This window comes from Finegoldia magna, assembly GCF_002243175.1.
Lineage (GTDB): Bacteria > Bacillota > Clostridia > Tissierellales > Peptoniphilaceae > Finegoldia > Finegoldia magna_J.
In genome coordinates this window covers 1-57671 of sequence record NZ_NDYF01000004.1, presented here as the reverse complement: position 1 = coordinate 57671, position 57671 = coordinate 1, and the positions used below count along the sequence as shown (strand labels likewise).

The following is a 57671-nucleotide window of genomic DNA, read 5'->3' as shown; positions in this document are numbered from 1 at the left end:
AAAGCACCTCTAACAATGTGGTATCTTACCCCTGGTAAGTCCTTTACTCTACCACCTCTGATTAATACAACACTGTGTTCTTGTAGGTTGTGTCCGATACCTGGAATGTAAGATAAAACTTCCATACCATTAGTTAAACGAACTCTGGCAACCTTACGAAGTGCTGAGTTAGGCTTTTTAGGAGTCATAGTTCTTACTGAAGTACATACGCCTCTTTTTTGAGGTGAGTTAGCTTCTGTATAGCTTTTTTTGATGCTGTTGAAGTTACGACTCAAAGCTGGTGAATCAGATTTGTAAGTTTTAGATTTTCTTCCTTGTCTTACTAATTGATTAATTGTTGGCAAATTTTCCACCTCCTAAAATTATTTTATGCATAAAAAAAGAATATACAAGATATTCTTATTTATCCTTGTATATTCTATCATTAACATTATGATATGTCAAACAAATTCTTGATTTTTTGCATATTTTTATTTTAAATTCCGAAAATTTCTTTGTATCTTTCTTGAGAAGTTTTGGAACGTCTTTTGATATCCAAAATCTCAATATTATTTTCTATTATAATAGACAAAATATCATTAATACTATTGCTGTTTAAACTTATCATATTTTTGTCCATATATAAACCTTTTGATTGCAAAACAGATGATAATTTTTCGTTATCGCTTGAAATAATCTCTATGAATTTTTCATTTTCCAAAACTTCTTCCAAAATTTTCCCGTCTTTTAAGAACAAAATATTATTGGTTATTTCGTCGATATCATTTAAAGAGTGACTGGATATTAAAATTCCTTGTCCATCATTCGCTTTTTGTTTAATAAGAGCCATCATTTTGATAACGCTAGTTGGGTCAAGACCAGAAAGTGGTTCGTCAAGCAAAATAATATCTCTTTGTGGCAAGAAATCCATCGCGAGCATCAACTTCTTTTTCATTCCCAGCGAATACGACCCAGTTTTACTCTTCACGAAACTTTCGATTCCTATTTCTTTGATTACCTTATCCACATCATCCTTGGTTCTTTTATACACATTTTTGATGTAGTTTAGATAATCCATGCCGTACAAGTTTTCGTCTAGGATTTTCTCATCTTTGAAAAAAGAAATATGATTGAAAATCTTCTCATCCTTAAACTCCTTGCCGTCTACCAGTACTTGTCCGCCATCTCTTTTAAGAAGATTAGTCATAGTATTCATCAAAGTAGTCTTACCAGAGCCATTTGGTCCTACCAACGCTTTGATTTGTCCCTTTTCAATACTAAAAGATATACCTTGAAGTATTTTTTTATTACCGTAACTTTTTTCAATATTTACAACTTCTAACATTATTTCCTCCTGCCAAATGAAACTCTACCCAATACATAAAACAATATCGAACTAATCACAAGAACTACAACTGCCATAACCAGTGTATAAGAATTCTGTCTTATCAACGCCGACAAAAATTCCGTAGCTACAAATCCCGAATCCACATAGTTAAATGGAATAAAAGATCCGATTGCTCCCATGTATTTAATTGCCGTGAATGAAATTATCAATGCAATTATGGATATTAATATCGTAAATAGTTTGTTAGTAGCAGTGTACATAGCATTTACAAACATACTGATAAATATCGTAAACAACACAGTTATTGCAAAAGATTCTAGTGCATACACCAGAAATGGGCCGACATTTGAATAAATAATTCCACCATCCACAATATAGTTAATAATTGGAAAATCACCATCTCCAAATCCACCTATAATACCACCAGCTAAGAATAATATTACAGTTGCAATAATGTTGATACCAATCGCGTATATTACACTTTCTATAATCTTGGACTTGTAAGATTTTGTTCTACTTACAGGAAGTACCGATTTTAGTTCAAGTTGCTTGTTCGATTTTATAACTGTAGATGTGAACAACAATAGCGCAAATACAATCATCACCACATTTAACTTGAGATAGAAGTAATCGTGCAACATCCCAAAAGCATTTGTTCTCTCTGATATTCCATGTGTAATATAGTAGTTGATTTTAGGCAAAGTTCCCTTGAAGCTATCCACATCAAAAGGATTATAATCAATTCCTAATTCCGGAATATAATATTTGTCAGTTGGCATAATGTTATTGGTTATCATGTATTTTTGTTTGAAGAATGCTCCTTCAAGTGCAAAATCGTTGAATAAATCCACCATTCCAGTTGTTTCACTAGCTGTTCCTTCATAAAATACACGATTAAATTCAGTAACCCTTACCTTATTTAAATTGATGAACTTTTGGGGAGATTTGTATCTATTTTCGTAAGCATCGAAGTATTTGTTCTCATTTTTGCAAAATTCCAAAGTATCTGAATGAGAATCTATCATTTCTTTTGCTCTTTTGCTATTGCCGTATTGTGCCTTAATCTCATCAATATCCCTATAAACCGAGTTTTCCCTAGTAGAATTAAGATGGTTATAGTTTTTAATTTGAGTTGAATTAAAATTATGCCAATTGTTTTGTAAGCAGATATTTCCGACCAAAATAGCACACACGACAAATAATATCAAAAAACCATTAAATGATAGAACACGGTTTTTAATGGAACCTTTTAGGTTGAATACATTTCGCTCTTTGTATGTGTCAAGTGATGTGAATTCTTTTCTCCTGTTCAGTAAAACCGTACCTATAGCTGATATCAAAAGCATAACCACTGTAGCAATCACAGGTTTTAACGAAAACGACTTAAACAAGCTTAGAGGATTGTATGCATGATTGAAAAAGTTAAAATCAACCAATAGCAAACTCATTATCAAAATCAAAGTAAAATACTTTACTTTAGTGTTTTGTATAAGTTTATCAACAAAAGAAAACGCAAATCCAAACGCCATAGTGATTAACACAAAAGGAAATACACTCTTAAAAAATGTGGACAAAGGCGTTCTCATAACGTATGAGTATTCGCGTATCGAACCACCCCTGTCCTGAACAGTCCTAATAACAAATGTAGAATCGTAGTGATATGATAAATCGCCCACGCCATTTCCAGTTATTAAAGATGCTACGAACACTGTAAATAATGAAATGAAAATGTACATCACAATCATACACATAATAATACCAAAATCGTTCGCTACATCCTTTATTTTAGAATTCGAAGTGACGGAAGTTATATCATCTTCTCTCATTGTGAAAATCATCACAAATCCTAGCAAAATTATTGGCACAACTCCAAAAATCACACCAGCTTCATCAAATACAACTTTACTAAAACTGTGATTGTCATTCTCGTCAATCAATCTATCTTCTACGGAGTTTCTATCTTTCAAGAAATTTATGTAGCCTTCTCCGCTCAGTACAGATGTCCTAAGTTCCTTAGGATTATCCATGTTCTCATCTGTATTGTATTTATTATTCAGAGCATCCAATTCATTAGTGTACTTTATGATATCCTTTTCATTATAGTTAGATTTGTTATACTTGTAGTTTTCATCAAGACCATGAGCTTTCATCAAGTTTTGTAACACTTTTTTCCCTTGATTTAGGTACGCTTTGTGTTCTTCGTAGCTTTTTTTGTCTGGTTCTTCCGGTGTTATTTTCTTCCAATCAGTTTTTTTGATGACGACTTCATCCCAACTAATATCATTAGAAATCGACATATGACTTGAAATGAGAAAATCAAAAGCATGGTTGGTTGTATTAAAATGTAGGAAAAAAGCAACAATACCCATAGTAATAGAAAACAGAATCAAAAATGGAATCATCTTGTATCTGTATAATTTTTTTAGTTTGTAAGTAAGCATTTTTGTCTCCTTATTGTTTCTTTAAATTTCCAGAGTATCTGTAATACAACGTACCCTCTTCTTCATAGTCTGGACGGATTGATTTTTTCAGTACTCCATTGTAGCCCGATTTTTCATATTCCATTTCTCCTCCAACATTTTCATGCGATAGTGAAACGTACTTATTATCGTCCTCGACTTCTATCCCTGAACTTGAAATCGTTTCTGATTTGTTTACAAGACTAGCATTTAGTCCAGCTATTACAACAAATACTACTGCCATTGTTGCAATTAGCTTTTTCATTGAGTATTTCATATTGTCTCCTTTCGTTGTCTAGTAATAATTTATTTACCTTTAATTATATTTTAGTACAATAAAATAAAAAAACAATAGTTTTCCAAGCATTGTATACTTTTCTTAACTATTGTTGATATTCGTTAATTTTATTAAATTGATTTCTGGTCGATTAAATATCCTTGGAACGACGGTCTTTTCCTTGGCAAGTCCACGTGACACAATAAGTGTATAATCGTCGTTGTATATTCCTCCTGCATATTTCGGAAATAAACCTTGTCCCGGAGATATAATTCCATTGAATATAAAAGGAAGTCTCCATTGTCCACCGTGAGTGTGCCCCGATATCATCAAATCGAATTTTTTCAGATTTTTCTTGAAATAATAATCAGGTTTGTGAATCAAACATATATTAAAATTTTCTGAATTCAAATTGTCATCTAATATGTCTAATTCATTCTCATAATCGTCCAAGATTTCTCCAGATGAATCATCCACTCCGATAAGTTTAATGTTGTTCGATAAGAACTCTTCTTCATTATCTAGAATTTGTACACCATAATTTTTGATTGCCTTATCTATTTCGTCCAGATTTTCTATTCTTTTTTCGTGATTTCCATGAACGTAGTAAACTTTCTTGCCCAGTTGTTGCAGTTGTTCTAGTAATTCAAATGCTTTTTTTGGTTTCAACTTATCATCTACAATGTCTCCACCTAATAAAATCACATCACAATCAACAGATTTTATTTTGTCCATTAATTTCTTTTGATTGATACCATAATCGCACGAATGAAGATCTGACAAGAATAATATATTCATCTCGCGGTCAATCTTTTCAGATTTTATTTCGTATTGTACTATGTTGATTTTGTACGAAATTGATATTAATAAAAATAATAATATCAATGTGGATACAATTAAATACATTTTTCACCTCAAATTAAAAAAACCGAGCTACAAAAGCTCGGCTATTGGTGGCTCATCCGGGACTCGAACCCGGGACACCCTGATTAAAAGTCAGGTGCTCTACCATCTGAGCTAATGAACCACGATTACCTTTCTATGATAGCACAATTAGATTGGTTTGTAAAGTGTTTTTTACAAATTTTTAAAAAAGAGCAGAATTATTTCAAACTCTGCTCTTGATTTTACAAATTCACAATGTCTTCTTTGTCGAATGCAAAGTATTGTGCTATTCCATTTTTGTATTCTACGTCTATTTCTCCTTCGATTAAAGGAAGAATGTAGTCCATAAATTCGTCGTCGATTTGGAAATGGCTGTCTGTGTATTTTGGAATTATCATCTTCGTTTTATTGGCAACTTTTTCTATATCCACAAGTTCGAATTCTGTCTTGTAAGGTTTGTTGGAAATTCTTTTGATTCCAACCATTTTGCCCGAATGATTTTCCACACATTCAACAGAAAATTCTCCAACTTCGAATGATTCCTCGATGTCTGTCTTAGATGCAAATGACATGTCACATCTTTGAAGTATGTTAAGTTCGATACTTCTAATCGGCATATCGTAAATTTCTTTTAATTTGTCTCTGATTATGTGAGACGGTCCTTGCAATTGTGCATGGCCGAACTTGTCTTTCTTGCCAGATGTTTTGGATATGAAGTTATTGGAAGAATCTTTGATTCCTTCACTTACTAAAATCAAAATGTTGTCCGTTCTTTTGAAGTTTTCATTGATTTCTTTTACTAAATTATCAAACTCAAATGTATCTTCACTTATATACACAAGATCTGCTCCAAGGTTACAAAGTTTCTTGGAGATTGCACCTGCTGCTGTCAACCATCCAGCGTATCGTCCCATTATTTCTACAATAGTTATGGTTCTGTAGTCGTAGATTTCGACATCCTTTGCTATTTCATAGACAGAATTCGCTACAAACTTAGCTGCAGATCCAAACCCTGGCGTATGGTCAGTTCCGAATAAATCATTGTCGATTGTTTTTGGAGAACCCATTACATGAATATCTTCTCCAATTTTTTCGATGTATTTGGATAATTGATACACTGTGTCCATCGAATCATTGCCACCAATGTAGATAAAATAATTGATATTAAATGATTTCAAAATTTCCACGATTTTCGCAAGTTTTTCTTCGCTATCCACTTTGTATCTGCAAGAGCCCAATGCACTTGCTGGAGTGATTTTCAATCTGTTCAAATCTTCATCTGTTTTTATTTGTGATTTCAAATCTATGATTTTGGAATCCAACAATCCTTGCACACCGTATAATGCACCGTAAACATTGTCAAATCCTAGCTCAATTGCCTTTTTGTAACAACCAGCCAATGTTGCGTTGATGGCACAAGTCGGTCCACCTGATTGTGCTATTAATAAATTTTTGATAATACCACTCCTTAATATTCTTCTTTTTCGAATCCTTTACCCAACACTTCATATGCGTCATTTACTGTAATAAATGCACGTGGGTCAATCTTCTTCAATTTCTTCTTCAAATAAGCAACCTGCGCTCTCTTCAACACGCAGAAGATTATATCTTGGTCGTTATTAAAATAAGCACCTTCTCCGTGTAAGAGAGTAACACCACGGTTCATATCTTGCATAATAATATTTGCAACTTCTTCGTTTTTTGAAGTAATAACGAAAACTTGTTTTGTTTCGCCAATACCCAATTCGATTTTATCCAAAACTCTGTAAGCTACAAACATAGAAATAATAGTGTAAAATCCCTTGTCAATACCGTACAAAGCACTACCTATAGCGATGATTACTGCGTTACAAGCCATAAGTACATTTCCTATCGAAATATCTTTTTCGTTTTTCATAATCGCAGCTATGATATCCAATCCACCACTGCATGTACCAAACCTAAAAAGCGTACCCATCGAAGTACCATTTATCGCTCCGCCAACTACAGCTACAAGCATATCATCCTTTAAAATAAATGGATTTGGAAGATAGTGGAACAATGTCAAATACACAGACAACACAATCGTAGAAATCGCTGCGTAGTTTACAAATTGTCTAGTTAAATATTTGTATCCAATAATCATAATTGGAATATTAAGCAAGAACACTGTAACTCCAGTAGGAATTCCCGTCATATATTGAACCAACAATCCAATACCAGTAGAACCACCACTCAAGAAGTTCTTTTGACTGAAGAAAAAGTCAATCGCAACAGCAGCCAATAAGTTAGCCAACAAAATTGAAATGATTTTCTTCTTGGCATCATTTCTGCTGCCAAAATTTTTTACAAAAAAATCCGTTTTACTCATTATTTTATAAATCCTAATCTTTCTTTAATATATACATCCCATATAAACAAAGCCACAGCAATGACAACAAATGTATAGTTTTCATCCTTTACATCCAATGTAAACTTTTCGTAAATGCTGAAACCTTTCTTATTTAATTCTATCGTACCAAAATACAGTACATTGATATGTTTGAAATCTGAAATATCAATTACTTTGTCGTTGTCGTATTTAATAGTGTTAGACATGTCAGATTCTAATGTAAAATTGACATTCTTGGAATTTATTACGTATTTTTTGTTCTTATCATAAAAAATACGCTCAACTTTCATCACGACATCTTCGTTTTCATCGTAAAACACAAAATTCGATCCCTTGTCAAAGCTTGAACCGATAAATGCATCGAAAAACGAAGTGCTATTTCCTTCCTTGTATCCAGAATAAATAAGCTTATCATCAGATAAAATTCTAAATCTATCCTTTATGTCTTTGTTAATATAAAAATCGTAAATCATAATCAATCTTTCTTTGATAATTAAAAATTTAATAATTAAAAAATCAGGCCATAGGCCTGATTTATAAACTATTTACTCTTTTTCTTGTTAACTGCTTCTTTTAAAGATTTACCAGCTTTAAATACAGGCGCATTTGATGCAGGAATTTGAATTTTTTCTTCAGGATTTCTTGGGTTTCTTCCTTCACGAGCTTTTCTTTCTCTTGATTCAAATGTACCAAATCCTACTAATTGTACTTTTTCACCTTTTGCTAATGTTTCCTCAACAGTTTTAATGAATGCGTTTAAAGCTCTTTCGCTTTCTACTTTTGATAGCTCACTTTTTTTAGCTATGCTTGATAATAATTCAGATTTATTCATCTTTTCCTCCTTAAATTTTACAAAATAGTTAAAACCTATTTTAAATACAGTATACCGTAATATTTTTTTTATTTCAAGTGTTTTGACTGAAAAAACAGCGTTTTTTTATTAAAAATTAGTAAATTTTTACTCCCATATCCTTTTTTTGTTTTTCAAATTCTTTTTGAACTTTTTCTTGGATAATTTTGTTGGAAATTGCTGTCTTTACGTTTTGTTTATTTGCATCAGTCATCTTGTCTAATTCAGTAACTTTGCTGTTAAGTTTGATGATGTGATATCCAAATTCTGTCTTAACTGGTTTGGAAACTTCGCCTGGTTTCATTTTCTTCAATGCATCAGAAAATTCTTTTACCATTGTAGATGATAAGAAATCACCTAATTTACCAGAATTTTGCTTAGCAGATGGATCTTCTGATTTTGCTTTGGCAACTTCATTGAAGTTCTTGCCGTCTTTTACTTCTTCGTAAGTTTTGTTTGCTAATTCTGATTTTGCTTTAAGCTTAGCGTCGTCCAAGTTTTTGCCCTTGTCATCTTTACCAGAAAAAAGAATGTGATCTGCGTTATATTGAGTATATGTGTCTAAGTTTTTGTCAAATTCGTCTTTGATTTCTTTGTCAGATGGTTTGAAGTCTTTTTCAAATTGTTGAGAAAGTTTTTTGTTCTTCAATTGTTTTTCGATTTGTTCTTTCAAAGCTTGTTCTGTCATATTTTCTTTTTTAAGTTGTTCTTTGAATTTGTCTGCTCCACCCAATTGTTTTTGAAGCTTGTCAACTTCTGCTTGAACTTCCTTATCGGACACTTTGATTTTTTTATCTTTCATTAATTTGTTTGCGATTTTTTCGTTAATTAGCATATCAATGATTTTAGGTTGGATTTGCTTCAAAGCTTCCTTGCCTTGTTCTGTGTTAGGGTTGAAAATATCTTGTCCATAATATTGTTTGTAATCTTCCATTACTTTGTCCACATCTTTTTGGTAGATGTATTCTTTGCCAATCTTTGCCACTGCTCCGTCCGGTTTTTTAGAACATGCCGTTACCATTACCATCATCATAGCTAATACAATTGCTAAAAATTTCTTCATTTTTCCTCCAATTATTTCTCATTATCCTTCAAAAGTATAGATAATACTTCGATAGGATCTCTCAAATTTTTGTCTTCAAATCCCAAAATAATTTTAGGTTTTTCTGACAAATCAAATCTCATTTCTTTTTTGTAATTTTCTGTCAAGTATTTTAATTTTTCTAATGAAATTTTGTCAGGAGAAGAAAATTGCAAGAAAAGTTCTCCCTTTATTTCTTTTATACTTTCAATGGACAATCTCGCACAGAACGCTTTGATTATAGATACATCCATTATATTAACGATAGGCTTAGGAACATCTCCAAACCTGTCGATTAATTCATCAATTATTTCAGAATAATCATCTTCATCTTGAATAGATGCGATTTTTTTATAGATATCAATCTTTGTTTCATTCTCAGAAATGTAATCTTCCGGAATATATCCGTTGACTTTGATTTCGATTGCGACTGTATTCTTGTTTTCAGAAATAGTCTCACCCTTGGCTTCTCTGACTGCTTGTTCCAAAAGCTTCACATACAAATCATAACCGATTTTTGCGATGTGACCGTGTTGGCTTTCTCCCAAAAGATTTCCAGCTCCTCTGAGTTCCAAATCCCTCATTGCGATTTTGAAACCAGAACCAAATTCCGTAAAATCTTTTATCGCCATAAGTCTTTTTTCGGAAATTTCAGTTAATGATTTTTGTCCTTCGTATGTGAAATAAGCAAACGAAGTTCTATCAGATCGACCAATACGTCCCTTTAATTGATACAATTGCGACAAGCCCATCTTATCTGCATTATAAATTATCATTGTGTTGACATTTTGTATATCAAGACCCGTTTCTATAATAGTTGTGCACAATAGTAAATCATAAATCCCATCTTGGAAGTCGAGCATTACATTTTCTAGCTCTTTTTCATTCATTCTACCATGTGCTATCGCTATGCTTAATTCTGGAACCAATTCTTTTAATTTGAATTCCATTTGATCAATATCTTCTATTCTATTATACACAAAATAAATCTGTCCGCCGCGGTCAAGCTCTCTGATTATAGCATCTCTTATCAAACTTGGATTGTACTCTGTAACATAAGTTGATATCGGAGTTCTGTCTTCTGGTGGCTCTTCCAATAAACTCATATCCCTAATCCCAGTCAATCCCATTTGTAAAGTCCTAGGAATTGGAGTGGCTGACAGTGTAAGTACATCTACATTTTCTCTCATAGATTTTAATTTTTCTTTGTGTCTCACACCAAATCTTTGTTCTTCGTCGATTACTAATAATCCCAAATCTTTGAACTTCAAATTTTTCGACAAAATCCTATGAGTTCCCACCAATAAATCTACAAGACCTCTTTGCACATCCTTCATTATTTGTTTTTGACGTGCTGGAGATACAAACCTACTCATCATTTCAACTCTGATTGGATAATCTCTAAATCGTTCTTTAATTGTGTTGAAATGTTGTTGTGCAAGAATTGTCGTCGGAACTAAAAACGCAACTTGTTTTCCATCCATTATCGCTTTAAAACACGCTCTGATGGCAACCTCTGTTTTCCCATAACCAACATCGCCACACAATAACCTATCCATTGGCCTGTCCGATTCCATATCAGCTTTGATTTCTTCAATGGATCGTACTTGTGAATCTGTTTCTTCATAAGGGAATGAATCTTCAAACTCTCTTTGCCATTCGGTATCTTGTGAAAACTGATATCCTTTTAACTTGGCTCTTTTCGAATACAATTCAACCAAATCATCTGCCATTTCGTCGACAGATTTCTTGGCTTTTTGCTTCGCCTTCGCCCAATCATTTCCACTCAATTTATTTAATGAAGGCTTTGAAACATTGCCACCACCGATATATTTTTGGACCAAATTCATTTGATCCGTTGGAATCATCAACCTATCATTAGCTTTGTATTGAATTACAATGTAATCTTTTTGAATTCCATTTACATCGATTTTTTCAATTCCCTTGTACTGACCAATCCCGTGATTTTCATGAACCACATAATCATCAATGTTCAAATCAGAATAATTGACAATGTCTTGACCAGTGCTTTTTTTCTTTTTTCGTTTTCTGATTTGTTTTTCGCGTCCGAAAATTTCCTTATAAGTAATTACCAAATACTTAGGATCTTTTATTTCAAAACCATTCGGCAAGTTTTTTTGAGTAATCAAAACCTGTGACGATTTGAGGTTCGCATTGTAATCTTCAGCTTCAAGAGTTGGAATTCCATTGGTCAAGAACAAATCCTTGAGCATATTTTTTCGTTCAACATTTGCCGCGAACACGATTTGTTTGAATCCTCTTAAACTGTTGGATTTGATATTTTCAACCAAACTGTCGATGTTTTTATTAAAGTTTGGCGCCTCCAATGTTTTAAGCTGATACATCGCATTGGATTCGATAAGTCTAGTTCTTTTGACCAAACTTGTAATGTTGACAGAAGTTTTCGCTTTTATCAATTTCAAAATATCGGAAATTGGAATAAGAGATTGTTCGTGCTTGGATAAAACTTCTCCCTTTTCAACCAAATACACGAAATCTTCCAAAAATCTCTTTTCTTTTTCCTTGTAAATATCATAACATCTGGACAAATCTTCAATCATCATTATGCTGTCGTCAGCAAAATAATCAAACACAGTATCATAATCTTTTTTAGTAAGAAAACATGACACCAAGTCGATTTCATATTCCAAATCACTTCTGATATATTCCATCAGCTTTTCGAATTTATCCTTGACATTGTCTACATTTTCTCCAAAAATCGGATGATTAACTCTCTTGTCCAAATTTTTCTGAATAGAATTGATTATAGAATCTTTCTTTGATTCTTCAATGATAAGTTCGCTGCAACTAATGATGTCGATGAACTTGCAATCTTCAATAGACCTTTGGGTTGATACTTCGAAAAACCTCATCGAATCTATCTCATCATCGAACAATTCAATTCTTACAGGAAATCTGCTGTGTACAGGAAAAATATCTACAATTCCACCTCTTATAGCAAATTGTCCCTTGGATTCTATGGTGTCTACTCTTTCGTATTTCAATACCTTCAATTTTTCTTGAAGTTCTTCCAAATTTATCAAATCAGTGTCTTTGATTGTAAATGCGTATTTTTTTGCAACTGATTTTTTGGTGATTTTCTTAGTTAAAGCATCAAAAGTCGTAACGATAATAAATTTTTCGTCGTTTAACAATTTGAATAACACATTCACTCTTTGATCTTCTGCATTATCATCTAGTGATCTTGCATTGTACAAGTTGAGTTCTCTGCTTGGGAAAAATTCGCAAATATTATCTTCAATATCATTCAAATATTCCGTCAAATTCCTCGCTCTCATATTGTCTTCTACGACTACTACAAGAGGTTTGTCAATGTTTTTGGATGTTGCATACACAAAACTTGCGAAAGCTTCCTTAATGACACCGTGAATGTAAATCGACGAGTTATCAGATGATAATGAGTTTAAATATCCCTGGAATTCTGTGTTATCTTCGTAAATTTTAGTTAGAAAATTCATATCACGCTTTTCCCATTGAAGTTGTTCATAGCGTAATCGACATTTTCTTCAACTATTTTGATAGCAGCTTCACTTGACATGTCGATTTCTTTTTCCAAAACTTCGAATTCCTTCTTACAAAATTGTGACAACACAAAATCTTTAAGATCATATTTGTCATTTTGACCGACAGATACTTTGATTCTTGCGAAATCTTGCGATTGAATCAAATAAATTATGGACTTCAACCCATTGTGAGTTCCCGCAGAGCCTTTCTTTTTTATCCTAATAGTTCCGAAAGGAATATCAATGTCATCGCAAATAACAATAAGATTTTCTGCTGATAAATTGTAATAATTAAAACAATCCAAGATAGCTTTCCCGGAATCATTCATATAAGTTGAAGGTTTCATCAATATCACCTTTTCATTTCCGATGAATCCCTCACCAATCAAAGATTTGAATTTTAATTTGTTCACTTTAATATTCAATTTTTTTGCCAAATCATCTATAACCATAAATCCGGCATTGTGTCGTGTGTATTCGTACTTACTTCCTGGATTACCCAGTCCTGCGATTAAATACATATAATCATTCCATTTCTATCTTTTTTTCTTATAAACCCAATCTTTTTTGTTTTCTTGGCGACTTCTTCCAATTGAAAGTGCGCCTTCTTCAACATCCTCAGTAATTGTAGTTCCACAAGCTATGAAGCTGTCTTTTTTCAAAGTCACTGGAGCAATCACATTTGAATTAGAACCGACAAACACATTGTCTTCAACTACGGATCTGTGCTTGTTCTTGCCATCGTAATTTACGAAAATCACTCCACAACCGATGTTTATATTTTCCTTCAAATCACTGTCTCCAACATAAGCCAAGTGACCTGCTTTTGTTTTGTTTCCTACAGTTGAGTTTTTGATTTCAACAAAGTTTCCGATATGAACATTTTCTTTCAAAACGCTGTTAGGTCTCAAATGTGCAAAAGGTCCGATATCTGTATTCTTTCCAACAACAGAATTTTCGATGTATGATGATTTAATAACCACGTTGTCATCGATTTTAGAATCCACGATTTCAGAGTCGCCCTTAATCAAACAATCAGATCCTATTTCTGTGTTTCCATAAATTCTGCAAGGTCCAATAATCACAGTGTCCCTTCCAATTTTTACAGACGGTTCAATAATTACAGAATCTGCGTTTGAAATTACAACGCCTTCTTCCATGTATTTTTGGTTGACTCTTTGTTTCAAAATTTCTTCGCAGAAATACAATTGGGCTTTTGTATTGATTCCATAAGTTTCGTTGACATCAGAGTGTTTGAAAGTCTTGATGATTTTGCCGTCTTTTCTGATGATTTCGAAAATATCTGTCAAATACATTTCACCTTTTGAATTATCTGTACCGATTTTTTCAATCGACATCTTCAACACATCGCCGTTCACAATCATCATGCCGCTGTTGAATTCTTTTATTAAAAGTTGTTCTTCATTGCAATCTTTTTGTTCAACAATTTTAAGCAAATTGCCGTCGTTATCTTTTACAATTCTACCATATCCAAATGGATCGTCGATTTCACTTGTAAGAACTGTTGCAACTGAATTTTGTTGTTCATGGAAATCAAAAAACTTCTTCAACGTTTCTTGCTTTATCAACGGAGTATCTCCCGTTAAAATAATAACTTTATCGTCGTCATTTATTTCATCCAAACATAATTTAACGGCATATCCTGTTCCATAAGGATACTTTTCTCCTATATTTTGTTTTACTAAATGAATACTTTCATCTAAGTTTTCTCTTAAAATATCGTAATTATTTCCGCCGACTACTATTTTTTGATCCACAAAATCACAAGCATCCATGACGTAATCAATCATAGTCTTGTTCAAAAGTTTGTGCAAAACTTTTGAGTTGTGAGATTTCATTCTAGTGCCTTCTCCGGCAGAAAGTATAATAGCTTTCTTCATTATTCATCTCCTAAAAAATTGTCATTACCATTATACTATAAAACAGGAAATTTAAAAGCATATAATGTTAAAATAAGTCAAAGATGTCAACTTTTATCTAAAATTTGATATAATGTATGTGGTGATTATATGAAAAAATTTATATTAGTATTTTTAACATTAACAATGTTAGTTGGCTGTTCTCAAAATAAAACTGAAAACAAACCAGTTCCAAAAGAACCAGCACCACAAGTAAATGAAAATGCTGAATCTTCATCTAAAGATTTTGAGAAACACGAAGCCACACTTTATGACAAATTTGACACAGTAATAAGATATAGTTTGTATACAAAATCTGAAAAAGAATTCAATGAGTATTCCAAGTTTATCAACGATGAATTTGACAGACTTCACAAACTATACAGCACTTACGAAAATTTTGATGGCGTGGATAACGCAAAGACAATCAACGATAACGCAGGAGTTAAACCTGTAAAAGTCGACAAAGATTTGTTCGATTTAATCAAATGGTCAGTAGAAGATTATTCCAAATACAATAAGAAAACAAACATTGCATTTGGTTCTGTAACTGATTTGTGGAAAGAATACAGAGACAATGCTCTGGAAAAGAAAAAAATCGAAATTCCTTCAGCAGATGTTTTGAAAGAAAAAAATCTTCACACAAGTATCGACAACATAGTTTTGGATGAACAAAACAGCACAGTTTTCTTGAAAGATAAAGATACAAGACTAGATTTGGGTGCCACTGCAAAAGGATACGCCACAGAAAAAATAGCCCAAGAAGTAGAAAAACGTGGACTAAAATCTGGAATTATCTCAGCAGGTGGAAATGTTAGAACAATTGGAAAACCAATCATAAAAGGAAAAGACAGCTGGGTAGTCGCAATCCAAAATCCTAATTTGAACGAAGAACCAGACAAACAATACGTCGCAATATTGAAAATACCAGAAACAACATCTATGGTTACAAGTGGTGATTATCAAAGATTTTACGTTTACAACAACAAAAAATACCACCACATAATTGATCCGGATACACTAAATCCAGCAGATCATTTTAAATCAGTGACAATCGTCACAAAAGATTCTGGACTTGCAGATTTCCTATCTACAACAGTATTTGTTATGAATTACGAAGAAGGAAGAAAATTAGTCGATTCATTAGATGGCGTAGAAGCATTCTGGGTATTTGAAAACAACGACATAAAATACACTGACGGCTTAAAAGATATTATAGAACTAGAAAAATAGAATCAATAAAATAGTATGATATTTTATTGAATATGTGATAGAATATTATTGTTATTAAATCAACCATAAGGAGGAATTTTTATGCACCCAATGATAAAAAGATTTGTGGATTCAGAATTTTTAGATGAACAACAAGCAGAATTCATCGAAAAAGCAATCGAAAACCACGAAAATATTATTATCTCAGGACATAGATCAACAGGAATCAGACAATTATTAGCTATTATGATGGGAATTGCTAAGAAACAATTCAAATCAGTACAAGTTAAAGGATTAGAAAGCATGGACGAAGATGCTGAATACTATTTAATTCCTGGTATCGACACAGAAGAATTCGAAGATATCGTTCAAAAAGCTTTCGATAAACCAAATTCTTCACTAATCACAATCAAAGAACCAGAACACCCATACTCAATTATGAAAATAATGAAAAAAGGTGGCAAAAATTCAGGAGATTACACAAAAGTTGTAAACTTCCTAGAAGCTCGTAAAATCGATGGCGTTCCATTCATGATTAGTACAACAAAAATGACTTACAACGAAAAACATGGAATTGACAAAGATAAAGTAGAAAGATTCAAAGCTTTCTAATAATTAAATAATTAAATTAAGAGATAACTCATTGTGAGTTATCTCTTTTTTAATAAAAAAACTGATGAAACACATATTTCACCAGTTAAAAATTTATTATCTATTTTATTGTCTATTAATCAGGAATAAATGAGCCTTCTGATTTGTCGTTTTCAAGCATATCTTTTAATGTGTACCATGAAAGAACTGCACATTTTACTCTAGCTGGTAATGTGGATATACTTTGGAAGCACACTGCATCTTTTAGAACTTTTAGTTCTTTTCTGTCAGTGATTTCTCCTTTTATCATTGAGATGAATTTGTTGCACAAGTCTATTGCTTCACTTACTGATTTGCCTTTGATTACATCACACATGATGGATGTGGACGCTTGTGATATAGCACATCCCATTCCAGTGTATGCAATGTCTTCAATTGTGTCGTCTTGAACTTTTAATTGCAATGTGATTTCATCTCCACAGCTAGGATTGTGTCCCAACTCACAATGAGTTGGATGTTCCAATTCACGTCTGTTTGATTTATCCCTGCTTTTTTCCAATATTAATTCTGTATATAAACTACCTAGTTCCAATTCTCATCAATCTCCTTACGTCTTCAAGATGTTCAATGAAAAAGTCAACTTCTTCAAATGTATTATAGAATGCAAAACTTGCTCTACATGAGAAATTCGTCTTCAAATATCTGTGAAGTGGTTGTGCACAATGGTGTCCACTTCTGATTGCAATTCCGTAACTATCCATAATACTTGCAACATCATGTGGATGGGCTTCTTTGAAGTTAAAATCTAAAACTGGAGATCTGTGAGTGTCACTTGTTGTGTATACATCGATGATGTCGGATTTTTGTTTGATTTTATCATAAGCATAATCCATCAATGCTTTTTCATAATCTCTGATGTTATCTATCCCGATTTTTTCGATGTAATCAATCGCTGTGATCAATGATTTTACTGCTCCTACATCTTGTGTTCCAGCTTCAAATCTTCCTGGCGCATCCAAGTACGATGATTTGTCTTCAAATACGTATTCAATCATATCTCCACCGTACAAGAATGGTTTTAGGTTGTTCAATAATTCTTTCTTTCCATAAAGCATTCCAACTCCCATTATGCTAAGCATTTTGTGACCTGAAAATACTAGAAAATCACAACCTAATTGTTGTACGTCAACTTTATTGTGTGGAATATATTGTGCAGAATCCACGATGCAAATACAATCTTTGTTAACTGATTTGACGTATTTTATCATTTTTTCAACTTCAGGCATAGTTCCCACTACGTTTGATGCTTGTGTTATTGAGAAAATCTTCGTTTTTTCAGTGATTATTTTCTTGAATTCTTCAAAATCCAATTGCATATTTTCTTTGTCTACATACAAGTATTTTAGTTTGGCGCCTGTTTTCTTGCACACTTCTTGCCAAGTTACTAAATTACTGTGATGTTCCATTATCGATATGACTATTTCATCGTCTTCTTTTAAATTTTCATAGCCATACGAATAAGCTAGTAAATTTAACGATTCTGTTGTGTTTCTTGTGAACACTACTTCTGAAGAATCAGTTGCGTTGATGAATTTGGCGATTTTTTCTCTTCCAGATTCGTAAACATCTGTAGATAAAACGCTTAATGTGTGTGCTCCTCTGTGAGGATTTGCATTTTCATATTTGTAAAATTCACTTACGCTATCTATAACTTGGATTGGTTTTTGGCTGGTAGCTGCATTGTCCAAATAAACTATCGGATTTTTGTATTCTTTATTCAAATACAAAAAATCCTTTCTTATATCTTCTACTTGCTTTTTATCTAACATCCAATTCCCTCTTTGCCATTTTTTCTCTGATGAAACAAAGTAGTTTGCCTTCCAAGTTTTCGTCATCTAATCTGCTTAATGATTCACTAAATTTGGACTCAACTATCATACTTTCTGCTACATCTCTGGATATAGCACGGTTCATTATATAAAATAGCATATCTGCATCTATCTTTCCTGCACTTGCTGCGTGATTTCCTATTACATCGTCTTCTCCTGCTAAAAGTATTGGAACTGACAAGCTTTTTGCATCATCTGATAACAATACTGCGTATTCTTCTTCAGTTCCTGTAGATCCCATGGATCCTTTTTTGAAATCAAGAGTTGACTTGAAGTTTTTGTAAGATGATTCTTTTAATGCACCATTTACGATACATGAAGATTTGGATTCTTTACCGAAATGATTTATTTCATAAAGCATATTCAATGAATTATCTCCATGTGTGAAGTAAATACTGTTGATATCCAAGTTAGAATGTTTGCCATTCAAATTAGCTTTTGTGTTGACATAATTGTCCTTGCTTCCTAATTCGTATTGGCTAAGGATGACGTTACTTTCTTCATCTAAGTTCAATATAACTGATTCCAATGCTGTTGTATTTTTTTCTGTTTGAATTACAAAAACTTCCACGTTACTATTTTCTTTGGCATTGATTTCTATTACTGAACTTCTGAATTTCTTATTGTCGTCATTGTCTCTGTAATCAAGTACAACTCTTAGGCTTGAGTTCTTTTCGGCAATAATTTTGTGAGTATCCAACAAAATATCATATTCTCTGTCAGTTACCAAATCGATAACTCCGAAATCTTTTACTTGATTTTCTTCTGTTCTATATTTTTTGAATAGATTTCCAGATTTTTCGTTCATATCCAAAGCTTCTTGGCACACTCCAAAATCTTTGTTGTCTAATGATTCTACTGGATCTGAGTCTATTCTGTATTCTTTTATATCTATATCTGGAATATTAATTTCTGTATCGTTGACTTTCAAATATTTGAAAGTTTTAAATCCCAGTTTATTTCCTTTAATTTGTTCCATATACAACTCCTATCCTATGCTTCCTTCTAATTCAAGATTAATTAAATTATTCATCTCAACCGCATATTCCATAGGTAATTCCTTCGCTATTGGCTCAGCAAATCCACGAACTACCATTGATTTTGCTTCTTCTTCTGGAATACCTCTTGTCATCAAATAGAAAATAACTTGATCATCTATTCTACCGATAGATGCTTCATGTCCCAAATCGACATGTTTATTCGCTATTTTAACAACTGGAATTGTATCTGATCTACTTTCGTTATCTAACATTAACGATTCACAGCTTACCGATGATTTTGAATCGTAAGCATTTTCTTTTATGTCTACTAATCCTCTGTAAACACTTATTCCGCCTGATTTAGATATGGATTTACTGTCTACATAGCTTGTAGTGTGAGGAGCTGCGTGAATCATAACAGCGCCTGTGTCTAAGTTTTGGTCGCGTCCTGCGAATGAAATACCTGTGTATTCACTACTTGCGCCTTCTCCCTTTAAGACACTTGAAGGATAAAGCATGGATACTGCTGATCCGAATGAACCAGAAACCCATTCAACCTTACCATTTTTTTCAATAATTGCCCTTTTAGAGTTCAAGTTGTACATATTACGTGACCAGTTTTCGATTGTAGAAAATCTAAGAGTAGCATTTTCTCCAACGAAGATTTCAACTGCACCAGCATGTACATTTAATGCGTTGTATTTTGGAGCTGAGCAACCTTCAATGAAGTGACAATAACTATCATCTTCTACGACAATCATTGTATGTTCGAATTGACCTGCCCCTGGAGCATTCAATCTAAAATAACTTTGAAGTGGGATTTTAACATCTACTCCTTTTGGAACGTAGACAAATGATCCACCTGACCACACTGCATAATGAAGTGCTGCGTATTTGTGTAATCTTGGTGTGATTGATTTTGCAAAATATTGTTTAACAATATCTTCATGTTCTCTAAGAGCTGTATCAAAATCTGTATATATAACTCCTTGGTCTACCAAAGATTGTTGAATGTTGTGATACACAACCTCACTATCGTATTGTGCACCAACACCGCTAAGCATCATTTCTTTTTCAGCTTCTTGGATACCTAACTTATCAAAAGTATCTCTGATTTCATCAGGAACTTCGTTCCAGTCGCTTGATCTGTCTGCATCAGGTCTGATATATGTTGTGACCTTATTCATATCAACGACACTCAAATCCGGTCCCCATTCAGGATCTTCTGAATTGTAGAATATTTCAAGAGCTTCCAATCTTTTTTCAAGCATCCATTGAGGTTCATTTTTTTCTTCTGAAATTTGTCTTACAATTTCAGGGGTCAAGCCCTCTTCGGTTTTTCTTCTAAAAGTAAATTTATTCTTGATGTCATAGATACCTCTATCCATTTCATCGACTTGTGTCTTCTTTTTAGGTGCCATTATTTCACCTCTTCTCTAATCCAATTGAATCCTTTTTCTTCAATTTGATCCAAAAGTTCGCTAGAACCTTCTTTTACGATAGTACCATCCATGATTACATGAACGAAATCTGGCTTAATCTCTTTTAAGATTTCCTTGTGGTGTGTGATTACGATTACTGAATTATTGTCATGTAAGAATTCCTTTACACCTTTTGATACAGTTCTAACAGCATCAACATCAAGTCCAGAATCAGTTTCATCAAGGATTGCTAGTTTTGGTTGTAGCATTAACATTTGTAGAATTTCGTTCTTCTTTTTTTCACCACCGGAAAAACCGACATTCAAATATCTGGAAGAATATCCATGATCAAACTCAAGTATATCCATATTATCTTCCAGTTCTTCTCTGAATTCTAAGAATCCTATATTTTCATCAGTTGTTGCTATTTTCGCAGATCTGATGAAGTTTTCTACACTAATGCCTGAAACTTCCATTGGATTTTGGAAAGACATAAAAATACCTTTTTTGGCTCTTTTATCTGTTGATAAATCCATAATACTTTCACCATCAAGTAAAATATCGCCTGAAGTAGTTTCGTATTGTGGATTATTTAAAATAACATTGGCTAAAGTTGACTTACCAGAACCATTTGGTCCCATAATAACGTGAACTTCACCATAGTTTATATTTAAATTTATATTGTGTAATATTTCTTTATCTCCTACCCTTGCGGATAAGTCTTTAATAGTTAATAAATTTTTTGACATAATAACCTCCTTACAGTTATGTAATAATTATTTATATAAGAGATTCTTATGTCCTACTATATTATACACGAAAAAAGCAAAATAGTTAAGCTTTTAAACAAAAACCTACTATTTTACTACGCGATTTCGTCTTCGTCTATAAATTCAGAATAAACTTCCTTGAAATTCATCGAACTGTCGAATTTTTCGTTGGACAAATTCCAATTCACAATCTCATGTAATTCTACGAATTCATGATCGTTCAAATCCTCTTGAATTAAATCTACATATTCCAAACATTTGTCTTTTAATTCATCAACGCTTTCCATTTCTATAAGAACAATATCTTCTTCATATATAGACACATCTGTCTTGTATTTCAAAATCATTTTTACAGAATAAATTTGCTTCAAATCTTTCTCCTCCTCAACACTCCCATATTTTATACTAATTAATTCATTGTGTAAATAGCAAAACCGAAAAATTTAGATTTTTTAGACATTTTTTAAGAATTTATTTGTTTTTTCCTAATTTAAAAGCGATAGTTCACACTACCGCTTTCAAATTTATATATTTCAAATCTCACGCAAATTAAGGAAGGAAAAAACGTGATACCTTATTTTTGTTGTAAAGTACTAAATTCAATATCCAAATCTTTAGTACTGCCATCTCTATAAACAGTTATTTTGCCCTTTTGTTGTGGCCTAACTTCAAGTAATGCTTTCTTCAAAGAACTCATTGTGTTGATTTGTTTGCCGTTAACTTTTGTAATTATATCTCCTCTAGTTACTCCGGCTTTTTGTGCAGATGATCCTTTGACAACTTCCACTACATAAATTCCCTTATCTATAGAAAGTTTTTGGCCTGTAGCTTGTTGGAAAGTTTTCACATCAACTCCACTAATTCCAAGCTTAACTCCTTCAAAGGATCCACCAGAAACTATATTGTCGACAATAGTTTTGGCTACGTTAATAGGAATAGTAAATCCGATTCCTTCTGCAGAAGCTTTGGCAGTATTTATACCGATTAGTTTGCCTTCTTGATCAAAAAGTCCACCACCACTATTTCCTGAGTTTATAGCAGCGTCTGTTTGCATCAAACCATCCATTTGTAGACCATTTTGTAAAGTGATTGTTCTATCTTTTCCTGAAATATAACCACTAGTCAATGTTGATTGCAAATCCAATCCCAATGGATTACCAATAGCAATCGCCTTGTCTCCTATTTGAACCTTGTCGCTATCACCCATTTCAACTGGTTTTAATCCAGTCATATCAGTTTTAATTACTGCAAGGTCTAGCGTTGTGTCATACCACAATAATTTTGCAGATGATTTTTTGCCATTTGTAAGCAGTACTTCTATTTTTTCTGCCTTACCATCTTGTACAACGTGTGCGTTAGTTAGAATATATCCATCTTGGCTAACAACAACACCACTTCCAACACCTTCCACAACTCTGCCTTGGAAAAACATATTTTCTTGAACACCTACAGTTGTTATACCAACTACAGAATCCAAAGATTTCTTGGCTACGGCATTTTCTGTGGAGACACTATTGTTTTTTATAGAAATAGTACTACTTTCGACTTGACCATTTTTGTTAATCGTCTCAGTAATACCAGTCATATTTTTTGCTACGAAATAGCTCATAACCAAAGAATAAATTAATAAAAATATTGTGAGTGCTTTTAACCAACCAATTTTGGGTTTATTCTTAGCTATTTCTTCTTTTATCATATTTTCGACTTTTCTTTCGCTCAAGCCGTCTCTTCTTTTTCTTATATAATCGTTGTAATCAGAGTATGGGTCCCTGTCCATATCTACACCTCCATATTTTATACTTTATCAAGCAAATGTGTTTGAACTGTGAGTAAAACGTCGCTAAAGTTTACGAAAAATCAAACTTTATATTTGACTTTTTGTAAACATTAAAAAATCCCCGTATTAATTTCTCTTGGAAATTAAATACGAGGATTCGATTTATTTGTTAGGGTTTGGCGTATTGATAGATAAGCCTTCTAATTGTTCGACAGAATCCATGAACACTTCACTAATAGTTGGGTGAGCGTAAATCATTGCTGACAAACCTTCAACTCCAACATTATTGTTCATAGCAATTGCTGCAAAGTGTATTAATGTGGATGCATCATGACCAATTATATGACAACCTAAAATCTTAGATAAATCTTTTGTAGCAACTATCTTTACAAAACCTTCTGTAGCATTCAAACTCAATGCCTTACCGTTAGCTTGATACACAAATTTGCTTGTTACATAATCTATGTTTTGTTCTTTTGCTTTTTCTTCAGTTAATCCTACAGATGCAATTTCAGGAACAGTAAACACAACTGCTGGAACTATATCCATGTTGATATTTTTTTCTTTTCCAGAAAAAACTCTTACAAGATTTTTACCTTGATTACTTGCAACGTGTGCTAGTTGAGTGTTCTTGTATACACAATCTCCGATGGAGTAAATTCCTTCGACATTAGTTTGAAGATTTTCATCCACAACAATAGCGTTCTTTTCAGTTTTAATGTCTGTGTTTTCAAGTCCAAGATTATCTATATTGCTGCTTCTTCCACTTGCTACAAGAACGTAATCCGCATAAGTTTCTTCGAATTTATCTTTGCCAACTTTTTGACTAATGATTTTAAGCCTTCCGTCTTCTTCAACAATTTTTTTAGCATATACTCCTGTTACAAACTTCAAAGTATCGCTTTTCAAGATTGATTTTAGACGTTTTTGGATTTCGCCATCTTCAGTTTTCAACAGTTTGTTACCAACTACAGTAACTTCAGTTCCAAATTGTGAATAGATTGATGCAAATTCCATTCCTATTACGCCAGTTCCGATAACAACCATTGATTTTGGAATTTCTTCTAATTCCAAAAGTCCAGTTGATGTCAAAACTTTAGGGTGGTCAATGCCTTCAATATTTGTTGGCTTATAATCTTTGGATCCAGTAGCTATGATAATTTTATCAGCTGTAAGTTCTTTAGTTTCTCCTTCTAAAGTCTTCACAATAACTGCTTTATTATCCTTAAAACTAGCTTCTCCTCTAATAAAAGTTAAATTATCGTAAGTTTTGAAAAGGTATTCAACACCACTTCTAAGTCTTTCGATAATTTCCGTTTTCCTTTGTTTAATTTTATCGGCTAATAATTTATGGTCATTAACTTCAATTCCAAAAGTTTCTGATTCTTTAATTTCTTTGTACAAATCAGCAATTTTCCATAAAGTTTTAGTAGGTATACATCCTCTATTCAAACATGTACCACCTACTTCTGCTTTTTCGATTAAAGTTACATTTAAACCGAGCTGGCATGCCCTGATGGCTGTTTCATAGCCACCAGGTCCAGCGCCGATAATAATGATATCTTTAGTCATTATTCTCCTTTTTTGTAAGTCAATATTAACTTCTTAGCAGCTTCTGTTTCATCTGGTCTTCTAACAACAGTTGTAATAGGAGCTTCTAATAATATATCTTTATTTTCTCTTGCTTCTTGTGCAATTTGTTTCATTGCAGCTACGAATTCGTCAAGAGTTTGTTTTGGTTCAGTTTCAGTAGGTTCTACCATTAATGCTTCGTGAACGATTAATGGGAAGTATACTGTTGGTGGATGGAATCCCATATCTAACAGTCTCTTAGCTACATCCAATGTCTTAACTTGTCCATCGCAATCATCCTTTAATCCACCTAATACGAATTCGTGTTTACAGATGAAGTCGTGTGGTAAGTTGTAATCGTCTTTTAATTGAGCTTGTAGATAGTTTGCATTTAATACTGCTGTAGTAGATGCACACTTCAATCCGTCACTACCCATAGTTAGGATATAAGTCAGCGCTCTCATTAAAATTCCGAAGTGACCTTGGAAGTCTTTCATTCTACCGATAGAATGTTTCATGCTGTAATCTAAGAAATATTTATCTCCGTCTTTTTCAACGATTGGTTTTGGTAAATAATCTCTTAAGAATTTCTTAACACCTACAGGACCTGCACCTGGACCTCCACCACCGTGTGGTGTAGAGAATGTTTTGTGAACATTGAAGTGGATTGCATCGAATCCCATGTCCCCTGGTCTAGCATGTCCTAAAATAGCGTTAGCATTTGCTCCATCGTAGTATAGTAATCCGCCAGCTTCGTGAACTATTTCAGCGATTTCTTTGATTTTAGTTTCAAATAAACCTAAAGTGTTAGGGTTAGTTAACATCAAACCAGCAGTTTTTTCGTTTACAACTTTTCTTAAGTCTTCAACGTCAACTACACCATTTGCGTTTGATTTAACTTCTACTACTTTGTATCCAGCCATTGCAGCTGTTGCTGGGTTAGTACCGTGGGCTGAATCTGGAACTATGATTTCATTCTTTTCAGAATTACCATTAACTTCGTGGTATTTCTTGAAGATTGTAATAGCAGTGATTTCACCATGAGCACCTGCTGCTGGTTGTAATGTCATATAATCCATTGCAGAGATTTCGCATAATGATTTTTGTAAAGTGTACATTGCTTCCAACGCACCTTGAACTTGGTAGTCATCTTGTTTTGGGTGAAGACGCGCAAGTTTTGGATTTGCTATAATTTCTTCATTTATTTTAGGGTTGTACTTCATTGTACAAGATCCTAATGGATACATACCTGTATCTACGCCGAAGTTTAGAGTTGAAAGATTAGTATAGTGACGAACTACGTCAACTTCACTAACTTCTGGTAAATCTAATTCTTCATTTGATAAAAATTCTTCTGGAATTAAGTTATCTTTTTCTTCTACGTCTAATTCAGGAAGTTTATATCCAGTTCTACCTGGTTGTGATAATTCAAATATTAACTTGTTATAAGCCATATTATAATACCTCCTTAACTGCTGCTACAAAATTGTCCATTTCTTCTTTTGTTCTCTTTTCTGTTACAGCAATAATTAAACCATTGCCACATCCATCTGTAGCTTCTTTAATGCTAATTCCAGCTAAGAATCCTTTGTCAAATAATGCTTTCTTAACTTCTTCAGTGTCTTTGTCAAAACCGATAGTGAATTCATCAAAGAATGGTTTTTCACTAAGAACTTTAACTTTGTCTATTTTCTTTAATTCTTCAAATAGATAGTGAGCTTTTTGTAATGATTGAGTTGCTACTTCTTTAATACCAGCTTTACCTAAAAGTGATAAATAAATACTTGCTGCAAGTAAGTTAACACCTTGGTTTGAACAGATATTTGAAGTTGCTCTATCACGTTTAATGTGTTGTTCTCTTGCTGAAAGTGTTAAAACAAATGATCTCTTACCGTCTTCATCAGTAGTTTGTCCTACAACACGGCCAGGGAATTTTCTAACAAATTCATCAGTAAAGCACATATATCCTAAATAAGGTCCACCATATTGTAAGTTTACTCCGAATTGTTGAGCTTCACCTACAACAACGTCAACATTATATTCAGATGGTTTCTTTAACAAACCTAAACTCATAGGATCTGCTGACATTATCAAGTAGTTTTTCTTTATAGAGTGAGTTAACTCTTCATATTTTTTTACATCTTCGATATATCCGTAATAGTTTGGAGATTGAACGATAACTGTACCAACTTCGTCAGTCATCATTTTTTCCAATTCGTCCATATCTGTTAGTAAATCTTTCATTGGGATAAATTCTACTTCAACCTTTCTATCGTGACAATAAGTCAACAAGATTTCTTTTGCTGAAGGGCTAACTGTATTAGCGCATAGAATTTTTGATTTTTTGGACTTTTGGATAGTCATCAAAGCTGCTTCTGTGATAGCTGTTCCACCATCGTATAAAGAAGCGTTTGATATTGGCATACCAGTAAGGTTTGCCATCATTGTTTGATATTCAAAAATATAGGAAAGAGTACCTTGGCTTATTTCTGGTTGGTATGGTGTATATGAAGTGTAGAATTCACTTCTGCTTGCCATTGCCGGAATTACAGAAGGAACGTATCTATCATAAGCTCCACCACCTAGGAAACAAACCTTATCATCAGTAGATGTGTTCTTAGCAAAAATTTCGTCGAAATATCTTCTAACTTCAACTTCGCTTTTTGCTTTTGGTATGTTAAGTTCTCCTTTGAATTGAACGTTTTCAGGAATATCTGAATAAAGTTCATCAGTAGAGGAAATGCCAATTGTTTTTAGCATTTCCTCAATTTCTTGATCAGTAATTGAGATGTATGGATACATTATAATTCTCCTAAGAATTTTTCGTATTCATCAGCAGTCATTAATTTAGATTCATCGAAGTCTTCAAATTTAACCTTAGCAATCCAGCTTTCGTATGGAGCTTTGTTGATGTTGCCTGGTTCGTCATCTAATTCTTCATTAGCTTCTACAACTGTACAAGCAAATGGAGTGTAAACTTCTGATGCTGCTTTTACAGATTCAACACTTGCTACAGATTCTTCTGCATCAATTTCATCATCAACATCTGGTAATTCAACGTATACGATGTCTCCTAAACTGTCTTGTGCATAATCTGCAAGACCAATTTCATAAACGTCTCCGTCTACTTTAATCCATTCATGATCTTTTGTGTACAATAAATCTTTTGCTACTTCTGCCATTTTCTTTTCCCCCTATTTTCTATCCAAAAATTTTCTTTTAACAACTGTTGCTTTAGCTGGTTTGTTTCTGATAATAACATCAACTTCATCACCTAATGCTACAGCTGATTTATCTACAAATGCATTTGCTAAACATACGCCAAATGTTGGTGAAAGGTATCCTGTAGTTACTTTACCGATAGTTTTACCGTCTTTTTGAACTTCAGCACCTTGTCTTGCAATACGTTTGCTTTGCATTTCGATACCAATAAGTTTCTTGTCAATTCCTGCATCAACTTTTTCTTGAGTTTTAGCTTTACCAACGAAGTCGTCTTTGTCCATTTTAACTGCAAATTTCAAGCCAACTTCTAATGGAGATACTTCATCTGCAAGTTCGTTTCCATATAAAGGCATTGCTGCTTCAAATCTCAATGTATCTCTACATCCAAGACCACATGGTTTAACACCTAAGTCTTTTCCTTTTTCTAATAATTCATTCCATAAGTCTACAATTGCTTCTGCAGTTGCATAAACTTCGAATCCATCTTCACCAGTATAACCAGTTCTAGAAATTAATACATCGTATTCCTTGTATTTAATGTCTTTTACAAAGTGATAGTATTCAATTTTTGAAAGATCGAATTCAACTAATCTTTGTAATAATTCTTCAGCCTTAGGACCTTGAATAGCGATTTCTGCAACAGAGTCGCTGATGTTTTTAAGTTCAACATCGAATTTATCTACATATTTAGAGATATGTTTGAAGTCCTTTTCAGTGTTGGCTGCGTTTGGAACCATTAAAAAGTCTTCATCGTTGTTTTTGTAAACTAATAAGTCATCAACCATTCCACCATCTTCATGTAATAATAAAGAATATTGGATTTGTCCATCTGCACATTTAGTGTAATCATTAGTGCAAACATAATTGATGAATTTTAAAGCGTCTTTGCCTTTTACAGTAAATTCACCCATGTGGCTTACGTCAAATAAACCAACGTTGTTTCTTACTGCTTCGTGTTCTTGTTGTAATCCTTCATAATCAACTGGCAAATAAAAACCAGCGAAGTCAACAACTTTTCCACCTAATTTTTTGTGTTCCTCATATAGAGGAGTTTTTTTTGTACTCATAAGCATCTCCTTTTACTTATAATCCTTTTCATAACTATTGTACCATAAAAGTTATTAGTATTTGTAACAAAATTTATTAATTCTCATAATAAATAAGCCTGAATTTATAGAAAATTTTTATAAATCATAATAAATTTACACAAATTCAGGCTTTAAATTTTTCTAGAATAATCCTACAACTGTACCATCATCTAAAACATCACAGTTTTCTGCTGAAGGTACTTTTGGTAAACCTGGCATTGTCATTACAGAACCTAATAGTGCAACAACAAATCCAGCGCCTCTTGAGATTTTGAAATCACTTACTGTGATTGTAAATCCAGTTGGAGCTCCGATTAATTTTTTATTATCAGAGAATGAGTATTGAGTCTTAGCCATACATACTGGATAATTGTCTAATCCTAATTCTTTGATTTGTTTTAATTTCTTCTTAGCTTTTGCACTAAATTCTACGCCGTCAGCTCTGTAGATTTCTTTTGCAATTTTTTCAATTTTTTCTTTGATTGGCAATTCAAGGTCATATAAGAATTCAAATTCGTTTTCTTCTTTTGTATTTTCAACAACGTATTCTGCTAATTCTTTTGCACCTTCGCCACCTTCTGCCCATACATCACAGAAAATAGCTCTTGTTCCGTCTGCTTCAACCAATTCAGTTAATTTCTTGATTTCAGCATCTGTATCATTTGCAAATCTGTTGATTGCTACTACTACTGGAACTTTGTATTTCTTCATGTTTTCAATGTGACGTTTAAGGTTAGCATATCCTTTTTCCAAAGCTTCTACATTTTCAACTTTGTAGTCTTCTGCTTCCCCATGATGTTTTAATGCTTTGATTGTAGCTACAATACATACCATGTTTGGATGTAAGTCGTTTCTACATTTGATATCGAAGAATTTTTCTGCTCCTAAGTCAGCACCGAAACCTGCTTCAGTTACTACGTAATCTCCAAGTTTCAATCCTAATTTTGTAGCTATTACAGAGTTACATCCGTGTGCAATGTTGGCGAATGGTCCACCATGAATAATTGCTGGAGTGTGTTCTAATGTTTGAACTAAGTTTGGTTTGATAGCTTCTTTCATGATTAACGCTACAGCACCATCAGCTTTAACGTCTTTTGCATAAACTGGTTTACCTTCTGTATCAAAAGCTATAAGAATATTTCCAACTCTTTCTTTTAAGTCTTTCAAATCTTTTGCAAGACATAAAATAGCCATGATTTCACTTGCAACAGTGATTTCGAAACCGTCTTGACGCATAACTCCGTTACCTTTTGAACCAACGCCGATAACTATATCTCTTAATTCACGTTCGTTCATGTCCATACATCTCTTAATTAAGATTTGTTTTGGATCGATGTTTAACGCATTACCTTGGTGAATGTGGTTATCCATCATTGCGCAAATTAAGTTATTTGCAGTAGTGATTGCGTGGAAGTCACCTGTGAAGTGCATGTTGATTTCATCCATTGGAACTACTTGTGCATATCCACCACCAGCAGCTCCACCTTTCATACCAAAGTTTGGTCCTAAAGATGGTTCTCTTAAAACTGAAATAGCGTTTTTGCCAATTTTGTTAAGTCCCATTGCCAAACCAACATTCATAGTTGTTTTACCTTCTCCTGTTGGAGTTGGGTTAATACTTGTCATCAAAATTAATTTCCCATCTTTTTTGTCTTTATTTTTTTCAAAAAGATTTAAATCTAATTTTGCCTTATATCTACCATATTGTTCGTAATCTTCTTCTGTTAATCCCATTTTTTCAGCTATCACGCTGATTTTTTCTAATTTCGCTTTTTGAGCAATTTCTACATCTGTAGCCATAATCATTACCTCCAAATTTTATTTATTAGCTATTAACCTAATAACCACTAAGCTATTTATACCCATATTGGTTCAATAATAACACCAAAAATCATTTTTTAGGATTTTTTTGATAATAATTATTAATTTAACGCATTTTGTCAGATAAAAAAAATAGAACCAATCAAATTAATGATTGATTCTGAAATTTATTATTTAATTTTTGCTGCGATTTCTTTTGCCATTTGTCTTAAGCCTTGATCGTCTTCTTCTTTCATGCGACCTTTTGCTTCAACAACTGTTTCTGTTGTTTCGAATTTTCCTTCTTCAACAAATTCTTTTAAATTTTTGACAGCGCCACCGCTCCATCCGAATGATCCAAAAACAGAAACCACATGATTTTTTAATTTTTGCATTTTTAAAATGTTCAATAAATTATTCATTACTGGATATACAGTGTTGTTGTATGTGCAAGATCCTAATACTAATGATTTCTTTTCCCAACAATTTGAAAGTATATAAGATTCATGAGTTTTACTTACATCCATCACTTCAATATTTCTAACGCCTTCATCTGCCAAATATCTAGCTAGTTGATCTGCCATCAATTCTGTATTACCATACATTGATGCATAAGCTATTACAACTCCTTCATTTACTTCATAAGTTGCCCATTTAGTGTAATCTTCAACTATTCTTGAAGGTTGTTTTCTCCAAATGCAACCATGAACTGGACAAATTGTTTTGATTTCCAAAGAAGATAATTTGTTAATAGCACGTACTGCCATTTGAGAATATTTTCCAACGATATTTGTATAGTATCTTCTGAATTCTGTTCTTCTTAAATCGTAATCTAATTCGTCATCATAGATTGCTCCGTCATTAGTTCCGAAACCACCGAAAATATCTTGTGAGAATAAAATTTTATTTTCAGCATCGTAGCTTACCATTGATTCTGGCCAGTGAACCATTGCTGTCAAATAGAATGTAAGTTTTCTATCTCCCAAATCAAGTACATCGCCTTCTCCAACTTCAACGAAATGATCTGAATCAATTTCATAATAATCATTCAACATTGATCTTGTTTTCTTGTTTCCAACTATTTTTATATCTGGATAAAGATCTAAAATTTGTGGAATTGATCCTGAATGATCTGGTTCAATGTGATGAATTACCAAATAGTCCAATTTTCTATCCTTTAATATTGCTTTGACATTATCTACAAATTCATCACTCTTGCTAACTTTTACAGTATCCATCAAGCAAGTTTTTTCGCCTGTAATCAAATAAGAGTTATAAGCTACTCCATAAGGCAACGGCCACATATTTTCAAAAAATTCTGTTTGTCTGTCGTTCACACCCAAGTAATACAAATTTTCTTGGATTTTAATTGGTTCTACTCCCATATTTCCTCCTATAAATTAACGATTATAAATCATTTTCACCGTAAGTATCCAAAAAGTTATACTTTTCACCATTATATTCATACCCAAGAATTCTGGATACATCAACATTTTCACTGGATTTAAATATAGAATTTTCTACATTTGTAAATCCTCTATCCGACAATTCTGCAATCAAAAGTTTGATTTGTTTCCTCATTGATCCTTCTGTTTTCTTAGTTACAGAACAAGCGCAGTCTAAAGCTTTTAATCCCGAATAATTTAACCAACTTTTTACAGATTCTTCTCTAATCAAATACATTGGTCTGATAAGTTCAATTCCTTCAAAGTTATTTGAGTGAAGTTTTGGCATCATTGTCTTATAATTTCCAGAACACAAAACATTCAATAAAATAGTTTCAATCACATCATCAAAATGATGGCCCAACGCCATTTTATTGCAACCAAGTTCTTTTGCCTTGGAGTAAAGTGCCCCTCTTCTCATCCTTGCACACATATAACATGGATTGTTCGATGAAATTTTCTCACTAACACTGAATACATCAGTATCATACATGTGATAAGGAATGTTAAGTTTTTCAAAATTTTCCTTCTCGAGTCTAGTGTTTTCTTCGCTATATCCTGGATTCATCGCTATAAATTCAAGATCAAAATTATTCATTCCGTGTTTTTGAAGTTCTTGGAATAATTTCGCAAGAAGTAAACTATCCTTACCACCACTCATACACACAGCTATTTTGTCTCCGTCTTGAATCAAATCATATTCTTTAATAGCCTTTATGAACTTCGACCAAATGTGTTTTCTATATTTTTTTATAATTGCTCTTTCAACTTCTTGTACAGTTCTTTGCATATATCTCCATTTTTTCTAAATCTACTACATTACTAGGACTGTATCTTTCAGCTACTTCTACTGTCGCAGCTTCTCCAACATCAAGTCCCAAACTTTTCAAATAATCTTCAACAGTACTTAGCGCTTTTCTTGGAGTATTGTTTTCCTTACTCAAATGCGCCAATTGAACCACTTCATGATTGCCTCTTAAAATATCTCCCAATAAATACGCGCAGGAATCATTGGACAAATGCCCGTGATCCGACAAAATTCTCTGTTTCAATGCTGGAGGATAGCTTCCATACTTTAACATATCTACATCGTGATTTGCCTCAATAAAAAAAAGATTTGAATCCTTAATTTCTTCGTACACGCTATCTTCTATAATTCCAGTATCAGTGACAATCGATAATTTCTTGTCGTCCTTACTAATCACATAACCACAACTATTTGCACTATCGTGGCTAGTTTTAATCGGCAAAATATCCAAATCTTTGAAATTAATATGTCTATTATTTTCGAAGACATAAATATTCTTATCATTTATTTTCCCAATTTTGTTATCCATTGCATACCAAGTTTCGGTATTTGCGATAATTGGCAAATCGTATCTTCTGCTCAACACGCCAATTCCTTTGATGTGATCTGCATGTTCATGCGTCACAAAAATCGCATCTAATTTGCTTGGGTCAACATTTATATATTTAAGTAGGTTCTCAATAGTTTTACCACTAAAACCTGCGTCGATTAAAATTTTGGAGTGTTCAGTCTCTATATATTCGCTATTTCCACTTGAACCGCTAGATAGCGAACAAAATTTAAAACTCATTCAAAATCCTCCTTGTTTACTATTATAATTGATATTGTGTTTTTTTTAAAGTAAAAAAGATAGTCGGAAAACTTTACCAACTATCTTGAAATTTTTGTTTTATTTTTCGTAAATATTTTTTGTATTAAAAGTTTTCTTATTCTTGAACAAACTTAATTCTGCGACAGGCACAGTTGATAATTCACCAACTCCTACAACAAATGTTAAAAATATGAATGAAGTTTGTGTCCAAAATATTGTAACATCCACCATACTGTGAATCATAACCATAATTATCATTGCAACAATCATTTTAGTGTATTTTTTTGAATACAGACTTTTGATTTCTCTAAATAACTGATAAAGAATTGGAACTAACAATCCAGCCCCTATCAATCCGTAATTAACCAAAATATCCAAATACAAATTGTGTGAATGAAGAATCGCACGATCTCTAATTGTAGTGTAAATATTGTGAATTCCAAGTGGACCAACACCAATTATGAAGTTTTTCTTGAAAGCTGCAATAGCACTAATCCAAATCGATCTTCTAAGACCCATATCGAACCCGATTTTGTCAATTCTCGGAATCAAATCCATTCTTCCAGCGGCCACAATTCCAACAAAAGCAAGTGCAAATAAAGAAATAATCGCTACAGTGTATTTTCTTTTTTTCATCATAATCGTAAGAGCAAACACCGCTATGAAACTAGCAAACATCGCTCCTCTTGAATCTGTGATCAATAAAGTTAGAACGCTTAAAACTCCAACTATAAAAGAAAATAATCTTTCAAATGATTCTGTCGAAAAATACTTGTACGCACTGATTATTCCAACCAAAGAACACACCATAGCATAATAATTTGCATTGAAAAAGAATGTTCCAACAGTCGTTCTATTTTCACTAATGTATTTCATAAATTGCGTGTAGTTGAATGAATTGTTCTTCAAAATTATCGAATACTGAGTCAATGTTATCAAGAAACAAAACGATGCAAACAACATGATAATTATCATGCAGTCTTCCATAAATTGTTCTGTCATATTTTTCCTAATAAAGAGCACAAATACGAAAAGCACAAACATTCCTACTGTCGCAAGTATTCCATAAGTATTGTTAAACACAATGCTTACTACTAACGAATAAGCAGCGAAAATCAATCCAAAAACAGACAAATTAGACTTATCAAAAATTTCCTTGAATTTATTTTGATACACAAAATAAAACATATCCACTATCAAAACGCCGATTCCGATATAAAACGGCATAAACATCGCAATAGCTGTCAAGAGAATAAATTTTTGGTCTGTACTGTAATTCAATATTCTATTGTAAAAACTTTTCATATTTCACCTCTCATTCGTATCTTATACTAATATAATATCAAAAATCCGTGATAATATACGTTTTTTGACAAATCGTAACTATTGACGATGACAAGATATTTTATCAAAAATTCCGGAATTTTGCAATATTTAGCAATAAAAAAAGAGAGATAGTACAAAAGCTATCTCTCAAAAATTTAAAATTTATTTATTGCCGATTGTTTCTACCATAACTGCTTTGATAGTGTGCATTCTGTTTTCAGCTTCATCAAATACTTTTGAATATTTGCTGTAGAATACTTCATCAGTTACTTCCATTTCTGACAAACCAAATTTTTCGTGGATTTCACGACCAACTTTAGTTTCTAAGTTGTGGAAAGATGGTAAGCAGTGTAAGAAGATTACGTTAGGATTTTCAGTCATTTCGATTTTCTTCATATCTACTTGGTAATCTTTAAGTAAGTTAATTCTTTCTTCGAATTGATCTTCTTCACCCATTGATACCCAAACGTCAGTGTAGATTACATCTGCACCTTTCAAGCTATTGAAATCATCAGTAACTGTGATTTTAGCGCCAGATTCTTTGGCAATTTCTTGGATAGAGTTCATCATTTCGTTTGATGGATGTAATTCTTTTGGTGCAAGATTTACAAATTCCATACCTAATTTAGCAGCTCCAATCATTAAAGAGTTTGCCATGTTGTTTCTACCATCACCAACATAAACGAATTTAACTCGGTCTAAGTTTTTGTGGATGTTTTCTTTTACAGTTAAAAAGTCTGCTAAGATTTGTGTTGGGTGATAAATATCAGTTAAACCATTCCATACTGGAACTGAAGAATATTTTGCTAATTCTTCTACAGTTGCATGGTCAAATCCTCTAAATTCGATACCATCGTAGAATCTTGATAATACTAAAGCAGAGTCTCTTACAGATTCTTTCTTACCGAATTGGCTATCATTCATACCTAAGAATGTTACATTACCACCTTCATCGTGGCAAGCTGTTTCAAATGAACATCTTGTTCTAGTAGAAGTTTTTTCAAATAACAAAACAATGTTTTTGCCCTTTAAAGTTTCTCCTACAATACCCATTCTTTTCTTTTCTTTTAATGCAGCACTTACATTTAGTAAATGTTCGATTTCTTCTTTAGTGAAATCTTTTAAAGTTAAAAAATCTCTTCCTTTTAACATAATTACATCTCCCTTTCAAATGGCATACTCATACATCTTGGACCCCCACGTCCTCTAGATAATTCGCCTGATTTAATAGTTCTTATATTTACATCAGCTTCTTGTAACAAGCTGTTTGTAACATTATTTCTGTCGTAAACAATAACAGTATTTGGTGCAATAGCCAAAGTATTTGAACCGTCATTCCATTGTTCACGCATTTGATCTATCGGATTAGTTCCTCCACATCTTATAATTTTTACATTATCAACGTGTAAATTTGTAGATAAAATTTCTTCTAATGAACCCTTTTGAACTTCTCTTTGTAAAGTGTTATCTTCAAGATACAACTTTTCAACATACAAAGGTCCTTCTATAAGTGGGTGAACTGTGAAAATTCCCTTATCAATCATTGTGAACACAGTGTCCAAGTGCATAAATTCTCTTTTGTTAGGAATTTTGAAAGACAAAACAAATTTGAAATCTGATTTTTCCAATAAATTCTTAGCAAATTTGTCAACACTTTCTTTTTGTGTTCTTTGAGAAATACCAACAGCTACACATTCGCTGTTCAATATTAAAATATCTCCGCCTTCGATAGAAGTGTCTTCTGTTCTATCGTAAATTTTTTCAATATCGTTGAATCTAGAATTATAAGTGAAAATATATTTTGCATAAAGCGTTTCCCTATTTCTAGTTTCTGACCACATTCTGTTGATACTCACACAATTTCCCACAAAAGAAAATGGATCTCTTGTGAAATACAAGTTAGGCATTGGATTAACAGCCAAAAGTCTTCCACTCTCGTCATTAATACCGATTTCATCCAATCTAACTCCTGCCATAGTTTTAAGTATCAATTCTTTCTCGTCTGAGATATTTGTAAGTAAATCTCTTAGTAAATTGATTTCATCTGCGGATTTATTTCCCGATTCTTCTAGGAAATCTTCGATAAATTGTTTTCTAACGTCATCTTGTTTGATAGATTCTGCAGCCAAATCTTCTAGGTATAACACTTCAATACCTTCATTACGCATAGTTTCGCAGAAAAAGTCATGTTCTCTGATAGCATTTTCCAAGTAAGGAAGTTCATCGAACAATAACTCTTCCATAAAATCAGGAGTCAAATTATTTAATTCTTCTCCTGGTCTGTGAACTATTACAGATTTTAACTTATCAATCTCAGAGTAAATATTTGGTTTCAATATGTTGCCTCCTTAACTGATTTCCACATAAAATTATAACACATTTACAATAAAAATTAACACAAAAATATCGAAATTTTTTTAATATTAAAATACTTTTTGAAATATGTTAAAATTTTATATAAAATGAGGTGAAAAATGATAAAAAGAATTGCAAACGAAAATGATATAGCACAAATAATGGAAATTGTTGAAAACGCCAAATCATATATGAAAGAAAATAAAATAAATCAATGGAGTGAAAATTATCCTAATGAAGATGTTTTTTTAACTGATTTGAAAGAAAACAGATTATACGTAGCAGAAATAGATGGAAAAGTTGTAGGAATGGCTGTGTTAGTCTTGGATGGGGATGAGGATTATAAAAACATAGATGGAAAATGGCTAATCGATGGAAAATACGGAGTAATTCACAGAATAGCAGTAAACCCAGATTACAAATCACAAAATGTAGCCAAAAATCTGTTAGATTTCTTTGAAAATAAATTAAAAGAACTAAACTACGACTCCATAAGAGTGGACACTCACAAAGACAACAAATCCATGCTTAGATTTATTGAGAAAAATGGATTTCAAAAATGTGGCATAGTTTATATAAGAAAAACAGACGAGAGAATAGCATTCGAAAAACCATTGAAATAAAATAAAAATAGCAAACCATTTACGTGAGGAATGTCCAACGTTGGTTTGCTATTTTTTATTTGCGCATTAAGATGTAAATCTTTTATTCTTTACAAATGAAATTCATAAACTAAAGCATCTTCATCGGGTTCTTCATAGTAATTTTCAAGTATATCCGTTTTTCTAAAGTTCATATCTTCAAAAACTTTTTGCATTATAAAATTAGATTTTCTTGTCTCAGCTTTAATTCTTTTGAGCTTATTACTTGAAGCTATTTTAATTGATTCTTTTAACAATTCATGTGCTATTCCTTGATTTCTGTGTTCAGGATGAGTTGCAATGCTAAATATTTTAAGAAAATCTTTCTCAGAACACCAATTGTAGAGGCCTATTTCTCCAATTATTTTTCCATTTTCTTCATAAGAAAGGTAAATCGTTCTTCTGTCATTTAAAACATCAATTATTTGTTCTCTTGACCAAGCATCAGATGAAAAACACAAATCCTCAAGTTCTACTATCTCATCAATCCTGTCTATTCCTATTTGTACAATCAATTTTATCCCTCTCTTATAGTTACACTAAGTTGGTTTGCCCTTTTTATTCTATGTTCAATTTTAAGTATCAATTTCTGCAAAATATAAAGTATTAGTTTTAGTATCGTAGACCGCAAGTGTAAAATTTGAAGATGGACGATTTAAGATATTTTGACTCTTGTCTTTTTGTCTGTCAATCAACAAATAATAACCTTCCGAAATTTCCGGAAAAAGCAATCCGGAATTATTATCTGTCACATAAGATGATGTTTTTCCATCTCCATACATTAAAATTTTCGTTGTTTTATCCAATGGAAATTTCTTCCAGTTACTATCCGATTTTATCTGATTCAATGTATCGTTGCTGTCAAATTCAAACGTCATAAATCTTGTTCCATCTCCCATTGCTCCATGATCATCGTATTCCATGATTTGATTTGCTTTAACTAATTTTAAGTTAAGTTCATCAGAGACTCTTGATTTGTCACTTTGCGCACAACTTACCATTAATAGTGAAATGATAATCGCAAATAACAAATATCCAATTTTTTTCATAATAAACTCCTTTCAGGATTATTATACAACAAATCTAATGCCGAGAAATCTACAAAATTTTAAAGATTTGCACTAAAAAAGCACTTCTAATAAAATTAATTTTTTCTATTAAAAGTGCTATTTGAATATTATTCTTTTTTGAATGTTGTAGCTTACAATGAACATCAAAGCTTCAGTTATGATTTTTGCCACAAAAACTTTAATTCCTAAGCCTGACAAAATTTTCAACACAACAGTATTCAAAGCTAATATGAACACTACTAATGTCACATATTTGATGTATTTTTTTAGGATTTTATCCTTGTTTTTGAATACGTATTTATTATTCACATAAAAATTAAACGTGCTTGACACTGCCCTTGCTATAATATTGGACAGCACCAAACTTTGTACGTCTAATTTGTAAAATAACAATATAAAAGTAAAATAATCCACCAAAAAGCTCAAATAACTTGACGCGGAAAATTTCAGTATGCTTTTGTAGATTTTGACTGAATCTTTTAGTGCATTAAAATGACTTGTTTCATTATTTTCTATATAAATAGTTTCGATAGGAACTTGCATTATGCTTTCAGAATCGAATTCGTAGAGCATATTCATTTCGTATTCGTATCTTTCGCCTTCGATTTCAATCATTTTATCAAGCTGAGACGTATTAAAAGCTCTGAGTCCCGTTTGCGTGTCCTTAATGTATTTCGATGAACTAGAATAAAATACAAATCTAGTTATGGTATTACCCAAGAGAGATTTTAACGGAATTCCTCTTTTCAAATCTCTTACTCCAAGTATCAACTTATCCTCATTTTGTTCAGAAAATTTTATTAATTTTAAAATATCCTTCACCAAATGTTGTCCATCGGCATCACTTGTAACCACAGTCCCATCTGCTTGTTGTGATTTCAAATATTTGAATGCAGTTTTAAGTGCAGCCCCTTTTCCCATATTCGTTTCATGCTCAAGAAGAACTATATTATTAAGTTTTGAAAAATCATAATCGCACGGACCGTCTTTAACCACAATTATATTGAGGTGGTTTTCTGATAAATTCTCCACCAATTTCGTAAGTTTTTCGTCTGGTTTGTACGCTGGTATAACAACGTAATTCATAATTCTCCTATCGTTTTTTATTCGTCATCTTCTGGTTCATAATGAACTATCGATACAAATTTGCCGTTTTTATCTTGAATTTTTCTGATTCTTTTGTTAAATTCTAACCTCGTAAGCCACACTATTTTATCGCAACCCAAGCATTTTAATTTAATATCTGCTCCAGTTCTCAAAATCTCCCATTTGTTTTCACCACATGGGTGACCTTTTTTTAGTGTTACAATATCATTTACTTTATATTTCATCTTCATCACCTGCTACAAAATAACAATTTAAATCCATTGATTTTGATTTGGCTTTTTCTATAAATTTTTTGATAATTTCTCTTTGATACAAATATTGAGATTCCGGTTTGCAACTTCCCCAAATCGTAATTGTCATGGAATTTTTGTCCATTTTTGTAACTCCAATTAATTCTGGTTTTTTTACAATATCTGAATACTTATCGATCAATTCATCAGAAATCTCATTCACAATTTCAGTGTATTGATCCAAACTGTATTTAATTGGAACTTCCATTTTAACTTCAATTCTTTGGTTTTCTTTGGATAAATTAGTCACAGTATTGATTTGACCGTTACTAATCAAATGAATAGCTCCGTCAAATCCTCTTATTTTTGTAACTCTAAGTCCCAATTCTTGAATGTTACCTTCAATTCCATTTATAATCACATGATCTGTGACTTTGAATTGATTTTCAAGAATCAATGCAAGTCCACTGATTACATCTCTTATTATAAATTGTGCACCAAAACCAATGGCAACCCCACCAATTCCAGCAGTAGCCAATATTTTATCTGTTTTTACTCCGAATAAATCTAGTACATGGACTACACAGAAAAAATAAATTATATATTTGATGGTATTGTTCAACAGTTTAGTAACTGTGATTTGTCTTCCCTCAATAGATTTTCCCTTTTTCATCAATAATTTATCGAAGCTCGTAGTTAAAATGCCTACGACGATTTGTGTAAGCGCGATAATCAACAGGGATAATAAAATCTTGGCCAACAAATTTAGTTGACCAGCAGAATTATAAAATATTTGGTTGAATTTTTCAATATTAAATAACATGAATTATTCTTTTACCTCATTTACAAAAATCACTCCATCTACTTTAAGATACGACCAAATCTTAGCGATTGGTAGTTCTTTTTTCAACGCAATCATTTCATCTTTTTTATCAGGATCCAACATAATAGCTAATCCACAACTTTCAGAAATTTCCCTTGGAGTAGGGATAGTCTTAATATCGTATCCCATACTCACAAGTTTACTTTCTGTCATCATTGTAAAATTAACTGATGTAAAAGTTAGTAATATCTTTTCCATTATCTTATAATTACATTTCTGTCTGCTTTTGATAAAGTATCATAAATTACATACATGTTAGTAACTTCGCCTATCAAAAGTTTTTCTTTTCTGTCGTAGAAGTCCAAACAAGCGCCACAAGTCATAATCTTTGCGCCTTTTTCTTCGATTCTCTTCAAATCGTCGATAACTTCTGATCCTTCAGTTGTCAAATGAATTCCGTAGTTGAAGAATAAAAGTGTACTTGGTACTTCGTCAGCTTCTGCTACAGAATAAATATATGATTTAATAAGTGATTTACCTAATTTTTCATCTCCATCACCCATTTTATCGCTTGAGAATGCTAACACTAAATTACCGTTAGTTTCTTCAACCTTCTTTTGTGCTCCCTTTTCTTTTACGATAGTAGTTTCAAAACCATAATCTGTTTCTACATAACTGAATTCGAAACCTTGACCATTAGCGTATTTTTGTAAATTTTCAACGCAGTACATGTCGTCAACTTGTGTCTTAACAGTACCTTCTTCTAATTCATCAAATACATTTTTTGTCATAATAATTGGTCTTGGACAAACTTGTCCTCTTGCATCTACAATTTCCATAATTACCTAATCCTTTCTATTCTGTTATTAAATACTAAATAAAAATCATCTTCTCCTGTTATTGATTTAAGATCCGATGCTTTATATTCCACTAGTTTGGAGTCCTCAAACATAAAATACCCGTTTTGGTTATATAATATGCAGTTTTTGTCATTTGAATATATTTTAAGTGAATCATCTATCTTAGATTGGCTCACCAATTTCAAATCCTTATCGTATATTAAAAGTTCTCCTGTTTTTGTAATTACATATACGTTTTTATCTGAAATCCCAACATCTTTTGTCCCGTCAAATGATTTCGATTTTGTAATTTTTGCTTTGTTAAAAACTTTGATGTATCCGTCAAACACGACGATTAATTTGTCATCGACATATTTCATTCTAAAAATCGGCTTGTCGATGAAAATATTTTTGTAGAAAAGTCCCTTTTCATCGTACATGTAAATCTTTGAAAAAATTCTTCCGTCACGCTTTCCAATCGTGCTAAAAGCATAATTTGATTTGTTCGATGCTATCAAACTAGATATTTCGTCTTTCATCTCAAAACTTTCTAAAACTTTCATATCACTTACAATAGAAAACTCATTTTTTGAATCTACAATAATGTAATTTTTGTTTGCAAAAATATAGGAAATATCAGATTTGAAAGATAGCTTCGAATTCATCTTTCCTTTTGTATTATATTGCAACAAATCCTTTTTATCAATCAAATAAAGAAATTTGCCATCAAAATAATAAGGCTTTTTGTCGTCGTAATCCTGTTTTAAAATTAAGTTTTCATTTTTGTACATGAAAATCTTGTTATCGTTATGAGTTACTACGTAATTTTTCTTCAGTACAGTGCTGTTTCCTGTATTAATATTGTACACATTTTTCTTAGAAAACATCATCACTGCCAAGATACATACAAGAATAGCGACAATTGCAAGTAATATATAGTTCAAGTTTTCTTTTATTTTATCCATTATTTTCTCCAAAAACTTCAAGAACTTTCATTCTAGTATCATAAAGTTGTTCATCTTTTACTAAAACAGTGACAATATCTCCTGTTTTTAATACGCTCTCTCCATTTGGAACGTATTTTTCACCATTAGAATCCACTTCTGCAATTAAAGCATCTTTTGGAAATTCAATATCTTTGATTTTTTTATTGGAAACACAATTTTCATATCCAAGTTTTATATCAAACATTGTGAATTTATCATTAACACCTTTTCCAACAACTCTTTTGTTCAACATTCTCTTCAATAAAATATCGTAAATTGGTTCGAAATTTAAAGCCATGCATACAAAATATGCCATGATTGAACAAAATGCTAACCCCAATAAATGCGTCATATTTCCATTTAATTCCAGTACCAACACAACGCTTAAAAGAGGACTTCTAACAACAGCTGTTAGTACACAAACCATAGAAAGCACTACAAAATTTGACAAATAAACATCTTGCACAAATCCGAAAGCACTCATCAAATTAAAATAAAATAATCCAGTAATTCCACCTAGAACCAAAACTGGCAAGAAAATACCACCTTGAGTTCCAGTTGCATAAGATGTCGATGTCATAAACATTTTGAATAACAAAAGTATTATTAAAAGCAAAAATGAATTATAATTGTGTGCTGCCATGTTTTCTATAAATGAATGGCCTCCACCTAAAATATCTTTGTAGAATAATCCAACTACAGATACAAACGCAAAAAATATTGCTATTTTCAAATCTTGTTCAAGCTTAATCTTCGCAAATACATCTTGGAAAAACGTGATTGAATAATTAAATAGTTTCCCAACAACGCAGCAAAGTATAATCATCGGAATAATCAATAAATAGTATTTTGTTGGCAGTGCATAGGTCATTCCAAACGAAAACACTGGTTTGATTTTGAAAACCCAAACTGCAATAACATCTGCAATAACCGCTGCTGCAAAACTTATTGCAACTACTTTTTTTGAAAAAGATTTGTGAAGCTCTTCCAATATGAAAACAAGCCCTGAAATTGGTGCTGAAAAAGCAGCTGAAAGACCCGCAGCAGCTCCTGCAGTTAAGTACAATTTCTCTTCTGTTTTGCTCTTTCCGAATTTTTCCGATAGCCACTTAGCACTACTTGCTCCCAATTGAATTGAAGGGCCTTCTCTTCCCAAAGAAAGTCCCACCAAAGACGCAATCGCCCCTCCTACAATTTTGGAGACAGTAACTCTGAAACTATTTTGATTAAAAGCTCCAATAAGTTCTCCTTGAACTTGAGGAATACCACTTCCGCCTGATAGTGGAGCCCATTTGAGTAATTTACTAACCACAATTCCAAGTATAAATGATACCGCTATAATTAAAATAGCTCTTGGAAAACTGTTGTTAGAATAAATATCGTTTCTAACAACTTCTAATTTACTTAGCAAAAATCTGTAAAAGACAGCCAGTCCCCCTGAAAATACTCCAATTGATAAACTTGCTAAGAAAAGTGACATAGAAGATCCTATTTTAAACTTTTTTTTCATCAAATAATCACGCTTTCTAAAAATTCTCTAAATCTATCGATATTATATGTAACTGAAATGTACGTATCGATTCCCTCTCCCTCAACCAAATTATTTTCTTCATCAAATTTTAAATTTGTTTGTGCGTAGATAAAATGATCTTTCTTGGAATATGCGTACAACAAGAACAAATCTTCGATTAGTTTTTCTGAGGACTCATCAAACATTTCTTCCAAAATATCTGTATAATCATTTTTGTTAAATGTATCGTTCGTAATCATAAACACACTTTTACCATTTAATACATTCAAATCGACCTCTTTTGATTTTACGTATTTGTCGTACATGAAAATATCATCTAATGATTCTAGAGTTTCAGAGTTTTCTCCAAAAAATTCTGACAAATATTTCATGTCAGAGAAATTGAGCAAATCGATATTTTTAAAATCGCCCAAAAATCTTGATAATACGACATCATTTTCACTCATAAAATCTTTAAGAAATACAACTTCTACATCCCAATCCAAATTATCCATCAAATCTAGAACGTTATTGTTTACATCAGATTCTATTGTGATTAAAGATATTTCAAAAATTTCTATATTATATAAAATTACGAGTAAATCCATAGCTTGTGTACTAGATTCAAAATTCACCCACAATTTTTTATAGTCTTTTTTATTAAAATTTTCCATATTTTACATTTATCTCCATAATTTCTATATAATTAACATATATACTGTAGTTAGTGGATAACCACTTATGTGTATTTTATTATATCAAAACACATAATATTTTAAAAATTAAATGGAGGAAATATGGATTACAATTTAATTAACACAGAATTATCTCAATTATTGAGAGAAACTTATCGTAAAACAGACGCTTTATTGGCACCAATTTCAGATAAATATGGATTAACTATTATGAAAGTTAAAACACTATTTGAATTAGGCAAAAACGACGATTTGACTATTGGTGATATCGGAGTTTTAGTTGGCATGGCAGGTGGAAACATCTCTAACTTGTGTAAAGCATTAGAAAAAGAAGGATATGTTTCAAGAAAAAGATCTGAAAAAGACGAAAGAATTGTTACTGTTCGTTTGACAGAAAAAGGAAAGAAAATCATCGACAATATCGTTGAAGAAATTTCTGAAAAATACAAAAAACAAATCAAATTAACTAACGAAGAATACAATAGTATTATTAAAAGTTTGAATTTATTAAACGAAAAATTAAACGTTGAATTAATGTAGTGGCACAATATGAAAGAAAACAAGCAAAATAAGAAGAAGATAATAATTTATTATCTTATAGCTATAGTTCTTTATGCTGTGGTTGCCGGCTTGCTTTTCCCTACTTTTTCAAAAACGAAAGAAGAAGAAGTACCTTATAATAAATTTATCGAAATGCTCGATAAAGGAGAAGTTAAAGAGGTAAAAATATTAGACACTCATATCAATTTCAAAGCAAAAGATAAAAACAACGTCATTTACAAAGCGGGTTTGATTAGAGACGAAAAATTAGTCGATCGTCTATTGGAAAGCAAAGTTCAATTTTCAAGCGACATCCCTAGTAAATACGCACCACTTTTATCGATTTTCTTGCAATTTGTCTTGCCATTTATAATAATATTTGGTTTCTTGCAATTAGCAATGAGCCAAGCTACTAAGAAAATGGGAGGCAATGCATTACAATTTGGTAAGAGCAACGCAAAAATTTACGTTGAAAGTCAAACCGGAAAGAAATTTACAGATGTTGCTGGTCAAGAGGAAGCCAAGGATGCTTTGTTGGAAGTTGTTGACTTCTTGCACGATCCAAAAAGATACAACGAAATTGGTGCAGTGTTGCCAAAGGGTGTTTTATTAGTGGGCCCTCCTGGAACTGGTAAGACTTTACTTGCACAAGCAGTTGCTGGTGAAGCAAAAGTTCCATTCTTTTCAATGAGTGGTTCAGAATTCGTTGAAATGTTTGTCGGATTAGGAGCTAGTAAAGTTCGTGATTTGTTCAAACAAGCAGCAGAAAAAGCTCCTTGTATCGTATTTATCGACGAAATCGATGCTATCGGTAAGAGACGTGATACTGCAGGAATTTCTGGCAACGATGAAAGAGAACAAACTCTTAACCAATTATTAAATGAAATGGACGGTTTCAGTGGAAATTCAGGAGTTGTTATACTAGCAGCTACTAATAGACCTGAAATTTTAGACCCAGCACTTACTAGACCTGGTAGATTTGACAGACAAATTCCTGTTGAACTTCCAGATTTACAAGGACGTATCGATATTCTCAAAGTTCACGCACGTAAAATCAAAATCGAAAAAGATATGGATTACAAGGCAGTCGCTTTGATGACGGCTGGTACAAGTGGTGCTCAATTGGCAAACATAGTCAATGAAGCTGCACTAAGAGCTGTAAGAATGGGAAGAAATATCGTAACGCAAGAAGATTTGATAGAATCTGTTGAAGTTGTAATAGCTGGTCAACAAAGAAAAGGCACAGTTATCACACCTAAAGAAAAAGAACTTATAGCTTATCACGAAGTAGGACACGCATTAGTTGCTGCAATGCAATCACATTCCGCTCCTGTTACTAAGATTACAATTATTCCTAGAACAAGCGGTGCGTTGGGCTACACAATGCAAGTAGATCAAGAAGAAAAATTCCTCATGAACAAAGAAGAACTATTTAATATGATAGTTACTTTAACAGGAGGAAGAAGTGCAGAAGAAGTTGTGTTTAACACAAGAACTACTGGAGCTTCAAATGATATAGAAAAAGCTACAAAAATCGCTCGTGCGATGGTCACTCAGTACGGTATGACTGACGAATTCGATATGATGAGCTTGGAAACTACAAACTCCAAATATCTTGGCGGCGGCAATACATTAGCTGCAAGTGATCAAAAAGCAGGTCAAATAGATAATAAAGTAGAATCTATAATAAAAGCCGCTCACGAAAAAGCTAGAAATATTTTAACTGAAAATATCGATAAACTTCACGAAATTTCAAAATTCTTACTAGAAAAAGAAACTATCACTGGAGAAGAATTCATGGAAATTCTTAACCTTGAAGATGAAAAGAAATCTGAAATAGATGAAAACACAGTGAAAAAAGAAGAAGTAGACGATACTACAGTCAGCGATTTATAAAAACAAAAACATTCTCTATTTTGAGTTTTACTCAATATTAGAGAATGTTTTTTTTGATTATTTCATTTTATTGTTGAAATGAGATTTTAAGATGAAATAAAATGCCGCAAACAAAAGCGCTCCAGCTGCAAAAATCACCCAAGTGATTTCCCATCTGTTAGTATATAAGCTAACTGCAAGATATATTGCTGTGATTATTAACCAGAAGGCTGTAATATATCCGCTCATCTTCTCTCTCAATTTTTTATTTTTCATAGTGTAATCTTCTACTTGAAGTAGCATATTATAACTTGATATAACAGAAAGTTTTTTGATTAAAATATTAGTAGCTGCTGATACAATAATTAACAACAATATTATAGCTGATAATTGTAATACTTCGTTCTCTGATATAGATACAAGTATGATAGGAATCACACATAATATATACATTATTATCGCACTCGCTATTGCTTTATTATCTTTTTGTTCTCTTTCTTCCTTTTTCTTTTCGACTATTCCTTTTACACCGTATGATAAATTAAATGATTCTTTTGAAATAAAATCATATTTTTCAATTGAATTCGCCTTCACGATCAATTTATATACGCCAAAAGCAATTATAAGAAATAATACAACAGTCCCTCCTATTGCGAAAGAATCTTCGCTCTTAACATTAGTTGTCAAGGCTATGATTTGAGATATCAAAACTGCTATTGGAGACATTATGAATAAGCTTATGCTATCAGCAACGTTATTTGAATATTCTTCGTATGCACTCATAAAATCATTAGCATCTTCTACACTAATTGTCTTCTTAGTCTCCAACGCTTCGACAGTATCATCAGAATATTCAATATCATCAATTTCATCCTTTAATAAGTAGTCTGTTTTTACTCCAAAAACATCACTCAATTGAATAATCTTATTGATATCTGGAATTGAGTTTCCCATTTCCCATTTCGATACAGATTGTCTGCTAACACCTAATTTTTCTGCCAATTCTTCCTGAGTTAGATTATTCTTTTTTCTAAGAAGAACTATCTTGTCACTTAATATCATTTCAAACCTCCTTGAATTTTTGTTAATTTAATTTTATAAAATCTTGCGGTTGATTACTATAAACTCTGATTTGAAATTGCGCAACCATCGGTTGCATTTACGATATTCCGTCATTTATGAAAAAAACTAGCCCCAAATGAGCTAGTTTCATAAGCTTTATAAAGTTTCTATTTTTTCTGTAATATTTTCCAAATAATTTGTTTCAACTTCACTTATCTTTCCAGTTTCAGTTAATTTTGAAATTTCCGGATTAATTGGAAGTTTGCAAACTGTATCGATATTTTCTTCTTCGGCAATTTTATCAACAGTGCTTGTTCCAAAAACTTCGATGTGTTTTCCACAATCAGGGCATTCCAAGTAGCTCATATTTTCAACTAATCCTATGACTTTTTTGCCCATCATTTTCGCCATGTGCAATGCTTTTTTTACAATTATTTCAACAAGTCCTGATGGAGACATCGCTACAACAATTCCCTTAATTGGAATAGATTGAAATACTGTCAATGGAACATCACCAGTTCCTGGTGGCATATCCACAAACAAATAATCTAAATCTCCCCAATTTACATCTTGATAAAATTGTTTAACAACACCAGCAATTACAGGTCCTCTCCAAATTACTGCATCATCATCTTTTGGAAGCATCAAATTCATTGATATAACTTTAATTCCATTAGATGTTGTAACTGGGTTGATGTGCCCTTCAGCATCTGCTGTCGCTTTTTCAGTTAAACCAAAATATTTTGGAATAGATGGTCCTGTAATATCACCATCCATGATACCAACTTTATATCCTTTTTTTGCCATTTCGTTTGCCAATAAACAAGTGACAAGGCTTTTTCCTACTCCACCTTTACCACTGACTATTCCAACGATGTTTTTTATATTACTTCCTGTATTTGATTCGATCAAAAAATTAGGAACTTTTCTTTCTGTCATAATTTCACCCCATTAAAAATTATACCTAAATATTCTCACATAATTTATTAATGTGTCAAGTTTTTGAAGAAATTCTTAATTTTATCGAACAAATTCATTCTTTCATTATCATTATTATCTTGATTTATAGTTTCGTTGGATTTTGAGTTAATAACTCTGTTATCATCGTTAACTTCCGGTTGTTTTATTACAGCATTTTCTTTTGCAATATCTATCAAAATTTCTTGCGCATTCTTATTCTCAGTATTTTCAACTCTTGAGTATGATTTGTCCGGATTTAATTTTCTGATTTTAGTATCATCATCAAACATTATATCCATAAAATTCAATATTCTGTGCTTAATAAAATCATCGTAAATTGGAACTGCAACTTCCACTCTTTTTCTGATATTTCTAGTCATGAAGTCTGCCGATGAAATGTATAATTTGCAGTTTTCAGCCTTACCAAATTGATAAATTCTATGATGTTCCAAAAATCTTCCTACAACTTGATAAACGTTGATATTTTCAGTTTTATCTTTTATTCCTGGCACCAAACAACAAATTCCTCTCACCATCAAATCAATCTTAACCCCTTTGCAAGAAGCCTTGGAAAGTTTGTCGATTAATTTTCTGTCCGAAATTGAATTCATCTTTAGCCTTATATAACCATCATCCGAAAACTTAGCCTTTTCAATTTGCTCATCGATTAATCTATCAAGCCCAACCTGCATAGAATGAGGGCTAACCATCAAATGTTTGTACTCACCATTCAAGTTTCCTAGCAAGAAATTATCGAAAAGCGCCTTCGCGTCTTCTCCGATTTCATGTCTAGTTGTCATATAAGAAAAATCTGTGTAGAGTTTTGCTGTTTTTTCGTTATAATTTCCTGTACCAATTTGTGTGATGTAAGAAATCTTGTCATCTTTTATTTTAGTAACCAAACAAACCTTAGAATGACACTTGTAATGGTCAAATCCATAGATAATTCTACAACCTGCATTTTCTAATCTAGATGACCATAAAATATTATTTTCTTCGTCAAATCTAGCTCGCAATTCCATAAGAACCACAACTTCTTTGCCGTTTTCAGCAGCTTTTATAAGAGCTTTAGTGATTTCAGAATTCTTTGCCAATCTGTAAATTGTAATCTTAATTGAAACTACAGACTCATCTTCAGCAGCCTCATTCAAAAGTCTTATAAATGGATCGATGGATTCATAAGGAAACGAAAGGAACAAATCTTTATCGTAAACTTGCTCTATAACTGATTTTTCTTTTGATATCATTGAAGAATCTTGTGGAGAAAATTCTTCATAAGTATATTTTCTAATTACATCCTTTGGCATATCGTATACCAAATCAAACAAAAAACCACATCTCATTGGACTTTTTGTCACAAACATACGATGTTCTGTCAAATTCAAATTCTTCAACAAGAACTCTTTAGTCTCATCATTTGGAAATTCATTTATTTCAAGTCTTACAGGTCTCAATCTTTTTCTAAGCTTTATCATCTTTTTCATATATGATCTGTAATCATCATCAAATTCCAAATCTTCGTCATCGTATTCTATGTCTGCATTTCTAGTTACAGAAATAATATATTTTGCCTCACATTCGTAATTATCAAATATTTCTTGACCAAATTCTCTGATTACATCTTCAATAAGTACAACTCTAGTGTCTGATAATTTTACATATCTTTTAATTTTATCTGGAACTTGAATCAATCCCATAAATTGTTTTTTGTTCTTAGATTGAGAAGTGAGTTGAAACAAAACTACAATTGCCAAATTAGGAATTTGAGGAAATGGATGAACCCTGTCTACTATTTGAAAGCTAAGAATAGGAGCAATCGTAGAGTTGAAGTAATAATACACAAGCCTTTTTTCTTTATCTTCTAAATCAGCTACTTTACAAATATTTACATTTTCTTTTTGTAAATCTTGTTTTAAATCCTCATAAACAGAATCTTTTTTCTCATACAACCTTTTAGATTCATCCATGATACAATCTAATTGCTCTTGTGCATTCATCAATGATTTATTGTCTATAACTTTCTTCTTCATATCATTGATATCAGTAAGACTACCTACTCTCACCATGAAAAACTCTTCAAAGTTAGTATCAAAAATAGAAAAAAACTTCAATCTTTCAAATAATTCCACGTTCTTTTCTGATGCTTCTTCAAGAACTCTTTCGTTAAACTTCAACCACGATAGTTCTCTATTTTGCGTAAACGAAATATCGTACATTTTATCCCCTTCCTAAAATTTTATGATAAACAAAACCTTCTCTAACTCCAGTCATGCTGATTCTGATAAGATCGGCATAAAAATATTTTGAAATTCTATACAAAATAATCATTCCTGGAATTAATGTGTGAACCCTATCCGCCTTTACTTTTAAAATAAGTTTCATTTTTTCTCTATCAGGCATATTCATGAGTGTATTAATCATATTTTTTAGTCCATCCATAGTAATAATCACATTACCGGACTCTTTGTCATAAATTTCATTGTATAATTTGAGACAAGCACGAGCAGTTCCTCCGACCGCACACACTATATCGTGTTCAACTCTGTTGAGATTATTAGAAGCGAGCATTAATTTGATATCATCTTCTAATAGTTTCTTCTCATCATTTGTCATGAACAAATTTTTAGAAAAATTATCGAAAGCTACAAGAGAACCTATATTTAAGCTTGAAGTTCTAACGACTTTTCCTTGTTCAAAAACTACGATTTCGCTACTTCCGCCTCCTATATCGGTAAGAATTCCGCTTTTTGAATCAATCCCCGCACCTAAAAAAGACAACTTCGCTTCCTCTTCTCCACTTATTAACTCAATATCCATTCCAACTTCTGTTCTTACCCTCTCAATTATTTCGCGTCTGTTAGAAGAATTTCTAATCGACGCCGTAGCAATTGCAAAAGTTTTTGAAATATCTTCGAAATTTGATATTAAATTTTTGAATTCTTTCAAAGTATTGATTAGTTTTTGAATACCGTGCTCATTCATGACTCCTTTTTCAATGAATGAAGCCAACGATGCTGTAGACTTTTCATTAAAAAGATTTTTGACAGAATCTTTAATCACCTTATATACTGAAAGTCTTATTGTATTTGAACCTATATCTATGACTGCATAAATCATTAATAACACCTCTTTATTTAATTTTACTATATCTCATCAGTTTTTCTAAGTGTTTTACAATAAATTATCAAATTATTTACGTTAATTTTACAATTTATTATATATTGTTTACAATCTATGTTTAGAATTGCAAATACGAGGGTATAAATAACACTGTAAGAGATTATGACCAACAAGGAGGTTTAATATATGGGAATTTTATCATGGATTATAGTAGGAGCATTAGCAGGATGGATAGGATCTAAAATAACTGGTAATGATGCAAGTATGGGAGCAGGTGCTAACATTCTTTGCGGTATTGTCGGAGCTACAATTGGTGGCTGGGTAATGAGTATTATCGGAAAAAGTGGAGTAAACGGATTCAACCTTTACAGCATTCTAGTTGCAATTTTAGGTTCAGTAATCCTATTATCTATTATTAATGCAATTAAAAAGAAAAAATAAATCGAATTTTATGTAGTATGTCAGTTTTGGCATACTACTTTTTTGTTTGAATTAACAGGAATTTTTACAAGAAATTCTACTGCTATTTGGAAAATTTTTAATATTGTTAACTTTGTAAAAATTTGACAAATGTTAATTATCATATTATAATTTAACAATACGATATCTGGAGAGTTGTCCGAGTTGGCCGAAGGAGCATGATTGGAAATCATGTAAACATTAACGTGTTTCAAGGGTTCAAATCCCTTACTCTCCGCCATGCACTAGATGGGGAATTAGCGATGCCCTGTTACCTGCAATCGCTACAGCAGGATCGAATTCCCGAGCGAGGGATTAAAAGTGTTGGTATGAGCTTAAAAAGTGGTGTTGAGAAGTGGGTCTCACGCAACAGGAACCTGTGAACCTGGTCAGGATCGGAAGGTAGCAGCCATAAGCAGTCATTTCTGTGTGATGTGAGGGTGCCTATTTTGAGCTAACTATTAGGAATCGCCTCCGCTTTTTCTAACAGACTCGGGTGTGCTTACATATTTACCAGATTTTATCTGGTAATTTTTTTTGCATTTTTCTAATTACAATTCAATTTTAATTTTCTTGTTTAGTTTTCAAATTTTCAATTCTTTCTATTTATTTCCCATTTATTTTCTCTTATCCCCCTATCAACTTGTTATCGTTCTACACAAATAAACTACATTTATCATCCAATCGAATTTTAGGAAAATAAAAAACACCACTTTCGTGATGTTTTTTATCTCTTATAAATAAATCTTGACTTATTTTATAATGAACCTTCTTTACCATTTGTTTCATAATGCAAGCTCATATTTTTTACGTGTTTATGAAGCATAATGATAGCGATAATGTTTGGTATAACCATTAGTGAGTTTGTTAAGTCTGCTGTGTTCCATACTAAGTCTACTTCTTGTAAAGAACCAGCAATGATACATAACAATACTAAAATTCTGTAAGGCCACAAACCTTTATGACCGAATAAGAATCTGATGTTTGTTTCACCGAAGTAGTACCATCCAACTATTGTAGTGAATGCGAAGAATCCTAATGCTACTGCAAGTAGAACTGTACCACCTGTACCAAATGCTCTTGTGAAAGCTTCTTGAGTAACCAATGCTCCGTTCAAGCTTTTGTCTGTCCATGCACCTGTTACTAAAATCATTAAAGCTGTTACTGTACAAATAACAATTGTATCGATGAATACACCAACCATAGCTGTGTAACCTTGTAATACAGGGTGAGCTACATGAGCTGTAGCGTGAGCATGTGGTGTAGAACCCATACCAGCTTCGTTAGAGAACAATCCTCTACCAACACCTTTAGATGCTGCTGCCTTAATTGTGATACCTAATGCACCACCAAGAGCTGCTTCTGGATTGAATGCTGCTTGGAATATAAGTTTAAATGCTGGTCCAATTTGATCATGGAATTTAACCATCATTATTATTGCTGCAACGATATAAATCAATGCCATGATAGGAACTACTAATTGAGCAAAGTTTGCAATTCTCTTAATACCACCAATGAATACTCCACCTGCTAAAACTGCAACTACTATACCAACAATTATTGGGTTAAGGTGTCCACCTGCTCCTTCAACTGCTGCTACAACACTTGTTGCAATTGAGTTTGATTGAACTATATTTCCTACAAATCCTAATGCAATTACTATTAAAACTGCAAATGCTACTGACATTACTTTTGCTAATCCAGGATGAGTTGGTCCAATACCATTTTTAATGTAATAAGCAGGACCTCCGACGTAGTTTCCTTCGTCGTCTTTTTCTCTAAATTTTTGTGCCAAAGTTGCTTCGGCATAGATTGTTGCCATACCTAATATAGCTGCAAGCCACATCCAGAATATTGCTCCTGGACCACCTGCCATGATTGCTGTTGCAACACCTGCAACGTTTCCAGTACCTACTTGTGCTGCTATTGCTACTGCTAATGCTTGGAAAGAAGATACTCCTTCATCTTCAGATTTCTTTTCTTTTGAGAAAACTCCTCCAAAAGTTTGTTTAAATGCTGCGCCTAATTTCCTAAATTGCACACCTTTTGAATAGATTGTGTAGAAAATACCGCAACCTAAAAGTGCAATCAATAAAATGTTGTTACTTAGAAAACTGTTGATGGCCACTATGGTATCGTTTAATGCTTTTTGATCCATAAAATTTCCTCCTTAAATTTTTTGAGATACTTGAAAACCTTTATTGTGATTATACTATGATACAACAAATCTTCTCTCAAATTTGCCTTTGTCAAGCATTTAACCTCTTATACCCTGGATTATAAAATAAATTAATGCTTATGCTTGACTAAGTAATTCTAACCAAATCACTTATGAAAATCTTTTCATATCTCTTACTATTATTATACTATGTTTTTGGTAAAATGCAATAACTTTACTAAAATTTTTATTATTTTACAGAGATTTATTGTTTTATTGTAAACTAACTGCTATATTATGCTAATACCTTAATTATTACATTTTTGTTATAATTGTTTTTTTCATTCTAACTAAACGCTTAATAGTGATTTTTTTGACCTTTTGTGATATTATTATTTATAGAGTTCTTACTCTAAAGAAATTTAAGGAGTGAATTTACATGTATGATTTAATTATTATTGGTGCTGGCCCTGCTGGTTTATCAGCTGGTTTATACGCTGCACGTGCTAAAATGAACACATTGATAGTTGAAAAAGAAAAAACTGGTGGTCAAATCACTACTACTGATTCTATTGAAAACTATCCAGGTGGAATTGTTGGAGAATCTGGTCCAAGCCTAATCAAAAAAATGGCTGACCAAATCGACAACTTCGGTCTTGAAATTAGAAGAGCAGATGTTGTTGACGTTGATTTTTCTGACAAAGTAAAAAAACTTACATTAAAAAATGGAGATGTATTAGAAGCTAAAGCAGTTATTATAGCTACTGGTGCTGCTCCTAGAAAATTAGGATGCCCTGGTGAAAAAGAATTCACTGGTAAAGGTGTATCTTACTGTGCAACTTGTGATGCAGATTTCTTTACTGATTTAGAAGTATTCGTTGTTGGTAGTGGTAACTCTGCAGTTGAAGAAGCTACTTACTTAACAAAATTTGCTAGAAAAGTTACTCTTTTAGTTAGAGGCGATCACTTAAAATGTGATAAGACTGCTGAAGACGAAGCAAAAGAATGCGATAACTTATCTATGAGATTCAACACTTCTATTAAAGAAATCAAAGGTGAAGGAATCTTGGAATCAATCGTTATGGTTGACAAAGAATCAGGTAACGAAGAAGAATACCACTGTGACGAAGATGACGGAACAATGGGTGTATTCGTATTCGTAGGTACAATCCCTTACTCTGATGTATTCAAAGGTAAAATCGAATTAGATGAATACGGATATGTTTTAGCTGACGAAGAAATGCACACTAACGTTGAAGGCGTTTATGTAGCTGGTGATGTTAGACAAAAAACTCTACGTCAAGTAGTTACAGCTGCTGCAGACGGCGCTATCGCTGCTACTCAAGCTGAAAAATACGTAGATAAATTCTAATTTTCATTTATTGAGATTTTCTATAAAAGAATTGCAGATTTCCGCTGTGAAATTTGCAATTTTTTTTTATTATGATATTATAATGATGTCAACGAACGATAGGCGTTCGATTGTGGTAATTTCATTCTTCTTATTAGAATGAAAAATATATTTTAAAATAAAGAAAGGATGTATTATGGGTTTTTTAGAAAATAAAAAAGTTATAATCATTGGAGACCGTGACGGAATTCCTGGTCTTGCAATTGAAACATGTGTAAACACAGTAGAAAATACAGAAGTAATTTTCTCAAGTACTGAATGCTTTGTCTGAACAAGCGCAGGAGCTATGGACTTAGAAAACCAAAAGAGAGTTAAAGACTTCGCTGAACAATACGGAGCTGAAAACGTAGTGGTTCTTCTAGGTGCCGCAGAAGCTGAAGCTGCAGGTCTTGCAGCTGAAACAG

The 57671-nt window shown here is 32.5% G+C and carries 55 protein-coding genes, 2 tRNA genes and 1 other RNA gene (1 of these 58 running past the window's edge); 10 read left to right on the top strand and 48 right to left on the bottom strand.

All coding sequences use genetic code 11. The annotated features are described in order from the left end of the window. The 14 genes from rpsL to glmU form a co-directional block, all read right to left on the bottom strand. Positions 1-344, bottom strand: the 5' portion of a protein-coding gene (gene rpsL / locus B9N53_RS01650; protein ID WP_002835374.1) for a 30S ribosomal protein S12. Its footprint begins 70 nt before the window's first position; 344 of the gene's 414 nt are visible here — the first part of the coding sequence; the start codon lies at positions 342-344; its stop codon lies beyond the left edge, outside the window. Between the two features lie 131 nt (positions 345-475). Next, a complete protein-coding gene (locus B9N53_RS01645) occupies positions 476-1324 on the bottom strand; it encodes an ABC transporter ATP-binding protein (protein WP_094203420.1) in 849 nt (282 codons plus the stop codon). Beyond that, positions 1324-3768, bottom strand: a complete 2445-nt coding sequence (locus tag B9N53_RS01640) for a hypothetical protein (RefSeq protein ID WP_094203419.1) — start codon at positions 3766-3768, stop codon at positions 1324-1326. Before B9N53_RS01640 ends, B9N53_RS01645 begins: the two co-directional genes overlap by 1 nt. 10 nt (positions 3769-3778) lie before the next feature. Beyond that, positions 3779-4063: an isoleucyl-tRNA synthetase gene (locus B9N53_RS01635; protein ID WP_094203418.1), complete on the bottom strand. Its 285-nt coding sequence runs from the start codon at positions 4061-4063 to the stop codon at positions 3779-3781. Positions 4064-4165: 102 nt separating this feature from the next. Continuing rightward, complete coding sequence (locus tag B9N53_RS01630; protein ID WP_002841365.1) at positions 4166-4969, bottom strand: metallophosphoesterase; 804 nt, start codon at positions 4967-4969, stop codon at positions 4166-4168. A 45-nt stretch (positions 4970-5014) separates the two neighbouring features. Next, a tRNA-Lys gene (locus B9N53_RS01625) sits at positions 5015-5090 on the bottom strand. A gap of 100 nt (positions 5091-5190) precedes the next feature. Then, positions 5191-6390 carry a diphosphate--fructose-6-phosphate 1-phosphotransferase gene (locus B9N53_RS01620; protein ID WP_080565305.1) on the bottom strand — a complete coding sequence of 400 codons (1200 nt, stop codon included), beginning with the start codon at positions 6388-6390 and terminating at the stop codon, positions 5191-5193. Positions 6391-6416: 26 nt separating this feature from the next. After that, complete coding sequence (locus B9N53_RS01615; protein ID WP_002841214.1) at positions 6417-7298, bottom strand: YitT family protein; 882 nt, start codon at positions 7296-7298, stop codon at positions 6417-6419. Further along, positions 7298-7792, bottom strand: a complete 495-nt coding sequence (locus tag B9N53_RS01610; protein ID WP_094203417.1) for a hypothetical protein — start codon at positions 7790-7792, stop codon at positions 7298-7300. Before B9N53_RS01610 ends, B9N53_RS01615 begins: the two co-directional genes overlap by 1 nt. Positions 7793-7860: 68 nt before the next feature. Further along, positions 7861-8190, bottom strand: a complete 330-nt coding sequence (locus B9N53_RS01605) for an HU family DNA-binding protein (RefSeq protein ID WP_275077120.1) — start codon at positions 8188-8190, stop codon at positions 7861-7863. A 76-nt stretch (positions 8191-8266) separates the two neighbouring features. Next, positions 8267-9232, bottom strand: coding sequence for a peptidylprolyl isomerase (locus B9N53_RS01600; RefSeq protein ID WP_094203415.1), 966 nt, complete (start codon positions 9230-9232; stop codon positions 8267-8269). A gap of 11 nt (positions 9233-9243) precedes the next feature. After that, complete coding sequence (gene mfd, locus B9N53_RS01595) at positions 9244-12750, bottom strand: transcription-repair coupling factor (protein ID WP_094203414.1); 3507 nt, start codon at positions 12748-12750, stop codon at positions 9244-9246. Further along, complete coding sequence (gene pth / locus B9N53_RS01590) at positions 12747-13316, bottom strand: aminoacyl-tRNA hydrolase (RefSeq protein ID WP_094203413.1); 570 nt, start codon at positions 13314-13316, stop codon at positions 12747-12749. The genes mfd and pth overlap by 4 nt, the downstream gene beginning before the upstream one ends. A gap of 15 nt (positions 13317-13331) precedes the next feature. Continuing rightward, positions 13332-14696 (bottom strand): bifunctional UDP-N-acetylglucosamine diphosphorylase/glucosamine-1-phosphate N-acetyltransferase GlmU, encoded by a 1365-nt coding sequence (glmU, locus tag B9N53_RS01585; protein WP_094203412.1) that lies wholly within the window; start codon positions 14694-14696, stop codon positions 13332-13334. 129 nt (positions 14697-14825) lie between these two features. On the opposite strand from glmU, the gene B9N53_RS01580 reads away from it, so the two are divergent. Together B9N53_RS01580 and B9N53_RS01575 are read left to right on the top strand one after the other, a co-directional pair. After that, positions 14826-15947 (top strand): FAD:protein FMN transferase, encoded by a 1122-nt coding sequence (locus B9N53_RS01580; RefSeq protein WP_094203411.1) that lies wholly within the window; start codon positions 14826-14828, stop codon positions 15945-15947. Between the two features lie 81 nt (positions 15948-16028). Then, entirely contained in the window at positions 16029-16538 is a 510-nt protein-coding gene (locus tag B9N53_RS01575; RefSeq protein ID WP_094203410.1) for a hypothetical protein, read from the top strand. Positions 16539-16653: 115 nt separating this feature from the next. On the opposite strand, the gene sufU is transcribed toward B9N53_RS01575, so the two are convergent. The 19 genes from sufU to B9N53_RS01480 form a co-directional block, all read right to left on the bottom strand. Continuing rightward, complete coding sequence (gene sufU, locus B9N53_RS01570; RefSeq protein ID WP_002835395.1) at positions 16654-17109, bottom strand: Fe-S cluster assembly sulfur transfer protein SufU; 456 nt, start codon at positions 17107-17109, stop codon at positions 16654-16656. After that, on the bottom strand, positions 17096-18346 hold the full coding sequence (locus B9N53_RS01565) for an aminotransferase class V-fold PLP-dependent enzyme (RefSeq protein WP_094203409.1): 1251 nt from the start codon (positions 18344-18346) through the stop codon (positions 17096-17098). The genes sufU and B9N53_RS01565 overlap by 14 nt, the downstream gene beginning before the upstream one ends. Further along, entirely contained in the window at positions 18336-19385 is a 1050-nt protein-coding gene (locus tag B9N53_RS01560) for a SufB/SufD family protein (protein WP_094203408.1), read from the bottom strand. Before B9N53_RS01560 ends, B9N53_RS01565 begins: the two co-directional genes overlap by 11 nt. Positions 19386-19394: 9 nt before the next feature. Further along, entirely contained in the window at positions 19395-20807 is a 1413-nt protein-coding gene (sufB, locus tag B9N53_RS01555; protein WP_094203407.1) for a Fe-S cluster assembly protein SufB, read from the bottom strand. Beyond that, positions 20807-21556, bottom strand: coding sequence for a Fe-S cluster assembly ATPase SufC (sufC, locus tag B9N53_RS01550; RefSeq protein WP_094203406.1), 750 nt, complete (start codon positions 21554-21556; stop codon positions 20807-20809). Before sufC ends, sufB begins: the two co-directional genes overlap by 1 nt. A 116-nt stretch (positions 21557-21672) precedes the next feature. Further along, the gene (locus B9N53_RS01545; RefSeq protein WP_094203405.1) at positions 21673-21948 is read right to left on the bottom strand and encodes a hypothetical protein; all 276 of its coding nucleotides are present in this window, start codon (positions 21946-21948) and stop codon (positions 21673-21675) included. Positions 21949-22151: 203 nt separating this feature from the next. After that, positions 22152-23354, bottom strand: coding sequence for a S1C family serine protease (locus B9N53_RS01540; protein ID WP_002835401.1), 1203 nt, complete (start codon positions 23352-23354; stop codon positions 22152-22154). 162 nt (positions 23355-23516) lie between these two features. Next, complete coding sequence (lpdA, locus tag B9N53_RS01535; protein ID WP_094203404.1) at positions 23517-24926, bottom strand: dihydrolipoyl dehydrogenase; 1410 nt, start codon at positions 24924-24926, stop codon at positions 23517-23519. Next, positions 24926-26380 (bottom strand): aminomethyl-transferring glycine dehydrogenase subunit GcvPB, encoded by a 1455-nt coding sequence (gene gcvPB, locus B9N53_RS01530; protein ID WP_094203403.1) that lies wholly within the window; start codon positions 26378-26380, stop codon positions 24926-24928. The genes lpdA and gcvPB overlap by 1 nt, the downstream gene beginning before the upstream one ends. Before the next feature lies 1 nt (position 26381). After that, complete coding sequence (gene gcvPA / locus B9N53_RS01525; RefSeq protein ID WP_094203402.1) at positions 26382-27728, bottom strand: aminomethyl-transferring glycine dehydrogenase subunit GcvPA; 1347 nt, start codon at positions 27726-27728, stop codon at positions 26382-26384. Continuing rightward, entirely contained in the window at positions 27728-28108 is a 381-nt protein-coding gene (gene gcvH, locus B9N53_RS01520) for a glycine cleavage system protein GcvH (RefSeq protein ID WP_094203401.1), read from the bottom strand. The genes gcvPA and gcvH overlap by 1 nt, the downstream gene beginning before the upstream one ends. A gap of 12 nt (positions 28109-28120) precedes the next feature. After that, entirely contained in the window at positions 28121-29221 is a 1101-nt protein-coding gene (gene gcvT, locus B9N53_RS01515; RefSeq protein WP_094203400.1) for a glycine cleavage system aminomethyltransferase GcvT, read from the bottom strand. A 156-nt stretch (positions 29222-29377) separates the two neighbouring features. Next, entirely contained in the window at positions 29378-31036 is a 1659-nt protein-coding gene (locus B9N53_RS01510; RefSeq protein WP_094203399.1) for a formate--tetrahydrofolate ligase, read from the bottom strand. A 191-nt stretch (positions 31037-31227) separates the two neighbouring features. After that, positions 31228-32421, bottom strand: a complete 1194-nt coding sequence (locus tag B9N53_RS01505) for an FprA family A-type flavoprotein (protein WP_094203398.1) — start codon at positions 32419-32421, stop codon at positions 31228-31230. Between the two features lie 22 nt (positions 32422-32443). Beyond that, complete coding sequence (locus B9N53_RS01500) at positions 32444-33271, bottom strand: tRNA 2-thiocytidine biosynthesis TtcA family protein (protein WP_094203397.1); 828 nt, start codon at positions 33269-33271, stop codon at positions 32444-32446. Then, entirely contained in the window at positions 33246-34079 is an 834-nt protein-coding gene (locus B9N53_RS01495; protein WP_094203396.1) for an MBL fold metallo-hydrolase, read from the bottom strand. Before B9N53_RS01495 ends, B9N53_RS01500 begins: the two co-directional genes overlap by 26 nt. Before the next feature lie 99 nt (positions 34080-34178). Next, positions 34179-35405: an O-antigen ligase family protein gene (locus B9N53_RS01490; protein ID WP_094203395.1), complete on the bottom strand. Its 1227-nt coding sequence runs from the start codon at positions 35403-35405 to the stop codon at positions 34179-34181. Between the two features lie 183 nt (positions 35406-35588). Continuing rightward, positions 35589-36578 carry an ornithine carbamoyltransferase gene (gene argF / locus B9N53_RS01485; protein WP_094203394.1) on the bottom strand — a complete coding sequence of 330 codons (990 nt, stop codon included), beginning with the start codon at positions 36576-36578 and terminating at the stop codon, positions 35589-35591. A gap of 2 nt (positions 36579-36580) precedes the next feature. After that, on the bottom strand, positions 36581-37762 hold the full coding sequence (locus B9N53_RS01480) for an arginine deiminase (RefSeq protein ID WP_094203393.1): 1182 nt from the start codon (positions 37760-37762) through the stop codon (positions 36581-36583). A 138-nt stretch (positions 37763-37900) separates the two neighbouring features. On the opposite strand from B9N53_RS01480, the gene B9N53_RS01475 reads away from it, so the two are divergent. After that, positions 37901-38404 carry a GNAT family N-acetyltransferase gene (locus B9N53_RS01475; RefSeq protein ID WP_002835417.1) on the top strand — a complete coding sequence of 168 codons (504 nt, stop codon included), beginning with the start codon at positions 37901-37903 and terminating at the stop codon, positions 38402-38404. Positions 38405-38493: 89 nt separating this feature from the next. Here B9N53_RS01475 and B9N53_RS01470 read toward each other — a convergent pair whose 3' ends face one another. The 10 genes from B9N53_RS01470 to B9N53_RS01425 all read right to left on the bottom strand — a co-directional run bounded on the left by B9N53_RS01470 (position 38494) and on the right by B9N53_RS01425 (position 45661). Next, complete coding sequence (locus B9N53_RS01470; RefSeq protein ID WP_158520786.1) at positions 38494-38937, bottom strand: GNAT family N-acetyltransferase; 444 nt, start codon at positions 38935-38937, stop codon at positions 38494-38496. 60 nt (positions 38938-38997) lie between these two features. Then, entirely contained in the window at positions 38998-39471 is a 474-nt protein-coding gene (locus tag B9N53_RS01465) for a hypothetical protein (RefSeq protein WP_094203391.1), read from the bottom strand. Between the two features lie 117 nt (positions 39472-39588). Beyond that, positions 39589-40578, bottom strand: a complete 990-nt coding sequence (locus tag B9N53_RS01460; protein WP_094203390.1) for a bifunctional glycosyltransferase family 2/GtrA family protein — start codon at positions 40576-40578, stop codon at positions 39589-39591. A gap of 17 nt (positions 40579-40595) precedes the next feature. Then, positions 40596-40823 carry a DUF951 domain-containing protein gene (locus tag B9N53_RS01455; protein WP_373276985.1) on the bottom strand — a complete coding sequence of 76 codons (228 nt, stop codon included), beginning with the start codon at positions 40821-40823 and terminating at the stop codon, positions 40596-40598. Further along, entirely contained in the window at positions 40813-41652 is an 840-nt protein-coding gene (locus tag B9N53_RS01450) for a mechanosensitive ion channel family protein (RefSeq protein ID WP_094203389.1), read from the bottom strand. The genes B9N53_RS01455 and B9N53_RS01450 overlap by 11 nt, the downstream gene beginning before the upstream one ends. Before the next feature lie 3 nt (positions 41653-41655). Further along, the gene (locus B9N53_RS01445) at positions 41656-41910 is read right to left on the bottom strand and encodes a DUF3343 domain-containing protein (protein ID WP_002835422.1); all 255 of its coding nucleotides are present in this window, start codon (positions 41908-41910) and stop codon (positions 41656-41658) included. After that, positions 41910-42491 carry a sulfurtransferase-like selenium metabolism protein YedF gene (gene yedF / locus B9N53_RS01440; RefSeq protein ID WP_094203388.1) on the bottom strand — a complete coding sequence of 194 codons (582 nt, stop codon included), beginning with the start codon at positions 42489-42491 and terminating at the stop codon, positions 41910-41912. Before yedF ends, B9N53_RS01445 begins: the two co-directional genes overlap by 1 nt. A gap of 2 nt (positions 42492-42493) precedes the next feature. Beyond that, on the bottom strand, positions 42494-43456 hold the full coding sequence (locus tag B9N53_RS01435) for a hypothetical protein (RefSeq protein WP_094203387.1): 963 nt from the start codon (positions 43454-43456) through the stop codon (positions 42494-42496). Further along, complete coding sequence (locus B9N53_RS01430; protein ID WP_242432381.1) at positions 43449-44987, bottom strand: chloride channel protein; 1539 nt, start codon at positions 44985-44987, stop codon at positions 43449-43451. Before B9N53_RS01430 ends, B9N53_RS01435 begins: the two co-directional genes overlap by 8 nt. Beyond that, a complete protein-coding gene (locus tag B9N53_RS01425; RefSeq protein WP_094203386.1) occupies positions 44987-45661 on the bottom strand; it encodes a hypothetical protein in 675 nt (224 codons plus the stop codon). Before B9N53_RS01425 ends, B9N53_RS01430 begins: the two co-directional genes overlap by 1 nt. 123 nt (positions 45662-45784) lie before the next feature. On the opposite strand from B9N53_RS01425, the gene B9N53_RS01420 reads away from it, so the two are divergent. Continuing rightward, complete coding sequence (locus B9N53_RS01420; RefSeq protein WP_094203385.1) at positions 45785-46222, top strand: MarR family winged helix-turn-helix transcriptional regulator; 438 nt, start codon at positions 45785-45787, stop codon at positions 46220-46222. 9 nt (positions 46223-46231) lie between these two features. Next, positions 46232-48118 (top strand): ATP-dependent zinc metalloprotease FtsH, encoded by a 1887-nt coding sequence (gene ftsH / locus B9N53_RS01415; RefSeq protein WP_094203384.1) that lies wholly within the window; start codon positions 46232-46234, stop codon positions 48116-48118. Between the two features lie 57 nt (positions 48119-48175). Here the strand turns inward: ftsH and B9N53_RS01410 are convergent, their stop codons facing one another. From B9N53_RS01410 to B9N53_RS01395, 4 genes are all read right to left on the bottom strand, one after another. Further along, complete coding sequence (locus B9N53_RS01410) at positions 48176-49159, bottom strand: helix-turn-helix domain-containing protein (RefSeq protein ID WP_094203383.1); 984 nt, start codon at positions 49157-49159, stop codon at positions 48176-48178. Positions 49160-49315: 156 nt separating this feature from the next. After that, on the bottom strand, positions 49316-50098 hold the full coding sequence (locus B9N53_RS01405) for an Mrp/NBP35 family ATP-binding protein (RefSeq protein ID WP_002835430.1): 783 nt from the start codon (positions 50096-50098) through the stop codon (positions 49316-49318). Between the two features lie 47 nt (positions 50099-50145). Beyond that, positions 50146-52335 (bottom strand): RNA degradosome polyphosphate kinase, encoded by a 2190-nt coding sequence (locus B9N53_RS01400; RefSeq protein ID WP_094203382.1) that lies wholly within the window; start codon positions 52333-52335, stop codon positions 50146-50148. 1 nt (position 52336) lies between these two features. Next, positions 52337-53236, bottom strand: a complete 900-nt coding sequence (locus B9N53_RS01395) for an ethanolamine ammonia-lyase reactivating factor EutA (RefSeq protein ID WP_002835433.1) — start codon at positions 53234-53236, stop codon at positions 52337-52339. 189 nt (positions 53237-53425) lie between these two features. Between B9N53_RS01395 and B9N53_RS01390 the strand changes: the two genes are divergently transcribed. From B9N53_RS01390 to ffs, 3 genes are all read left to right on the top strand, one after another. Continuing rightward, positions 53426-53680, top strand: a complete 255-nt coding sequence (locus tag B9N53_RS01390; protein ID WP_094203381.1) for a GlsB/YeaQ/YmgE family stress response membrane protein — start codon at positions 53426-53428, stop codon at positions 53678-53680. Between the two features lie 168 nt (positions 53681-53848). Further along, positions 53849-53939, top strand: a tRNA-Ser gene (locus B9N53_RS01380). Continuing rightward, an RNA gene (gene ffs, locus B9N53_RS01375) (signal recognition particle sRNA large type) lies at positions 53939-54202 on the top strand. The genes B9N53_RS01380 and ffs overlap by 1 nt, the downstream gene beginning before the upstream one ends. A 253-nt stretch (positions 54203-54455) precedes the next feature. Here the strand turns inward: ffs and B9N53_RS01370 are convergent. Further along, complete coding sequence (locus B9N53_RS01370; protein WP_094203379.1) at positions 54456-55856, bottom strand: alanine/glycine:cation symporter family protein; 1401 nt, start codon at positions 55854-55856, stop codon at positions 54456-54458. Between the two features lie 439 nt (positions 55857-56295). Between B9N53_RS01370 and trxB the strand changes: the two genes are divergently transcribed. Together trxB and grdA are read left to right on the top strand one after the other, a co-directional pair. Then, positions 56296-57228, top strand: coding sequence for a thioredoxin-disulfide reductase (gene trxB / locus B9N53_RS01365; RefSeq protein ID WP_002835437.1), 933 nt, complete (start codon positions 56296-56298; stop codon positions 57226-57228). 175 nt (positions 57229-57403) lie between these two features. Beyond that, positions 57404-57671, top strand: a 268-nt coding sequence (grdA, locus tag B9N53_RS09290; protein WP_242428087.1) for a glycine/sarcosine/betaine reductase complex selenoprotein A, incomplete at its 3' end; no start/stop codon positions are given.

Bases quoted from the DNA above. Each gene is read 5' to 3' on its own strand.
- B9N53_RS01635 (WP_094203418.1), bottom strand. From the start codon at position 4,063: ATGAAATACTCAATGAAAAAGCTAATTGCAACAATGGCAGTAGTATTT.
- B9N53_RS01580 (WP_094203411.1), top strand. From the start codon at position 14,826: ATGAAAAAATTTATATTAGTATTTTTAACATTAACAATGTTAGTTGGC.
- B9N53_RS01510 (WP_094203399.1), bottom strand. From the start codon at position 31,036: ATGGCTACAGATGTAGAAATTGCTCAAAAAGCGAAATTAGAAAAAATC.
- trxB (WP_002835437.1), top strand. From the start codon at position 56,296: ATGTATGATTTAATTATTATTGGTGCTGGCCCTGCTGGTTTATCAGCT.
- B9N53_RS01540 (WP_002835401.1), bottom strand. From the start codon at position 23,354: ATGGACAGGGACCCATACTCTGATTACAACGATTATATAAGAAAAAGA.
- B9N53_RS01460 (WP_094203390.1), bottom strand. From the start codon at position 40,578: ATGAATTACGTTGTTATACCAGCGTACAAACCAGACGAAAAACTTACG.
- gcvT (WP_094203400.1), bottom strand. From the start codon at position 29,221: ATGCTTATGAGTACAAAAAAAACTCCTCTATATGAGGAACACAAAAAA.
- B9N53_RS01630 (WP_002841365.1), bottom strand. From the start codon at position 4,969: ATGTATTTAATTGTATCCACATTGATATTATTATTTTTATTAATATCA.
- B9N53_RS01640 (WP_094203419.1), bottom strand. From the start codon at position 3,768: ATGCTTACTTACAAACTAAAAAAATTATACAGATACAAGATGATTCCA.
- ftsH (WP_094203384.1), top strand. From the start codon at position 46,232: ATGAAAGAAAACAAGCAAAATAAGAAGAAGATAATAATTTATTATCTT.
- B9N53_RS01430 (WP_242432381.1), bottom strand. From the start codon at position 44,987: ATGAAAAAAAAGTTTAAAATAGGATCTTCTATGTCACTTTTCTTAGCA.
- B9N53_RS01610 (WP_094203417.1), bottom strand. From the start codon at position 7,792: ATGATTTACGATTTTTATATTAACAAAGACATAAAGGATAGATTTAGA.
- B9N53_RS01400 (WP_094203382.1), bottom strand. From the start codon at position 52,335: ATGTACGATATTTCGTTTACGCAAAATAGAGAACTATCGTGGTTGAAG.
- B9N53_RS01500 (WP_094203397.1), bottom strand. From the start codon at position 33,271: ATGCAAAGAACTGTACAAGAAGTTGAAAGAGCAATTATAAAAAAATAT.
- B9N53_RS01370 (WP_094203379.1), bottom strand. From the start codon at position 55,856: ATGGATCAAAAAGCATTAAACGATACCATAGTGGCCATCAACAGTTTT.
- B9N53_RS01420 (WP_094203385.1), top strand. From the start codon at position 45,785: ATGGATTACAATTTAATTAACACAGAATTATCTCAATTATTGAGAGAA.
- B9N53_RS01490 (WP_094203395.1), bottom strand. From the start codon at position 35,405: ATGAAAAGTTTTTACAATAGAATATTGAATTACAGTACAGACCAAAAA.
- gcvPB (WP_094203403.1), bottom strand. From the start codon at position 26,380: ATGGCTTATAACAAGTTAATATTTGAATTATCACAACCAGGTAGAACT.
- sufB (WP_094203407.1), bottom strand. From the start codon at position 20,807: ATGGCACCTAAAAAGAAGACACAAGTCGATGAAATGGATAGAGGTATC.
- pth (WP_094203413.1), bottom strand. From the start codon at position 13,316: ATGTATTTAATCGCAGGACTGGGTAATCCAGGAAGTAAGTACGAATAC.
- B9N53_RS01505 (WP_094203398.1), bottom strand. From the start codon at position 32,421: ATGGGAGTAGAACCAATTAAAATCCAAGAAAATTTGTATTACTTGGGT.
- B9N53_RS01435 (WP_094203387.1), bottom strand. From the start codon at position 43,456: ATGGATAAAATAAAAGAAAACTTGAACTATATATTACTTGCAATTGTC.
- B9N53_RS01495 (WP_094203396.1), bottom strand. From the start codon at position 34,079: ATGAGTTTTAAATTTTGTTCGCTATCTAGCGGTTCAAGTGGAAATAGC.
- B9N53_RS01615 (WP_002841214.1), bottom strand. From the start codon at position 7,298: ATGAGTAAAACGGATTTTTTTGTAAAAAATTTTGGCAGCAGAAATGAT.
- B9N53_RS01600 (WP_094203415.1), bottom strand. From the start codon at position 9,232: ATGAAGAAATTTTTAGCAATTGTATTAGCTATGATGATGGTAATGGTA.
- B9N53_RS01405 (WP_002835430.1), bottom strand. From the start codon at position 50,098: ATGACAGAAAGAAAAGTTCCTAATTTTTTGATCGAATCAAATACAGGA.
- B9N53_RS01455 (WP_373276985.1), bottom strand. From the start codon at position 40,823: ATGAAATATAAAGTAAATGATATTGTAACACTAAAAAAAGGTCACCCA.
- lpdA (WP_094203404.1), bottom strand. From the start codon at position 24,926: ATGACTAAAGATATCATTATTATCGGCGCTGGACCTGGTGGCTATGAA.
- B9N53_RS01410 (WP_094203383.1), bottom strand. From the start codon at position 49,159: ATGATATTAAGTGACAAGATAGTTCTTCTTAGAAAAAAGAATAATCTA.
- gcvPA (WP_094203402.1), bottom strand. From the start codon at position 27,728: ATGTATCCATACATCTCAATTACTGATCAAGAAATTGAGGAAATGCTA.
- gcvH (WP_094203401.1), bottom strand. From the start codon at position 28,108: ATGGCAGAAGTAGCAAAAGATTTATTGTACACAAAAGATCATGAATGG.
- B9N53_RS01565 (WP_094203409.1), bottom strand. From the start codon at position 18,346: ATGTTAGATAAAAAGCAAGTAGAAGATATAAGAAAGGATTTTTTGTAT.
- B9N53_RS01475 (WP_002835417.1), top strand. From the start codon at position 37,901: ATGATAAAAAGAATTGCAAACGAAAATGATATAGCACAAATAATGGAA.
- mfd (WP_094203414.1), bottom strand. From the start codon at position 12,750: ATGAATTTTCTAACTAAAATTTACGAAGATAACACAGAATTCCAGGGA.
- glmU (WP_094203412.1), bottom strand. From the start codon at position 14,696: ATGAAGAAAGCTATTATACTTTCTGCCGGAGAAGGCACTAGAATGAAA.
- B9N53_RS01450 (WP_094203389.1), bottom strand. From the start codon at position 41,652: ATGTTATTTAATATTGAAAAATTCAACCAAATATTTTATAATTCTGCT.
- B9N53_RS01390 (WP_094203381.1), top strand. From the start codon at position 53,426: ATGGGAATTTTATCATGGATTATAGTAGGAGCATTAGCAGGATGGATA.
- B9N53_RS01560 (WP_094203408.1), bottom strand. From the start codon at position 19,385: ATGGAACAAATTAAAGGAAATAAACTGGGATTTAAAACTTTCAAATAT.
- B9N53_RS01445 (WP_002835422.1), bottom strand. From the start codon at position 41,910: ATGGAAAAGATATTACTAACTTTTACATCAGTTAATTTTACAATGATG.
- B9N53_RS01645 (WP_094203420.1), bottom strand. From the start codon at position 1,324: ATGTTAGAAGTTGTAAATATTGAAAAAAGTTACGGTAATAAAAAAATA.
- B9N53_RS01575 (WP_094203410.1), top strand. From the start codon at position 16,029: ATGCACCCAATGATAAAAAGATTTGTGGATTCAGAATTTTTAGATGAA.
- B9N53_RS01425 (WP_094203386.1), bottom strand. From the start codon at position 45,661: ATGGAAAATTTTAATAAAAAAGACTATAAAAAATTGTGGGTGAATTTT.
- yedF (WP_094203388.1), bottom strand. From the start codon at position 42,491: ATGGAAATTGTAGATGCAAGAGGACAAGTTTGTCCAAGACCAATTATT.
- B9N53_RS01465 (WP_094203391.1), bottom strand. From the start codon at position 39,471: ATGAAAAAAATTGGATATTTGTTATTTGCGATTATCATTTCACTATTA.
- argF (WP_094203394.1), bottom strand. From the start codon at position 36,578: ATGTTAAAAGGAAGAGATTTTTTAACTTTAAAAGATTTCACTAAAGAA.
- sufC (WP_094203406.1), bottom strand. From the start codon at position 21,556: ATGTCAAAAAATTTATTAACTATTAAAGACTTATCCGCAAGGGTAGGA.
- B9N53_RS01395 (WP_002835433.1), bottom strand. From the start codon at position 53,236: ATGATTTATGCAGTCATAGATATAGGTTCAAATACAATAAGACTTTCA.